This is a genomic window from Streptomyces sp. NPDC042371, assembly GCF_056437465.1.
Genome location: NZ_JBWKAP010000001.1, coordinates 56,585 through 114,255, shown reverse-complemented (window position 1 = coordinate 114,255; position 57,671 = coordinate 56,585). Strand labels below are relative to the sequence as shown.

Genomic DNA, 57,671 nt, shown 5'->3' with positions numbered 1-57,671 from the left:
CACCTACGGCGGCGGGCTCGGCGGGACGTACCAGGACACCCCGCCCGGCGGCGTCTGGGTGCCCCAGCAGCGCACCACCGACGAGCCGTACAGCGCCGAACTCCCGCCGGAGCAGCCCTACCCCTACCAGGGCGGCCACGCGGGGGACTACGACGGCTCGGGCTACAACGAGCAGCAGTACCGCTACTGAGCCCCCGCGCCGCCCCGCGGGGCGGTCACCGGGAGCCGCGGAACTCCGGGCCCTCGACGATCAGCCCCGCGACCAGCGTGCCCGACATGCCCGCGTGGGGCAGGCCGCCGCCGGGGTGGGCCCAGCCGCCGACCGCGAACAGCCCCGGCAGCCGGGTGCTGTTGGACGGTTGCAGGAGCTTCCCGTCGGCCGCGGCGAGCGCAGGGGCGGGGACGGCGCCCCCGTCGGCTCCGGTGGCCTCCGCGACGTCGGCCGGGGTGCGGACCTCGTGCCACAGCAGACGGCTCCGCAGCTGAGGGATCACGGCCTCGGCGCGGGCGATCACCCGCTCCACGTCCTCCGCCGTGACCTCCAGGTGCGCGGGCACCGTCGCCGTGAGCGTCACCGCCTCGTGCGCGGCGTCCGGCGTCAGCTCCGGGTCGTCGGGGCGGAGCACCGCGAGCGTGGGGGAGAGGGGCAGCCCGGGCCGCTCGCCGAAGAGGCGGTCGAGCTCGTCCTGGCGGTCGGCGGAGTGCAGCACCGTGCGCAGGGGGGCGCCCTCGGGGCGCGCGCCGGACAGGGCCAGGAGGACCGTCAGGCGGCTGGGCAGGCCGGAACGCGCCGGGACGTCACCCTCCGTCCGTATGTCCACACCGGGCAGCATGGAGTCCAGGACCGTGGGCGCGACTCCCGCGACCACGAAGTCCGCCTCCGCGGTGGTGCCGTCCGCGAGCTCCACGCCCGCCGCCCGGCCGTCCTTCTCGACGATCCGCGTCACCGCGGCGCCGAACACGAATTCGACCCGCCGGGCCACGCATCGCTCGTGCACCGCGCGGGCCAGGGCGTGCATGCCGCCCCGCGCCGACCAGGTGCCGAACGTCTGCTCCAGATAGGGCAGGACCGCGGCGCTCGCCGGGGCCGTGCGGGGATCCAGGCCGTGTGCGAGCGCGAACTGCTCCAGGAGCGCGACCAGGCGCGCGTCACCGCCCAGCTCCAGCTCGCCGACCTCGCTGAGCGTGGCCGCGCGGCGCTCGCGGCGCAGCAGGCGCTTGAGCGGCACCGAGGGATAGGGCTCGCGGTCGGCGAGCACCTCCCAGTTCGGCCAGAGGGGCTCTTCCAGGAGGGGGCGGCGGGTGCGGTCCCAGGCCTCCCTCGCACGGTTCATGAACGCCGACCAGCGGTCGCCCGCGCCCGCGCCGAGGGCCGTGTCCAGGGCCTCGCCCACGCCCGCGCGCGAGGCGTTCGGCAGGTCCGCCGTGGTGCCGTCCGAGAAGACGTGGCGCACGGCGGGCTCCACCTGGGACAGCTCGACGCACTTCTCCAGGGGCTCCTTGCCCGTCTTGACGAACAAGTCGCGGTAGACCGCGGGGAGGAGGAGCAGCCCTGGTCCGGTGTCGAAGGCGAAGCCGTCCCGCTCGACGCGGCCTACCGCGCCGCCGAACGTCTCCCCGCGCTCGTACACCACCACCCGATGCCCCGCGACGGCCAGCCGGGCAGCCGCCGACATCGCGCCGAGACCTGCGCCGATCACCACAATCCGTGCCATGCCAGGGACTTTATCGGCAGCCACTGACAGTCACGCCGCGACCCCGGTCCGGGCGGGGCACGCTCAGGGCGGCGGCGCCCCCGTGCGGCCCGCGAGCTGCTTCTCCTCGCGCCGCTGGGCCCTGCGCCGCAGGAACCTGCGGATCCGCGAGACGAGGAAGAACATCAGGAACAGGCCGATCACCAGCAGCACGGCCGCGATCACCGCCGCGGCCTCCGGATAGAACATCGCGAAGCTGATGAGGCCACCGACCCCGAGGTCCTCGGCCGTGCTCATCACGAAGTTGCTGAACGGCTCGGGCGAGGTGTTGATCGCCATTCGCGTGCCGGACTTCACCGCATGGCTGGCCAGCGCGGTCGACCCGCCCACCGCGCCCGCCGCCAGGTCGGAGAGGGACCCGCTCTGACCCGCGAGGAGCGCGCCCACCACGGCGCCGGACACCGGCCGGATCACGGTGTGCACCGTGTCCCAGACCGAGTCGACGTACGGGATCTTGTCGGCGACGGCCTCGCAGAGGAAGAGCACCCCGGCCGCGATCAGGACATCGGGCCGCTGGAGCGCCTCGGGGACCTCGTCGCTGACACCGGTCGCTCCGAAGATGCCGAGCAGCAGGACAACGGCGTACGCGTTGATCCCGCTCGCCCAGCCGCTGGTGAACACCAGGGGGAGTACGGACACGGACGTGATCGTAACCAGTTGTGAACGGATCGGCCTGGGGATGAGCACGGACGTCTGAGTATCCGTACCTAGTGAGTGAGATGAGTACCCGCGCGGATGGGCCCCACCTGCGAAGACGGAAGAGTGTGGGTCACGGAGAAGGGCGCAGCGCCGGTACCGCCGACACGGGGCGGCGGAACGGCGCCGCGCCCTTGGCCGCTCGCCCCCGCCACACGGCGGGAGCGAGGTGCGGGGGTGACTCGGGGGGACGACCACACGGGGGTCGCACGGGGGTTACGGGGGGACGAAGAAAGCGCCGGTGCGGTGCCGCCTGGAAACGGGGGGCACCGCACCGGCGCCTTCGCCGTCCTGAAGGAACCGAAAAGGCAGGGCTACGCGCGCGTGCCGCTGACCCGGCCCTGCAGCAGCCGCGACAGCGCCGCATGTACGTCGTCGAGCGAGCGCTCCGGCTGGAAGGCCTGCCAGTCGAGGGCGGCGACCAGCACCATGCCGACGAGTGCGGCGGCCGTCAGCGGGATGTCGATCTCCTCGCTGAGCTCGCCGCTCTCCACCCCCGCCCGCAGCACGTCCTCGACCACCGCGACGGCCTGCTGCCTGACCACCAGCAGGGTGGACTGCCAGGCCCGGTTGGTCCGCCACAGCTCGGCGACGTAGAGCTGGGTGAAGGCCGGGTAGCGGTTGATGAAGACCAGGCCCGCCCGGATCATCGCGTCGAGGGCGTCGACCTTGCGGCCGCCGCTCCTGGCCGCCTCCTCGGAGGCCTCCTTCAGGGAGGCGGTGAGCAGGCCGACGCCGTGCCGCAGCAGCTCTTCGAAGAGGACCGATTTGCTCGCGAAGTTGTAGTAGACGGTGCCCTTCGCGACTCCGGCCCGCTCGGCGATCTCGTCGACCGTCGTGGCCGAGAAGCCCTGTTCCGCGATGAGGGTGACGGCGGCTTCGTAGAGCTTCTGCCGGGTCGCCTCGCGGCGGGTGCTGCCTGCACTGCTGTCCATGGGCCTGATTCTCACAGGTTCCGCAGGCCGTCCCCGCTCCGCCGTGCTCACAGGCTCAGCTCCGGATGCAGCCGGTCGAGGGTCCACACCTGCTTGCGGTGCGCGGAGAGCGCGGTGAGCGCGAGGGCGCCCACGGTGAACGCCGTAAGGACCGCGCAGCCCTGCCAGACGGGACCGAGGCCGCCGCCCGTGATCAGTCTCCGGAGAGCCTCGACGACGTAACTCATCGGCAGGAAGGGGTGGATCGCACTGAAGAAGCCGGGGCTGGTCTGAACGGGGTAGGTGCCGCCCGCCGACGTCAGCTGCAGCATCAGCACGGCGAGGACGAGGATCCGTCCGGCCGCCCCGAAGCGGGCGTTGAGCCACTGCACGATCGCCGCGAAGCACGCCGTCACCAGGCAGAGGAAGCCCACCGTCCCCGCCGCCCGCGCCATCTGCAGGCCGAGGCCCCAGTGCAGGACGGAGAGCAGGGCCGCGGTCTGGAGCACACCGAGGGCGGCCACCGGGAGCCAGCCCGCCACGGCGATGCGCCATGCGGAGGCGCCCGCGGCGAGCGCACGCCGGTTGAGCGGCTGGATCAGCATGTACGCCACCATCGCGCCGACCCACAGGGACAGCGGGATGAAGTACGGGGCGAATCCCGTGCCGTAGTTGGGCGCCTTGTGCATCGACTGGGAGGCGAGCTGCACGGGGTCGGCCATGACGCCGGTGCGCTCGTCGCGGTCCTTCTTGTCGTAGTCCGGGATCTTCTTGACGCCGTCGTGCAGCCCGCCGGACAGCTTCCCTGAGCCGTCGGCCAGCTTGAACATGCCGCCCTTGAGGTCGTTCGCGCCCGTCTCCAGCTTGCCGATGCCCTCGTCGAGGTCCCCGGCACCGGTCTTGGCGGTGCCGAGGCCCGTGTGGATCTTCGTGGCGCCCTTGGCGACCTTGCCCGCGCCCTTGTTGAGGTCGTTGATCTGCGTGACGGCGCTGTTCAGGTCCTCGTCGAGGTGCGGGGCGCGGTCGGCGAGCGCCTGCGACTTCTTCTCCAGCGTGGCCAGGTGCTTGTCGAGCTGCTTGACGTCGCTGTTCTGGTCCTTGATCACGGTGTTCATGTCGTCCGCGATGGTCGACACGTTCTCCGCGGACTCCTTGGCGTCCTTGAACTTCGCGCAGTGCGGGTCCGGGATCGGGGCCTTCTCGCACTGCTGGGTGTAGAACTCGCCGATGATCCGGGAGGCGTCCTTGGCGCCCTCGGCCGCCCCGGGAGCCAGCTTCACCCAGGTGGACAGGTGGTGGCGCATCGCCTTGGAGGAGTCGGCGACGAGCTGGGCCGTGTCCCCGATCGTCTTGCCGTTGTCCTTCAGGAAGGGCCGCACCTGGTCCGCCGTGCCGTTGACCTTGTCGGCCAGCTGCTGCGTACCGCCCGCGACCTTCTTCGAGCCGGCCTCCAGGTCGCCCGCGCCCTTGTGGAGCTTCTTGATGCCCCCGGCCAGGTCGCCGCTGCCGTCCTTGGCGTCCCCCAGGCCGTTCGCGAGGTCCTTGGAGCCCTTCTCGGCCTTGCCGATGCCGCTGTCCAGCCGGTCGGCGCCGTCGGCGGCCTTCTTCGTCGCCCCGTGGATGTCGGAGAACGAGATGAAGATCTTGTCGAGGAAGGAGCGCGAGGCCTTCGTGGACGCGGCGGAGCGCACCTCGGAGAAGACCGTCCGCGAGATCTGCCCGACGATGTAGTTGTTGGCGTCGTTCGTGCGGACCTTCAGGGCACCCGTCTCCGGAGAGTCCCCCGAACTCGACGCGATGCGCTTGCTGAAGTCCGTGGGCATCGTCAGGGACAGGTAGTACGTGCCGTCCTCGACGCCCTTGCGCGCCTCGGCGTCACTCACCTCGTGCCACTCGAAGGTGTTGCTGTCGCGCAGCCCTTCGACGATGTTGTCGCCCGCCGCGAGCTTCTTGCCCTGCGCGGAGGCGCCCTTGTCGTCGTTGACGAGCGCCACGGGGATGCGGTCGAGGCGGCCGTAGGGGTCCCAGAAGGACCACAGGTACAGGGCGCCGTACAGCAGGGGCAGCAGCAGGAGCGCGACGAGCGCGGCACGCGGCAGCTTCCCCCTGCCGAAGCGCCTGAGCTCAAGCGCGGCGAGCTTCGGCGAGCGCATCCGCCGTCTCCTTGTCGTCGTCGGTGCGTTCGTCGTCATCGTTGAGGCGTGTTTCGGGGCGGGGGCCGGTGCGGACCACGACCGCGCCCTCTGGCGCCTCGCTGCACACCGCCACGACGGTCGTCCCGCCGTCCGTGAGGGACTTCAACATGCCCCAGGCCTCGGCCCGTTCGGCGTCGGAGAGCTTCAGGTCGGTGTCGTCGACGCCGAGCACGCGCGGCCGTCCGACCAGGGCCAGTGCCACGGAGAGCCGCAGCGCTTCGAGCCTCTCCAGGTCGCGCACGGAGGTCCGCCGCCCCTTGGGCAGCGTCTCCACGTCGAGCCCGGCGGCGGCCAGCGCGGTGTCGATGCGCAGCCGCGTCTCGTTCACCCGCTCGCTGCGGGGCCGCAGGAGTCCGCGCAGCGAACCGCCGAACCGCCGCTCCAGGAGCGCCCGTTCATGCAGGTGCTCGGCGACGGTCAGGGCCGGGTCGAGGTCGGTGACGCCGGGCACCGGCCCGAGTCCGCTGATCCTGCGCACCGCGGCCAGCTGCTTGGGCAGGCGGAAGCGGCCCACGGACGCGTGGCCCTCGGTGGCGCGCATGCGTCCCGTGAGCGCGAGCAGCAGACAGGTCCTGCCCGATCCCGAAGGGCCCTCCAGCGCGATCAGCGCCCCGGGCTCCGCCTTGATCCTGATGCCGCGGAACGCCCAGCCCCGCGGCCCCTTGAGCCCGAAGTCCTCGGCGGTGACGGCGGCTCCGCGCGCGCCGTCGGTCGGACCGTCCACAGTCCCCCCTGCCCCTTCTTTTGAACTGACTGGTCAGTTCAAAAGTAAGCCCGAACCCTCGATCGAGGCAAAGCCCCAGGTCAGGGCCGATTGTCAGTGGCGTACTCCACGATGAGCACATACGGCCACTGCGCCGTCACACGACGACAGGAGGTTCGTCATGGCCAGCACTTCCGCAGCAGCCGCCCACCGGCACCGCGCCGTCGGCCCTGCTCCCTCACTGACCGGCCCGGCGAGCGATGTCCACCCCGTCCTGCGCCGCGCGACCGCCCCGCCCGCCGCTCTCGAACTGCTCGCCCAGGCCCGCGCCGGAATCGACGAGGCCGCGCATCTGGAAGCACCGCACGAGCGCTATGCCACCGCCCACCTCGCCGCCCTGCGTACCGCGGCCGCTGTGCTTGCCGCGCGCGGCCGCCCGGAGACGACCCCGCGCCGCAGGCAGCGCATCCGCAGCGCCTGGGAAGTCCTCCCTGAGATAGCCCCCGAACTGACCGAGTGGAGCGCCCTGTTCGCCTCCGGCGCCGCCCGCAGGGCCCGCGCCGAGGCGGGCATAGCGGCGGCCGCCACCGCCCGCGACGCCGACGACCTCCTCCGCGACGTGGCGATGTTCCTGCGCATCGTCGAGCGGATGCTCGTGCTCCAGCCCGTGCTGCCCCAGCCCCGGCAGGAGTCGCAGGACGCGGGAAGGGAGCCGCCGGACGCGGGCTGACCGGCGCGTCCGCACGGTGGGACACGTGGCCTTGGCACCACGGCGCAGGCAATAGGGTGGAGGTATCCGCACCCCCGCGCCGAGGAGTCAACTGCCGTGTCGGACCCGATGCGCCCCCGCGCTTCTCTTCGTACCGCCGTGGTCTGGGACGTCCTGAAAGACGCCCTCGACCGCCGGGTCAAGGTCACCGGCCGGGAGTCGCGCACCGAACTGGACGTGCTCGACACCGGCGGCGGCAGCGGCAACTTCGCGGTGCCGGTCGCCCGGCTCGGCCACCGCGTCACGGTCGTCGACCCGAGTCCGAACGCGCTGTTCGCGCTGGAGCGCCGGGCCGCCGAGGCAGGCGTCGCCGACCGGGTGCGCGGCGTCCAGGGCGACGTGCTCGGGCTCTTCGACGTCGTCGAGCGAGGCGGCTTCGACGCGGTCCTGTGCCACGGCGTCCTGGAGTACGTGGACGACCCGGCCGAGGGCGTGCGCCTGGCCGTCGACGCGCTGCGTCCCGCCGGTGTCCTCAGCCTGCTCGGGGCGGGTCTCGGCGGCGCCGTGCTCGCCCGGGCCCTCGCCGGGCACTTCAAGGAGGCGCAGACCGCTCTCACTGACCCGGCGGGCCGCTGGGGCACGGGCGACCCCGTGCCGCGGCGCTTCACCGCCGAGCAGCTCACCGGGCTGGTCGAGGCCGCGGGCGTGCGCGTCGACGCGGTGCACGGCGTCCGGGTCTTCGCCGACCTGGTCCCCGGCGTCCTCGTGGACACCGAGCCGGGCGCCCTGGAGGCCCTTCTCCAGCTGGAGGCCGCGGCCGCGGAGCTGCCCGCTTTCCATGCCGTGGCCACGCAGCTGCACGTGCTCGGTGAGGCGCGAGAGGCGTCCGAGGCCTGAGGCGCCTCCTGCGGTTCACCGGCTGATCAGGGACGCAGCCGCACATGGAGTACGCCACAGGCCCCCCGAACGGGCTACGGGCGCCGTATGATCGAGGGACACCGTTCTGCATGACGGTTCGGCCGCTGGGGAATGCACGCTTCAGCGAGCCGGAGCGGAGTGCAGGTCCGGTTTGGCGAAGTTGGCGCAGAGGGGCGGGTTTCACGGGGGCGATTCCCTGCCTATCCTGAAGGGGACCCCCGGTCGCCCCGGCGACTGCACGATGAGGAGGACTCCGTGCCGCTCTCGGAGCACGAGCAGCGCATGCTCGAGCAAATGGAGCGAGCGCTGTACGCCGAAGATCCCAAGTTCGCGACAGCGCTTGAGGGAAGCGGGCTGCGCACGTACACCCGGAAGCGGGTCTACCAAGCGGTCGTGGGCTTCCTTGTGGGCATCGCCCTTCTCATGGCCGGAATGGTCGCCCAGCAGATCTGGATCAGCGTGGTGGGGTTCCTCGTCATGCTGGGCTGCGCGGTGCTCGCCGTCACCGGTTGGCGCAAGGCGCCGAAGCCGGGCGAACAGCCTTCGGGCGCGGCCGCCGCACCAGGCGGACAGGCGTCCCCACGGCAGGCGAGGCAGCGCCGCTCCGTCATGAACCGCATCGAGCAGCGGTGGCAGCGTCGCCGCGACGAACAACAGGGCGGCCAGTGAGCCAAGCGGCTTACTACTGACCCGAACAGACGTATGCATGTGTGAGGGGTGGCCGCCCGATGGGGCGGTCACCCCTCACAGCTGTCTGCGAAGGTCGCACCTGCACAGCTGTCTGTGCAGGTCACAGCCGTATGCGCGGGCCGCGGGCCCGAGCCCGCGGCCTCCTCAGCTCTCCTGACCGGCCCGCCGCGGCAGCTTCCGTGCGAGCACCGACCACCGCTTCGCGGCCCGCTCGCGCCAGCGCGCCCCGAACGCCGCCCACCGGTCCGAGACCGCCCACACCACCCGCGCGGCCGAACGCGGCGCGAGCATCACCCGCAGTCGTGTCACCCGGCCCACCGGGGCGTTCAGCCCGTCCTGCACACGCCGGACGTCCTCGGCCAGCCCCGCCGTGGGCTGCGGGTGCGGCGCGTACAGCACCTGCTCCACCGCGGCCGCCACCCGGTGGACGGCCTCCGCGGGACCGCTGGTCAGCTGTCCCACGCGGACGATCCGGGCGGCGGCCTTCCGCGGGGTCTGTGACTCGTCCGGCGCAATGCCGTGGTCCCAGGCCGTGTCGGTCACTTCCAGCCAGGCGGCCAGCGTCCGCGCCGCCGCGTCCGCCGGGTCCCGGCCGCCGGAGGCCAGGCGCGCGGCCCGTACCCGGGTCCGCCACAGGAAGGGCAGCAACGGCACGGCGAGGACGAGCAGCGCCGCCAGAGCGATGCCCACGATCATCCCGATGGGCGGCCCGTCGCCGCCCGAACCCGCCGCCACCGCAGGTGCGGCGCTCGCGCAGCCGCCCTGCTTCTTGATGTCGGGCGGGCAGGTGTCCGAGGCAGAGGGCGCCGTGGAGGGCTCGGAGGAGGCGGAGGGCTCCGGCGCGTCCGGGTCGTCCGTGTTCCCGGACGGGACGTCCGAGCGGGTGTAGTCCGGCACCGTGCCACGGCTCGGCGTCGGCTCGAAACGGGTCCAGCCCACGCCCTCGAAGTACAGCTCGGGCCAGGCGTGCGCGTCCCGCAGCCCGACCGACATCGAACCGTCCCCCTGAACGGTGCCCGGCGTGAAGCCCACGGCGACCCGGGCCGGGATCCCCAGCGTCCGCGCCATGGAGGCCATGGCGAAGGAGAAGTGGACGCAGAACCCTTCCTTCTGCTTCAGGAACCGCTCGATCGCGGAAGGACCACTGCCCGCCCGCACCTGGGTGTTGTACGTGAACCCGCCGTCCGACGCGAAGTAGTCCTGGAGCTTGACCGCCTGCTCGTACGGGTTCGCGGCGCCCCTGGTGACCTGGCGGGCCCGGTCCGCGACCATCCCGGGCAACGAGTCCGGCACCTTGGTGAATTCGCGCCGCAGATCGTCGGGCGGCGCCGGCGCGGCCGCGAGCTGCTCGGCCGTGGGCTCCACGACCAGGCTCTTGACCTGGTACTGCGAGCCCCGCGTGGTCTGGCCCCGGTCGCCGACGAGGGCGCGGCCCACCGGCTCGTACCGCCAGCGGCCGTCGATCTTCACCTGGCTGGCGGGAAACGGCATCGGCAGCCAGTTCTGCGCATAGCTGTCGGCGGCCGCGAGGTTCGTCTGGATCTCGGTCCTGCGGACGTCGGGGCGCAGGCCCTGCGGGGTCGGCAGCGGTGACGGCACGTCCTGGATGCGCCGGACCGTGGTCTTCCACGTGGTGCCGTCGAACTGGTCGAGCGAGACGATCCGCAGATACAGCTCGTCGGTCGCCTCGGCGTTCGTGCGGTACGAGAGGACCTCGCGGTCCTCCGGCTGGTTCAGGCTGTCCTGGAGCGCCACCAGCGGATTCACGGCCGAGATCGTCCCGCCGCCGCCCGAGCCGTCACCGCCTGCACCGCCGGAGCCGTCCAGCAGACCGCCGTCCAGGGCGGGCAGCGCGAGCGGCACCACCAGGGCGATGCCCAGGGCGACGGCCCCGATGCGGCGTCCGGTGCGGACCGGGGCGAGCGCCCCGCTGTCGCTCTCCAGACCGCCGGTGACCCGGCCCGGCGCGCGCGCCGCGCCACCGAAGACCCGGCCCCACTGCGAGAGCCGGTCCCGGCCCTCGGCCAGGAGCAGCAGCAGATATCCGGCGGCGGCCAGCAGGAACCACAGCCATCCGGCGCCGCCGTCGGAGAGCCCCGCCGCGACCGAGTACAGGGCGAGCAGCGGAAGCCCCGCGGGGGCCGCCGTGCGGAAGGTGACCGCCAGCGCGTCCACCGCCAGGCCGATCACCAGGACGCCGCCGACCAGCATCAGCCTGATGCCGTCGCTGAGCGGCGCCGGGATCATGTACTGACTGACGTCGTTGCCGCCCGCTTCCAGGAGCACGCCGAACCGGTGGAACACATCGGGACCCGGCACGATCCCCGCGAGGGCCTGTTCGCGGGCGAACACCAGCGTCAGCAGGAACAGCGAAACCAGCGCCTGCACCGCCACTGTGAGCGGCCTGGCCAGCGGCACCCGCCGGGCCAGCGCACCCACTCCGCTCTGCAGCACGAGCAGGACGATCGCCTGCAGGAACCACGTCGCCGGATCGACGAGCGGCAGCAGCGAGCCCGACGCCATCAGTGTGGCCGTCGTGGCGCACACCGCGAGCCGCGCGCGTCCGCTCATGAATGTCCCCCCACGTTCGTACGGCCCCGGCCGTTCATGCCCATCCCCCGGTCGTCGTGCCCGCCACGGGCGCCGGGCCCGCGCTCGTACGGGCGTGGTCCGCCTGCCGCCACAGGTCCGCGAAGCCCGCCCCCGGAGGCACCGCCAGAGCCGTCCAGCCCGCCTCGCGGAGCATCTGCACGCGCGCGTCACCCGCTCCGGACGGGAGAGCGCCCTGGCCCTGCGCCCAGGCCGTGCTGTCCAGCACGAAGGCGACGGCGGCGCCGCTGCGCCGACGCATCTTGGCGACCACCGCGGCCTGATCCCCCGCAAGGTCGCCCAGGAAGGCGATGAGCAGGCCCTCGTTCCCGCCGCGCAGCACGTCGTACGCCCGGGAGAGCCCGGCTCCGTCCGAGTGGTCGACCACCGCGAGCGTGTCCATCATCAGTCCGGCCGCGTCCGCCGACTCCTGGCTTGCACCCGCGAAGCCGTCCGAGCCCTCGCCCGGCACCGAGGCGCCCGTGTCGGTCAGAAGACGCACCGAGAAGCCCCGTTCGAGCATGTGGACCAGCGTGGACGCCGTGCCCGACACCGCCCACTCGAAGGCCGAGTCCGGGCCCGCGCCCCGGAAGCCCGCGCTCCGGGTGTCCAGGAGCACCGTGCAGCGGGCGCGCTGCGGCTGTTCCTCACGGCGCACCATCAGCTCGCCGTAGCGCGCGGTGGAGCGCCAGTGCACCCGGCGCAGGTCGTCGCCGTGGCGGTACCCGCGCGGGATGACGTCGTCCTCACCGGCCAGGGCCAGCGAGCGGTTCCGCCCGTCGCCGTACCCCTTCGCCTCGCCGGTCAGCCGCACCGCGGGCAGCGCCTCCACGCGCGGGATCACCGTCAGGGTGTCGTACGTCGAGAAGGAGCGCGTCAGCTCGCACATCCCGAACGGGTCGGTCAGACGCAGCTGCAGCGGTCCCAGCGGATAGCGGCCGCGCAGGTCGGAGCGGACGCGGTAGGACACCTCGCGCCGCCCGCCCGCCTCCACGCGGTCCAGCACGAACCGGGGGCGCGGGCCGAGCACGTACGGCACCCGGTCCTGGAGCATCAGCAGCCCGGTGGGCAGCCGCGAGACGTTGTCCATCCGCAGGTGGACGCGGGCCTCCGAACCGGCGGGCACGCGCCCGGGGGAGAGCCTGCGGCTGCCCGCGACGCGGTACCGGGTGCGGAACAGGACGGTGGCGCACACCAGGGGCAGCACGGCGAGCAGCAGCCCGACGCGCAGCAGGTCGCTCTGGCCCAGGACGTAGGCGCAGATGGCGGCGGCGATACCGGCCGCGAGGAAGGAACGTCCGCGGGTGGTCAGGCCCGCGAGGGCCGTGCGCACCCCGCCCTTCTCGGTTTCGGCGGGGTCCGCCGGCCTTCCCCCGGCCGTCATCAAAGCCTCCGGGCGCCGGGCGGCTGCTGGTTGAAGTAGGCGCCGGAGCCCGGCTGCACGGCGGCGGGCACCGGGGTGTGCTGCAGGATCTCCAGGACGACGGATTCGGCCGTGCGCCGGTTCAACTGGGCCTGTGCCGTGGGCAGCAGCCGGTGCGCCAGGACCGCGACGGCCAGGGCCTGCACGTCGTCCGGCAGGGCGAACTCACGGCCGCTGAGCGCGGCGGAGGCCTTGGCGGCGCGCAGCAGGTGCAGCGTCGCGCGCGGGGAGGCCCCGAGTCTGAGGTCCGGGTGGTTGCGGGTCGCGGCGACCAGGTCCACCGCGTACCTCCGCACGGGCTCGGCCACGTGGACCGTGCGCACGGCGTCGATGAGCTTCACGATCTCGTGCGCGTGGGCCACCGGCTGGAGGTCGTCAAGGGGCGAGGCGCCGCCGTGGATGTCGAGCATCTGCAGCTCGGCCTCCGGCCCCGGATAGCCGATCGAGACGCGCGCCATGAAACGGTCGCGCTGCGCCTCGGGCAGGGGATAGGTCCCCTCCATCTCGACGGGGTTCTGCGTGGCCACCACCATGAAGGGACTCGGCAGTTCGTACGTCTGTCCGTCGATGGTGACCTGGCGCTCCTCCATCGACTCGAGCAGCGCGGACTGTGTCTTCGGAGACGCACGGTTGATCTCGTCGCCGATCACGATCTGCGCGAAGATCGCGCCCGGCTTGAACTCGAAGTCCCTGCGCTGCTGATCGAAGATGGACACCCCGGTGATGTCCGACGGCAGCAGATCCGGTGTGAACTGGATCCGCCGCACGGAGCAGTCGATGGACCGCGCAAGTGCCTTGGCGAGCATGGTCTTGCCCACGCCCGGCACATCCTCGATGAGCAGGTGCCCCTCAGCCAGGAGCACAGTCAGCGAAAGCCGTACGACCTCTGGCTTGCCCTCGATCACACCCTCCACCGACCTGCGGACACGCTCCGCGGTCGTGGTCAGATCTGTGAGGCTCGCTCGATCGTCATAGGTCGTCACCCGGCCCTCCTCGGCCCTTCCCCAACGCTCGCGAGGAGCAGGGGATACCCCATTTCCGGGCCGACGCTCACGCGCAGACCCGGTCCACCCAGAATTCACCGGCGCCACGCATGAATGGTTCTGCGTGATGCCACCCCCGCATTGTTGTTGGGCATACCGGGTCGTGTCACTCGCCTGTGGATAACTGGCGGCGATTTGTGGCTTCTTGCGATCCTTTGTCGGTCACGCAGGGTCGATCTCCCGCAGCAGACCGGTCTTCACGTCGAACACGAATCCGCGGACGTCATCGGTGTGCAGCAGGAACGGCGAGGTCCGCACGCGCTCCATCGACTGCCGTACGTCCTGGTCGACGTCGCGGAAGGCCTCCACCGCCCACGAGGGACGCTGGCCGACCTCCATCTCCAGGTCGTGCCGGAATTCCTCGGTGAGGGACTCCAGGCCGCAGGTGGTGTGGTGGATCAGCACGACGCTGCGGGTGCCGAGCGCGCGCTGGCTGATGGTCAGGGAGCGGATGACGTCGTCGGTGACCACACCGCCCGCGTTGCGGATGGTGTGGCAGTCGCCCAGCTCGAGGCCGAGCGCGCCGTGCAGGTCGAGGCGGGCGTCCATGCACGCGACGACGGCGACCTGGAGGACGGGACGGGCGTCCATCCCGGGGTCGGTGAAGCGGGAGGCGTACTTCCCGTTGGCTTCGAGGAGGCGTTCGGTGACCGTTCCGACGGATATGGCACCGGTCGTCTCGGGGGTGCGGTCCGAGGAGGCTGCGGAAGTCGACATGGCTATGACGTTAGTGCGCGCTGATCGTCCGAGCCCGCTGTGAGGAGGGACAAAGAACGTCAAAGACTCTTGTTGTGAGCTAACCCACAAGGGGCGCCGCGGATGCCGCCGAACGGGTGACGGGGCCGGTTGCGCACCCCCGTCCGGGACCCTTCCGCGACGCGCAGGCCGGTTGATTGACCGGGAGACACGGTGGACTAAAGTGACGCGAAGCGGGAGACGCGACCTGCTCCCTGCTGGACCGCACATCCCGGGGATTCCCTGAATCCCCCCACGTGCGCGGCGCGTACGTACGGCTCGGCCTCCTCCCGCTCCCGGTCGGCTGACGCCACTTCCCCGGCGCCAGCAGTCCATTCCCCTTCACGGAGCGGGTGGGGACCCGGCGGTGCGTACGCACGCCGCGCCGGACCTGAGAGGGACCCTTGAGCGACAACAGCCGACACGTCCCGGTGATGCTCCAGCGGTGCCTGGACATGTTGGCCCCCGCGCTCGCCGAGCCGGGCGCCGTCGTCGTCGACTGCACCCTGGGCCTCGGCGGCCACAGCGAGGCACTCCTCGCCACCTTCCCCGCGGCCCGCCTCGTCGCCCTGGACCGCGACAAGGAAGCGCTGCGCCTGTCCGGCGAGCGGCTCGCCCCCTACGGCGACCGGGCCACCCTGGTGCACGCGGTCTACGACGAGCTCCCCGACGTACTCGACCGCCTCGGCATCGCGCGCGTCCAAGGCGTCCTCTTCGACCTCGGCGTCTCCTCCATGCAGCTCGACGAGGCGGACCGCGGCTTCGCGTACGCCCAGGACGCGCCCCTCGACATGCGCATGGACCAGACGACCGGCGTCAGCGCGGCCGAGGTCCTCAACACCTACGCCCCGGGCGAACTGGTGCGGATCCTGCGGGCGTACGGCGAGGAGAAGCAGGCCAAGCGCATCGTCAGCGCCGTCGTGCGCGAGCGCGAGAAGGAGCCGTTCAGCAACAGCGCCCGGCTCGTCGAGCTCATCCGCGACTCCCTGCCGCAGGCCGCCAAGCGCACCGGCGGCAACCCCGCCAAGCGCACCTTCCAGGCGCTGCGCATCGAGGTCAACGGCGAACTGAGCGTCCTGGAGAGGGCCGTTCCGGCGGCCGTGAAGGCGCTCGCCGTCGGAGGCAGGATCGCCGTCCTCTCCTACCAGTCGCTGGAGGACCGCCTCGTCAAGCAGGTGCTCGCGGCCGGTGCCACCACGACCGCGCCGCCCGGCCTGCCCGTCGTCCCCGAGCGCTACCAGCCGCGGCTCAAGCTTCTGACCCGAGGTGCCGAACTCCCCACCGAGGAAGAGGTCGCCGAGAACCGCAGGGCGGCACCTGCCCGGCTGCGGGGTGCGCAGCGCATCCGCGAGGACGTCGGATAGCCGCTGCCCCGCGCAGAACCCCTGATCAGAGGCCGCGAGGAGGCTCCATGAGCAAGAAGCCCGAGCTGCGGGGGAGGGCCGCCCGCCTCGCGCGGCTGCTGCCACAGGGCCCCAGCCAGGCCGCGCGCACCCCCTTCGTGCTCCTCGTCGTCCTGCTCCTCGGCGGCGGCCTGATCACGCTGCTCATCCTGAACTCCTCCCTCAACGAGGGCTCCTTCCAGCTGAGCGAGCTGAAGAAGCAGACCAAGGACCTCACCGAGGAGGAGCAGGAGCTCCAGCGCGAGGTCGACGGCTTCGCCGCCCCCGACGCCCTGCAGCGCCGCGCCCGGGAGCTCGGCATGGTCCCCGGCGGCGACCCGGCCTTCCTCGACCCCGACGGGAGCGTGCACGGCGTGCCCGGCACCGCGGCCCGCCCCTCGTCGCTGTCCTACCCCGCGCCCCGCCCGCAGGAGGTGGCGTCCCCGGCCGCCACCGTCTCGGTCCCGGCCACGCCCGTGGCCCCCGACCCGGCCCCCACGCCAGCCGCCACGCCCCCGCCCGCGCAGCCCGCCGGGACCCCCGCTGCCCCGGCCCCCACGACTCCCCGGCCCACGACGACCTCCGGCAGGTGACGCAAGTGTCCGACAGGGAACCCCCGCGGCGCCGGGTGCCAGGACCCGCGAGGCCCGTCCGCCCCGCACGGCCCGGCGCACCCCGCCGCCCGGCCCCGGGCGGCCGCCCCGCGGGCCGCCGCCCCGCGGCCAAGGGCAAGAGCAGGGCCCGCACCATCCGCCTGGGCAGCCCGCGGCCGCGCCTGCGCATGGTCAGCCTCGGCCTCACGCTGGTGATGCTCGCCTTCGTCGTACGGCTGCTGCAGGTGCAGGCCGTCGACGCGAGCGCGTACGCAGCCAAGGCGGAGAAGAACCGCTACTTCACGCACACCCTGGCCGCCGAGCGCGGGCGCATCACCGACCGCGGCGGCGTCGAGATGGCCGCCAGCGTGGACGCGTACGACATCACGGCGGACCCCACGCTGTTCACGCCGAAGGAGATGAAGACCAAGGACGGGCCCGAGCAGGCGGCCGCGCTCCTGGCCCCGATCCTCGGCAAGGACACCGCCGAGATCACCAAGAAGCTCAAGACCCCGGACACGCGGTACGTCCTGCTCGCCCGCAGGCAGACCCCCCAGGTGTGGAAGCAGATCAAGGACCTGCGCGGCGCGCTCGCCGAGCGGGCGGGCACGGACCCGGCCGCCCCGAACGTGCTGGCCGGTGTGCTGGCCGACCCGAGCAGCAAGCGGATCTACCCGAACGACGGCCTCGGCGCCGGGATACTGGGCTGGGTCAACTCCGACGGCAAGGGTGCGGGCGGCCTGGAGGCGCAGCTCGACAAGCAGCTGGCGGGCGAGGACGGCAAGATCCGCTACGCCCAGTCCGGCGGCCGCCAGGTGCCGACGGCGGGCTCTACGGAGACGCCCGCCGTGCCCGGCTCCGACGTCGAGCTCACCATCGACCGCGACATCCAGTGGGCCGCGCAGAACGCCATCAGCGAGCAGGTCAAGAAGTCCAAGGCGGACCGCGGCTACGTGATAGTGCAGGACACCCAGACCGGCGAGGTCCTGGCCATGGCCAATGCCCCCGGCTTCGATCCGAACGACCTCTCGCAGGCCAACGGCGCGGCCCTCGGCAACGCCTCGCTCCAGGACGCCTTCGAGCCGGGCTCCACCGCCAAGGTCATGTCGATGGCCGCCGTCCTCGAGGAGAAGGCCGCCACGCCCGGCACGCGCGTGACGGTGCCCAACCGGCTGCACCGCGGCGACCGCCTCTTCCAGGACGACATCGACCACCCCACCTGGCACCTCACGCTCAACGGCGTCCTCGCCAAGTCCTCCAACATCGGCACGATCCTCGCCACCGGCGAACTGGGCAAGACGCAGAAGGAGGCCAACAAGGTCCTCTACTCGTACCTGCGCAAGTTCGGCCTCGGCAAGGAGACCGGGCTGGACTTCCCCGGCGAGACGTCCGGCATCCTGGCGCGCCCGGACAAGTGGTCCACCTCGCAGCAGTTCACGATCCCCTTCGGCCAGGGCGTCTCCATCAACGCCATGCAGGCCGCATCGGTCTACTCGACCATCGCCAACGGGGGCGTACGCATCGAACCCACCCTGGTGCGCGGCACGAAGGGCCCGGACGGCCGCTTCACGCCCGCGGCCAAGCCGAAGAAGAGCCGGGTCGTGAGCGACGGGACCGCGAAGACCGTGGCGAAGATGCTGGAGTCCGTCGTCGACGACGAAGAGGGCACCGGCACCAAGGCCCGCATCCCCGGCTACCGCGTCGCGGGCAAGACGGGTACGGCCAACCGGGTCGATCCGGAGACCGGCCGCTACAAGGGCTACACCTCGTCGTTCGCCGGGTTCGCGCCCGCGGACAAGCCGCGCGTCACGGTCTACTGCGCGATCCAGAACGCCACCAAGGGCAGCTACTTCGGCGGCCAGATCTGCGGCCCCATCTACAAGGAAGTCATGGAGTTCGCCCTCAAGACGCTCCAAGTCCCGCCCACCGGAAGCGGCCCGGCCCGCCTGCCGGTGTCCTTCAAGCCCTGAGACCGACCAGGAACGACCCGTGACAACGATCACCCCCGACCCGGGGAACCGCCGCCCGGCACGCCCCTCACTTCGCTCCGAGAGGGGTACGCCCGGTACGCTCACCGCCGTGCCACACGCTGATCAGTCCCAAACCACCCAGAAGGGCGTTCCCGTGACATATCCGGGGCCGCCGCGGCCGGACCGGGTCTCCACGACCTCGTTGACCGAGCTCGCAGGCCAGCTGGGCGTCGCCGCCCCGGGCAGTGCGCAGATCACGGGCATCACGCACGACTCGCGCGCCGTGCGCCCGGGCGACATCTACGCCGCGTTGCCCGGCGCCCGCATGCACGGCGCCGATTTCGTCGCGCAGGCCGCCGACCTCGGCGCCGCCGCGGTGCTCACCGACCCGACGGGCGCCGAGCGCGCCGCCGCCACCGGTCTGCCGGTGCTGGTCGTCGACGACCCGCGCGGCGGCATGGGCGAGCTGGCGGCGACGGTCTACGGCCACCCCGGCCGCGACCTCCTGCAGATCGGCATCACCGGCACGTCCGGGAAGACCACGACCGCGTACCTGATCGAGGGCGGCCTCAAGGGCGTGCGCTCGACCGGGCTCATCGGCACGGTCGAGATGCGCATCGGCGACGAGCGCATCAAGTCGGAGCGGACGACCCCCGAAGCCACCGATCTCCAGGCGCTGTTCGCGGTGATGCGCGAGCGCGGCGTCGAGGCGGTCGCCATGGAGGTCTCCAGCCACGCGCTGGTGCTCGGGCGGGTGGACGGCTGCGTCTTCGACGTCGCCGTCTTCAACAACCTCAGCCCGGAGCACATGGAGTTCCACTCCGGCATGGAGGACTACTTCCAGGCCAAGGCACAGCTGTTCACCAAGCACCGCTCGCGTCTCGGCGTGGTCAATTTCGACGACGAGTACGGGCGTCGGCTCATCACCGAGTCTGAGGTGCCCGTCACCACCTTCTCCGCCGAGGGCCACCCCGACGCCGACTGGCGCGCCGAGGACGTCGAGGTCGGCCCGCTCGACTCGACGTTCGTCGCGGTCGGCCCCAAGGGTGAGCGGATCACCGCCAAGTCGCCGCTCGCGGGCCCGTTCAACGTCGCCAACACGCTCGCCGCGATCGTCTCGCTGGCCGTCGCGGGCATCGACCCGCAGCAGGCCGCCGACGGCGTCGGCGCGGTGCCCGGCGTGCCGGGCCGCCTGGAGCGCATCGACGCGGGCCAGCCCTACCTGGCCGTCGTCGACTACGCCCACAAGACGGACGCCGTCGAATCGGTCCTGCGCGCCCTGCGCAAGGTCACCGAGGGCAAGCTGCACATCGTGCTCGGCTGCGGCGGCGACCGGGACAAGACCAAGCGGATGCCGATGGGCGCGGCCGCGGCCCGCCTCGCCGACACCGCCGTACTGACTTCCGACAACCCCCGTGGCGAGGACCCCCTCGCGATCCTCGCCACGATGCTCGCCGGCGCCGCCGACGTGCCGGCCCACGAGCGCGGCGACGTCGCCGTCTTCGAGGACCGGGCCGCCGCCATCCGCGCCGCCGTCGTCCGCGCCCGGCCGGGCGACACCGTCCTGGTCGCGGGCAAGGGCCACGAGCAGGGACAGGACATCGCCGGGGTGGTGCGTCCCTTCGACGACCGCCAGGTGCTTCGCGAAGCTATCCAGCAAACCCAGGGATGAAGTTGTGATCGCCCTCTCCCTCGCCGAGATCGCCACCGTCGTCGGCGGGCAGACGTACGACATACCGGATCCGGCCGTACCGGTCACCGGATCCGTCGTCCGGGACTCCCGTGAGGTGGAGCCCGGCAGCCTCTTCGTCGCCTTCGTCGGCGAGCGCGTCGACGGCCACGACTACGCGGCCGACGTGGTCGCGGCGGGCGCGGTCGCCGTGCTCGCGTCGCGGCCCGTCGGCGTGCCCGCCATCGTCGTCGACGATGTGCAGGCCGCGCTCGGAGCCCTCGCACGCCACGTCGTGGAGCGGCTCGGCGCGACCCTGGTCGCGCTGACCGGATCGGTCGGCAAGACCAGCTCCAAGGACCTCCTCGCGCAGGTGCTGCAGCGCAAGGCGCCGACGGTCTTCACGCCGGGATCGCTCAACAACGAGATCGGCCTGCCGCTGACCGCCCTGAGCGCCACCGACGAGACGCGCTTCCTCGTCCTGGAGATGGGGGCGCGCGGAATCGGCCATATCAAGTACCTCACCGGACTCACCCCGCCGAAGATCGGCCTCGTCCTGAACGTCGGCACCGCCCACATCGGCGAGTTCGGCGGGCGCGAGCAGATCGCGGTCGCGAAGGGTGAGCTGGTGGAGTCGCTGCCCGCGGACGGGGCCGCGATCCTCAACGCCGACGACCCCCTCGTCCGCGCCATGGCTTCCCGCACGAAGGCGCGCGTCCTCCTCTTCGGAGAGTCCGACGACGCCGACGTCCGCGCGGAAAATGTCCGGCTCACAGAGAACGGACAGCCCGCTTTTACGCTGCACACACCCTCCGGGTGCAGCGACGTGACCTTGCGGCTGTACGGTGAGCACCACGTGTCGAACGCGCTTGCCGCGGCCGCCGTCGCCCATGAGCTGGGCATGTCCGTGGACGAGATCGCCCTCGCGCTCTCCGAGGCGGGCACGCTGTCCCGCTGGCGGATGGAGGTCACCGAGCGCCCGGACGGCGTGACCATCGTCAACGACGCCTACAACGCGAACCCCGAGTCCATGCGAGCCGCCCTGCGCGCGCTCGTGGCCATGGGCAAGGGGCGCCGTACGTGGGCGGTGCTCGGCCACATGGCCGAGCTCGGGGACGAGGGCCTCGCCGAGCACGACGCGGTCGGACGCCTGGTCGTCCGGCTCAACGTGAGCAAGCTCGTGGCAGTCGGGGGCAGGGAAGCGTCCTGGCTCCAACTGGGCGCATACAACGAGGGTTCGTGGGGTGAGGAGTCGGTGCACGTGTCCGACGCACAGGCGGCGATCGACCTGTTGCGCAGCGAGCTGCGCGCAGGAGACGTCGTACTGGTGAAGGCGTCCAGATCGGTCGGTCTCGAGAAGGTCGCCACGGCGCTTCTCGACGACGCCGCGGTGTCTTCTGAGGGGCAGGTCTCCGGCCGATGAGGCAGATCCTCTTCGCGGGTGTGATCGGGCTCTTCCTGACCCTGGTCGGTACCCCGCTGCTGATCAAGCTCCTGGCCCGCAAGGGCTACGGCCAGTTCATCCGGGACGACGGCCCGCGCGAGCACCACAGCAAGCGCGGTACGCCGACCATGGGTGGCATCGCCTTCATCCTGGCCACGCTCATCGCGTACTTCCTCACGAAGGTCATCACCGGCACGGAGACGACGCTCTCCGGCCTGCTGGTGCTCTTCCTGATGGCGGGCATGGGCCTCGTCGGATTCCTCGACGACTACATCAAGATCGTCAAGCAGCGCTCGCTCGGTCTGCGCGCCAAGGCGAAGATGGCCGGTCAGCTGATCGTCGGCATCGGCTTCGCCGTGCTCGCGCTCAACTGGCCGGACAACCGCAACCAGACCCCGGCCTCCACCAAGCTGTCGTTCGTCACGGACTTCGGCTGGTCGATCGGCCCGGTCCTGTTCGTGGTCTGGGCGCTGTTCATGATCCTCGCGATGTCGAACGGCGTGAACCTCACCGACGGCCTCGACGGCCTCGCCACCGGCGCCTCCGTGATGGTCTTCGGCGCCTACACCTTCATCGGTGTCTGGCAGTACCAGGAGTCCTGCGCCAACGCGGTCACGCTGACCAACCCCCAGGCGTGCTTCGAGGTGAGAGACCCGCTCGACCTCGCGGTGGTCGCCTCCGCACTCATGGGCGCCTGCTTCGGCTTCCTGTGGTGGAACACCTCGCCCGCCAAGATCTTCATGGGTGACACCGGCTCGCTCGCCCTCGGCGGCGCGCTCGCAGGCCTCGCGATCTGCTCCCGCACGGAGCTGCTCCTCGCGCTCCTCGGCGGCCTCTTCGTGATGATCACCATGTCGGTCGTCATCCAGGTCGGCTCGTTCAAGCTGACCGGCAAGCGCGTCTTCCGGATGGCACCACTGCAGCACCACTTCGAACTCAAGGGGTGGTCCGAAGTCCTTGTGGTGGTCCGCTTCTGGATCATCCAGGGCATGTGCGTGATCGTCGGTCTCGGTCTCTTCTACGCGGGATGGGCAGCCGAAAAGTGACCACTGGGTCCGAGTGGCAGGGCAAGAGCATCACCGTCGCCGGTCTCGGCGTGAGCGGCATCAGCGCCGCCCGCGCCCTGGCCGGCCTCGGCGCGACGGTGACCGTCGTGGACGGCGGCTCGTCACAGGCGCACCAGGAGCGTGCCGCCTCTCTTGAGGGCGAGGGCATCTCCGTACGGCTGGGGGACGCGGAGACGCTTCCCGGGGGCACCGACCTGGTGGTCACCTCGCCCGGCTGGAAGCCCTCCTCGCCGCTCTTCGCGGCGGCCGCGGCAGCGGGCGTGGACGTCGTCGGCGACGTCGAGATCGCCTGGCGCCTGCGCGGCCCCGACGCGGCACCCTGGCTCGCCATCACGGGCACCAACGGCAAGACCACGACCACCCAGATGCTCGCCTCGATCCTGACGGCGGGCGGTCTGCGCACGGCGGCCGTCGGCAACATCGGCACGCCGATCGTGGACGTGATCCTGGCGGGTGACGACGCGTACGACGTGCTCGCCGTCGAGCTCTCCTCGTACCAGCTGCACTGGGCGCCCTCGCTGCGCGCCCACTCCGCGGCCGTTCTGAACCTCGCGCCCGACCACCTCGACTGGCACGGCTCCATGGAGGCGTACGCCGCCGACAAGGGCCGCATCTACGAGGGCAACCAGGTCGCCTGCGTCTACAACGTCTCCGACGCGGCGACCGAGGACCTGGTCCGCGAGGCCGACGTCGAAGAGGGCTGCCGCGCCATCGGTTTCACGCTGAATGCGCCCGCGCCCTCGCAACTGGGCGTCGTGGACGGCATTCTGGTCGACCGTGCCTTCGTGCCGGACCGCCAGAAGCAGGCCCAGGAGCTCGCCGAGGTCTCCGACGTCCAGCCGCCCGCGCCGCACAACATCGCCAACGCGCTGGCCGCGGCGGCCCTCGCCCGCGCCTTCGGCGTACAGGCGACGGCCGTCCGCGACGGCCTGCGGGCCTTCCGCCCGGACGCCCACCGCATCGAGCACGTCGCCGACGTCGAGGGCGTCGCGTACGTCGACGACTCCAAGGCCACCAACACCCACGCCGCCGAGGCGTCGTTGGCCGCCTATGAGTCGATCGTCTGGATCGCGGGCGGGCTCGCCAAGGGCGCCACCTTCGACGGGCTCGTCGGGAACGCGGCGAAGCGGCTGCGCGGCGCCGTCCTGATCGGCGCCGACCGTGAACTGATCCGCGAAGCCCTTGCGCGACACGCGCCCGAGGTCCCGGTCGTCGACCTCGACCGGACCGACACTGGGGCGATGTCCGAGGCCGTACGCCGGGCGGCGGAGCTGGCTCAGCCGGGGGACACCGTGCTGATGGCTCCCGCCTGTGCGTCGATGGACATGTTCACCAACTACAACAAGCGTGGTGAAGCGTTCGCGGACGCCGTCCGCGAGCTCGGCTCCACGAGCGCCTGACCGGGCTTTCCGCCCGGCGGGGCGCCGGGCACACCCTTGGGAGGGGAACGTGGCCAGGTCTTCCGTGCGGGTCGCCAAACGACCGGCTCCGGTACGCGCCAGAGGTGCCTCCCACCCTCCGGGCGAGAGCGGGCCCAGGCGGCTCTACAACAGGGCACGCAAGGCCTGGGACAGGCCGCTCACGGCGTATTACCTCATCTTCGGCAGCAGCCTGCTGATCACCGTGCTCGGCCTCGTGATGGTCTACTCGGCCTCGATGATCCAGGCGCTGCAGCTGAACCTGCCCGCCTCGTACTTCTTCCGCAAGCAGTTCGTGGCGGCCGTGCTCGGCACGATCCTGCTCCTGGTCGCCATGCGGATGCCGATCAAACTGCACCGGGCGCTCGCCTACCCGATCCTCGCGGTGACCGTCTTCCTGATGGCCCTCGTACAGATCCCGGGGATAGGGCGCAGCGTCAACGGCAACCAGAACTGGATCTACCTGGGCGGCCCGTTCCAGCTCCAGCCCAGTGAGTTCGGCAAGCTCGCCCTGGTCCTGTGGGGCGCCGACCTGCTCGCGCGCAAGCACGACAAGCGGCTCCTGGCCCAGTGGAAACACATGCTGGTGCCGCTCGTCCCCGTCGCCTTCATGCTGCTCGGACTCATCATGCTCGGCGGCGACATGGGCACGGCGATCATCCTCACCGCGATCCTCTTCGGACTGCTCTGGCTGGCCGGAGCGCCCACCCGGCTCTTCGCGGGGGTGCTCAGCATTGCGGCGCTCCTCGGTGTGATTCTCATCAAGACCAGCCCCAACCGCATGGCAAGGCTCGGCTGCATCGGCGCCACGGATCCGGGCCCCGGCGACCAGTGCTGGCAGGCCGTGCACGGGATCTACGCCCTGGCCTCCGGCGGGTTCTTCGGTTCTGGACTCGGCGCCAGTGTGGAAAAATGGGGTCAACTGCCTGAACCGCACACCGACTTCATCTTCGCCATCACCGGGGAGGAACTCGGCCTGGCAGGGACACTGTCGGTGCTCGCTCTGTTCGCGGCTCTAGGCTATGCGGGTATCCGCGTGGCCGGACGCACGGAGGACCCCTTCGTGAGGTATGCCGCGGGAGGCGTGACCACCTGGATCACGGCGCAGGCCGTGGTCAATGTCGGTGCGGTGCTCGGTCTGCTGCCGATCGCCGGTGTCCCGCTCCCGCTGTTCTCCTACGGGGGTTCGGCCCTGCTGCCGACCATGTTCGCCATCGGACTCCTCATCGCCTTCGCGCGATCGGACCCGGCGGCGAAGGCGGCCCTGGCCATGCGGCAACCTCGGGTGAGATGGAACACGATGCGACGGCGCGTCAAGGCGCGTTCGTCCGGAGAGCGGTGAATTTCGGTGCATGTCGTACTCGCCGGTGGGGGGACCGCCGGCCACATCGAGCCCGCGCTCGCCCTCGCGGACGCCCTGCGGAGGCAGGACCCGACCGTGGGCATCACGGCCCTGGGCACGGAGCGTGGACTCGAGACCCGGCTCGTACCCGAGCGGGGCTACGAACTCGCGCTGATCCCGGCCGTCCCGCTGCCGCGCAAGCCCACCCCTGAACTGATCACCGTCCCAGGAAGGCTGCGCGGCACCATCAAGGCGGCCGAGCAGATCCTGGAGCGCACCAAGGCGGACTGCGTCGTCGGCTTCGGCGGCTACGTGGCCCTGCCGGGCTATCTGGCGGCCAAGCGGACCGGGACGCCGATCGTCGTGCACGAGGCCAACGCGCGCCCCGGCCTCGCCAACAAGATCGGTTCGCGGTACGCCTCCGGGGTGGCCGTCGCCACCCCCGACAGCAAGCTGCGCAACTCCCGCTACATCGGCATCCCGTTGCGGCACACGATCGCCACGCTGGACCGGGCCCGGGTCCGTCCGGAGGCGCGTGCCGCCTTCGGCCTCGACCCCAACCTGCCGACGCTGCTGGTGTCCGGCGGTTCCCAGGGCGCACGGCGGCTCAACGAGGTCGTCCAGCAGGCCGCCCCCGTGCTGCAGCGCGCGGGCATCCAGATCCTGCACGCGGTCGGCCCGAAGAACGAATTGCCGCATGTACAGCAGATGCCGGGGATGCCCCCGTACATCCCGGTACCGTACGTGGACCGGATGGACCTCGCGTACGCCGCTGCGGACATGATGCTCTGCCGCGCGGGCGCGATGACCGTGGCCGAACTCTCCGCCGTCGGGCTCCCCGCCGCCTACGTCCCGCTGCCGATCGGCAACGGCGAACAGCGGCTCAACGCCCAGCCGGTGGTCAAGGCCGGCGGCGGACTGCTGGTCGACGACGCGGAACTGACGCCCGAGTGGGTCCAGGGCAACGTCCTGCCCGTGCTCGCCGACCCGCACCGGCTGTACGAGATGTCCCGCGCGGCCTCGGAGTTCGGCCGCAGGGACGCCGACGAGCTGCTCGTCGGCATGGTGTACGAGGCGATTGCGTCACGCCGCAACGCGTGAGAAGGCAGGGGACCGTGGCCGGACCGACCACCGCCGAACGGCAGCAGAAGAAGTCCGGCCCGCCCCGCCCGCAGCGCATGCGCCGCCCCGGGCTGCCGCGTTCACGCACTCTGATCATCGTCCTGGTGCTCGTCGTACTGCTCGGCGCCGGGGCGGTCTGGTTGCTCTACGGATCGCAGTGGCTGCGTTTGGAGCGCGTGAAGACGTCGGGAACCCGCGTCCTGACGCCCGAAGAAGTCCGCGAGGCGGCCGACGCACCCGTCGGGGCACCACTGATTTCGGTCGATACGGATGCGCTCGAAGAGCGGCTGCGCTCGAAATTGCCCCGAATTGACTCGGTTGATGTCGTCCGCTCGTGGCCGCACACAATCGGACTCAAAGTGACGGAACGCAAGCCGGTTCTGCTCATCGAGAAGGGCGGAAAGTTCGTCGAAGTGGACGCCAAGGGAGTGCGATTCGCCACGGTCGGACGCGCGCCCGGCGGAGTCCCGAAGCTCGAATTGCGGGTGGACCGGGAGAGCGCACCGGCAAGTCTGCGCCGTTTCGGCACCGATCGCCTGCTGCGCGAGGCGGTCCGGGTCGCCGGTGACCTGCCCGAAGCGGTCGCCCGCGATACCCGGAACGTCAAGGTCCGTTCGTACGACTCCATCTCGCTGGAGTTGCGCGGCGGGCGCACCGTCGACTGGGGCAGTGGCGAGAAGGGGCGTGCCAAGGCCACTACCCTCACCGCGCTCATGAAAGCGGTACCCAAGGCACGGCACTTCGACGTGAGCGTCCCCACCGCCCCCGCATCAACGGGGAGTTGACGCATATCGTCGCAGGCCAGCACCCTGGTTCGGCAGCGCTATGGCTGATCACATAGGGTGAAAAGAAAAACGGGAGGTTCGGCGTGTTCGTTGAACGTGCGCCACTTGTCGACTTAGTGTCCTGTTCGGAAGAGTCCAAGGAACAGACACACTGGTAACCCTAAACTTCAGCGTTAGGGTTCGGGTCGGCGTTCGGACCGTCCCATTCGGCATCAGTCGTCGCATCGCGTCAGAGCGAAACGGCGACACGTAACTCGAGGCGAGAGGCCTTCGACGTGGCAGCACCGCAGAACTACCTCGCAGTCATCAAAGTCATCGGTGTCGGCGGCGGTGGTGTCAATGCCATCAACCGGATGATCGAGGTCGGTCTCAAGGGCGTCGAGTTCATCGCCATCAACACCGACGCGCAAGCCCTGTTGATGAGCGACGCCGACGTCAAGCTCGACGTCGGCCGTGAACTCACCCGCGGACTCGGCGCCGGCGCCAACCCGGCCGTCGGCCGCAAGGCCGCAGAGGACCACCGCGAGGAGATCGAGGAGGTCCTCAAGGGGGCCGACATGGTCTTCGTCACCGCCGGCGAAGGCGGCGGCACCGGCACCGGCGGCGCACCCGTCGTCGCCAACATCGCGCGCTCGCTCGGCGCCCTCACCATCGGCGTGGTCACCCGGCCCTTCACCTTCGAAGGCCGCCGCCGTGCCAACCAGGCCGAGGACGGCATCGCGGAGCTGCGCGAAGAGGTCGACACCCTCATCGTCATCCCCAACGACCGGCTCCTGTCCATCTCGGACCGTCAGGTCTCCGTCCTCGACGCCTTCAAGTCGGCGGACCAGGTCCTGCTCTCCGGTGTCCAGGGCATCACCGACCTCATCACCACGCCCGGCCTGATCAACCTCGACTTCGCCGACGTCAAGTCGGTCATGTCCGAGGCCGGTTCGGCGCTCATGGGCATCGGCTCGGCCCGCGGCGACGACCGCGCGGTGGCCGCCGCCGAGATGGCGATCTCCTCGCCGCTCCTTGAGGCGTCCATCGACGGCGCCCGCGGTGTGCTGCTCTCCATCTCCGGCGGCTCGGACCTGGGCCTCTTCGAGATCAACGAAGCGGCCCAACTGGTCAGCGAGGCGGCACACCCCGAGGCGAACATCATCTTCGGTGCGGTCATCGACGACGCACTCGGCGACGAGGTCAGGGTCACCGTCATCGCGGCGGGCTTCGACGGCGGACAGCCGCCGTCCAAGCGGGACAACGTCCTCGGCTCGGCATCGTCCGGCTCGGCCAAGCGCGAGGAGCCCGCGACGCCCGCCAGGCCCGCGGAATCGTCCCGCCCGGCCTTCGGTGGCCTCGGCTCCGTCACCCCGCGCGACGAGCCCGCCACCCCGGAGCCCGCGGAGGCGGCTCCGGCGAGCGAGGCACCGTCCGCGCCCTCGGCCCCGCCGCAGGTTCCGCCGGCCCGTCCCTACCAGGACAGCCAGGCAGAAGAGCTGGACGTGCCGGACTTCTTGAAGTGATAAGCAAGCACAGCACCGTGAGCGGCGCGCACTTCGCCTTCACCGACAGGTGGGGCGGGGTGAGCGCCGTTCCGTACGAAGAGCTCAACCTCGGCGGCGCGGTCGGTGACGACCCGGAGGCCGTGCGCACCAACCGCACGCTGGCCGCCAAGTCCCTGGACATCGACCCGGTCCGGGTCGTCTGGATGAACCAGGTGCACGGCCGCGATGTCGCGGTGGTCGAAGGTCCCTGGGACCAGGACACCGGGATCCCGTCCGTCGACGCGGTGGTGACGGCCCGCAGGGGCCTCGCCCTCGCGGTCCTCACCGCCGACTGCACCCCCGTCCTGCTCGCCGACCCGGTGGCGGGAGTAGCCGCCGCGGCCCACGCGGGCCGCCCCGGCATGGTGGCGGGCGTCGTGCCCGCCGCCGTCGAGGCCATGGTGCGGCTCGGCGCGGAGCCCGGCCGCATCGTCGCCCGCACCGGTCCCGCGGTCTGCGGGCGTTGTTACGAAGTGCCGGAAGCGATGCGCGCCGATGTCGCCGCCGTCGAGCCCGCGGCGTACGCCGAAACGAGCTGGGGTACGCCGGCGGTCGACGTGACCGCCGGAGTGCACGCCCAGCTGGAGCGGCTCGGGGTGTGCGACCGGGAGCAGTCGCCGGTGTGCACCCTGGAGTCCGGTGACCATTTCTCGTACCGCAGGGACCGGTCCACCGGTCGCCTGGCGGGCTATGTCTGGCTGGACTGATAGGGCATGACGGAGCGAAAGTCTCAACTCGCCGCAAACCTCGCGAAGGTCGAGGAGCGCATCGCCGCGGCCTGCGCCGCGGCCGGGCGCAAGCGGGAAGAAGTGACCCTGATCGTGGTCACGAAGACCTATCCCGCGAGCGATGTGCGGATCCTGTCCGAACTCGGTGTGCGGCACGTCGCGGAGAACCGCGACCAGGACGCGGCCCCGAAGGCGGCCGACTGCGTGGATCTCCCGCTCAGCTGGCACTTCGTGGGCCAGCTGCAGACCAACAAGGTCCGTTCCGTGGTCGGTTATGCCGACGTGGTGCAGTCCGTGGACCGTCCCAAGCTCGTCACGGCTCTCTCGACGGCCGCGGTGCGCGAGGAGCGCGAGCTCGGCTGCCTGATCCAGGTCGCGCTCGACGCCGAGGAGAACGGCCGGGGCGAGCGCGGGGGCGTGGGCCCGGGCGGAATCGAAGAGTTGGCCGGTCTCGTGGCCGGGGCACCGGGACTGCGGCTCGATGGTCTGATGACCGTCGCGCCGCTCACCGGTCCGTACGCGGGTCGGCAACAGGCGGCGTTCGAGCGGTTGATGGAATTCTCAACCCTCATGCGCGCGGCTCATCCTGCTGCGAACATGGTCTCGGCAGGGATGAGTGCGGACCTCGAACAGGCTGTTGCGGCCGGGGCGACACATGTGCGCGTCGGAACGGCGGTACTCGGAGTCCGACCCGGGCTCGGGTAACGTCGCCAAGAAGTCGGACCACAGCAGAAAATATGGTCATTCTCGCTGTTGGGCGGGGATACCTCGTGGATCGCGAGCAGTTGGTGACGACAGCCGATCCACCACAGAGCGGAGGACTCAGAGCATGGCCGGCGCGATGCGCAAGATGGCGGTCTACCTCGGCCTCGTGGAGGACGATGGGTACGACGGTCCGGGGTTCGACCCCGATGACGAGTTCGAACCCGAGCCGGAGCCCGAGCGTGACCGCAGGAGGCACGAACCCTCGCATCAGTCGCACCAGTCCCACCAGTCACAAAGGGACGAATCGGTGCGAGTGGTGCAGCCGCCCGCCCCGCGTGAACCGGCGTCCCATTCCGCTTCGCTAGCCGCGGAATCGGGACGTCCGGCACGAATCGCCCCCGTGGCATCCATCACACCTGAACGCCAGAGCCTGGAGAAGAACGCACCGGTGATCATGCCCAAGGTCGTGTCCGAGCGGGAGCCCTACCGCATCACCACATTGCACCCCCGGACCTACAACGAGGCCCGTACCATCGGGGAACACTTCCGTGAAGGCACTCCGGTGATCATGAATCTGACGGAGATGGACGACACGGATGCGAAGCGACTTGTCGACTTTGCCGCCGGTCTGGTCTTCGGCCTGCATGGCAGCATTGAGCGAGTGACGCAGAAGGTGTTCCTGTTGTCGCCTGCTAACGTCGATGTAACGGCGGAGGACAAGGCTCGCATCGCAGAGGGCGGGTTCTTCAACCAGAGCTGAGACGCAGTGATGTAGCAGTTGCCGTAGACGCAGTACCGGAACAACGAGCACGAAGTAACAGGGGAGAGGGAACCGCGAACATGGGCGTGGTCACGCAAGTGCTTTACATCGCGCTGATGTGCTTCCTCATCGTGCTGATCTTCCGGCTGGTCATGGACTACGTCTTCCAGTTCGCCCGCTCATGGCAACCCGGCAAGCCGATGGTGGTCGTTCTGGAGGCCACCTACACTGTCACTGATCCACCGCTCAAGCTTCTGCGGCGGTTCATTCCGCCGCTGCGTCTCGGGGGCGTGGCGCTCGACCTGTCCTTCTTCGTACTGATGATCATCGTCTACATCCTGATCACCGTCGTGAGCCAGGTGTGAGCGAGATGTCTAATACGGTCTTGCCGAATGCCGACGACTACGTTGAGGTGAAGAGATGCCGTTGACCCCCGAGGACGTGCGGAACAAGCAGTTCACGACCGTCCGCCTCCGAGAAGGCTATGACGAGGACGAGGTCGATGCCTTCCTCGATGAGGTCGAAGCCGAACTGACGCGACTCCTCCGTGAGAACGAGGACCTGCGCGCCAAGCTTGCCGCGGCCACCCGTGCCGCCGCACAGAACCAGCAGCAGGGCGGCATGCGCAAGGGCCCCGACGGGCCCGGCCCCCAGGACCAGCGAGGTCCTGGTGCCCCCGTGCCTGCCGCAATATCGGGTCCGCAGCCGGTCCCGCCGCAGCAGCAACAGCAGATGGGCGGCCCCATGGGTGGCCCGCCGCAGTTGCCCGGTGGCGCTCCGCAGCTGCCCGCAGGCCCCAGCGGACACGGTCCGCAGGGCGGCCCGCAGGGTCCCGGCCCCATGGGTCAGGGTCCGATGGGTGGCCCCATGGGCGGTCCGATGGGCGGCCCCATGGGCGGCCCGCCGCAGATGTCGCAGCCCGGTCAGGGCCCCGGCGGCGACAGCGCCGCCCGGGTGCTCTCCCTTGCGCAGCAGACCGCCGACCAGGCGATCGCGGAGGCCCGTTCCGAGGCCAACAAGATCGTCGGCGAGGCCCGTTCGCGCGCCGAGGGTCTCGAGCGCGACGCCCGTGCCAAGGCCGACGCCCTGGAGCGGGACGCGCAGGAGAAGCACCGCGTCGCGATGGGCTCCCTGGAGTCCGCTCGCGCCACGCTGGAGCGCAAGGTCGAGGACCTGCGCGGCTTCGAGCGCGAGTACCGCACGCGTCTGAAGTCGTACCTGGAGTCGCAGCTGCGCCAGCTGGAGACCCAGGCCGACGACTCGCTGGCTCCGCCGCGCACTCCGGCCACCGCCTCGCTGCCGCCGTCCCCGGCGCCGTCGATGGCTCCGGCCGGTGCGAGTGCCCCGTCCTACGGCGGCAACCAGTCGATGGGCGGCAACAACCAGCCCGCCGGCGGCCCGTCCTACGGCGGCCAGCAGCAGATGTCTCCCGCCATGACGCAGCCGATGGCGCCGGTGCGGCCGCAGGGTCCCGCCCCGATGCAGCAGGCTCCGTCGCCGATGCGCGGCTTCCTCATCGACGAGGACGACAACTGACGGGCATGACCACGCCGTAGGCGTCGGCAGCATTCAGGGCCGGGCCCCCAGAGTTTCTGGGGGCCCGGCCCTTTTGCCGTCTTGTGCCGCCTTCTGCCGTCGCCGCTGTGCAGAAACGTTCATCTGTACGTGGGTACGCAACGCCGAAGGCCCGGCCCCGCCAAGATCTTTGGCGGGGCCAGGCCTTCGGTCCGTTCGGAGGTGTTACGCCTTGCGGAGGCGGAACGTCAGCTTCAGGGCGTCGTCGGTGAACGGCTGACCGAATGTGTCGTCCGCCTCACCCGGGGCGCCGTCCTCGTTCAGGAACGTCGTGGCGAGGACCTCGTCCGCGATGAGCTCGGAGTGCTCGGACAGGGCCGTGCCGACCGCCGGGTCCGTGGAGGTCCAGCGCAGGGCGATCCGGTCCGCGACGTCCAGGCCGCTGTTCTTGCGGGCCTCCTGGATCAGGCGGATCGCGTCCCGGGCCAGGCCCGCACGGCGCAGCTCCTCGGTGATCTCCAGGTCAAGGGCGACCGTGGCGCCGGACTCGGACGCCACCGACCAGCCCTCGCGCGGGGTCTCCGTGATGATGACCTCGTCCGGGGCCAGCGTCACCGTCTCGCCGTCGACCTCGACCGAGGCCGTGCCCTCGCGCAGGGCGAGGGACAGCGCGGCCGCGTCCGCCTCGGCGACGGCCTTGGCGACCGCCTGGACGCCCTTGCCGAACCGCTTGCCGAGGGCACGGAAGTTGGCCTTGGCCGTGGTGTCGACCAGCGAGCCGCCGACGTCGGAGAGCGAAGCCAGCGAGGAGACGTTGAGCTCCTCGGTGATCTGGGCGTGCAGCTCCGGGTTGAGCGACTCGAAGCCCGTCGCCGCGATCAGCGCGCGGGACAGCGGCTGGCGGGTCTTGACGCCCGACTCCGCGCGCGTGGCGCGGCCGAGCTCGACGAGGCGGCGGACGAGAACCATCTGCTGGGACAGCTCGGGGTCGATGGCGGAGAGGTCCGCCTCCGGCCAGGAGGAGAGGTGCACCGACTCCGGGGCGTCGGGCGTGACCGGCACGATCAGGTCCTGCCAGACGCGCTCCGTGATGAACGGCGTCAGCGGGGCCATCAGGCGCGTGACCGTCTCGACGACCTCGTGCAGGGTGCGCAGGGCCGCCTTGTCGCCCTGCCAGAAGCGGCGGCGGGAGCGGCGGACGTACCAGTTCGAGAGGTTGTCGACGAAGACGGACAGGAGCTTGCCCGCGCGCTGGGTGTCGTAGCTCTCCAGGGCCTGGGTGACCTGGTCGGTCAGCGCGTGCAGCTCGCTGAGCAGCCAGCGGTCCAGGAGCGGGCGGTCGGCGGGCGCCGGGTCGGCGTCGCTGGGGGCCCACTTCGACGTACGGGCGTAGAGCGCCTGGAAGGCGACCGTGTTCCAGTACGTGAGGAGCGTCTTGCGGACGACCTCCTGGATGGTGCCGTGGCCCACGCGGCGGGCCGCCCACGGGGAGCCGCCGGCCGCCATGAACCAGCGGACCGCGTCGGCGCCGTGCTGGTCCATGAGCGGGACGGGGTCCAGGGTGTTGCCCAGGTGCTTGGACATCTTGCGGCCGTCCTCGGCGAGGATGTGGCCGAGGCAGACCACGTTCTCGTAGGACGACTTGTCGAAGACCAGGGTGCCGACGGCCATCAGCGTGTAGAACCAGCCGCGGGTCTGGTCGATGGCCTCCGAGATGAACTGCGCGGGGTAGCGGCTCTCGAAGAGCTCCTTGTTCTTGTGGGGGTATCCCCACTGCGCGAACGGCATGGAGCCCGAGTCGTACCAGGCGTCGATGACCTCCGGCACACGCGTGGCCGTGGATCCGCAGCCCTCCTGCGGGCAGGTGAAGGTGATCGCGTCGATGAACGGGCGGTGCGGGTCGAGCTCGGACTGGTCGGTGCCCGTCAGGTCGGAGAGCTCGGCGCGCGAACCGACACAGGTGAGGTGGTTCTCCTCACAGCGCCAGATGGGCAGCGGGGTGCCCCAGTAGCGGTTGCGGGACAGTGCCCAGTCGACGTTGTTGGTCAGCCAGTCGCCGAAGCGGCCGTGCTTGACCGAGTCGGGGAACCAGTTGGTCTTCTCGTTCTCCTGGAGGAGGCGGTCCTTGATGGCCGTGGTGCGGATGTACCAGGACGGCTGCGCGTAGTAGAGCAGTGCCGTGTGGCAGCGCCAGCAGTGCGGGTAGCTGTGCTCGTAGGCGATGTGCCGGAAGAGCAGGCCGCGGTCGTCGAGGTCCTTGGTGAGGGTTTCGTCCGCCTTCTTGAAGAAGACACCGCCTACCAGCTGTACGTCCTCTTCGAAGGTGCCGTCCGGGCGGACCGGGTTCACGACGGGCAGGCCGTACGCACGGCAGACCTTGAGGTCGTCCTCACCGAAGGCGGGGGACTGGTGGACCAGACCGGTGCCGTCCTCGGTCGTGACGTAGTCGGCGTTCACGACGTAATGCGCCGGAGCCGGGAACTCTACGAGCTCGAAGGGACGTTGGTAGTTCCAGCGCTCCATCTCGGCGCCGGTGAAGGTCTCGCCGGTCGTCTCCCACTCCTCGCCGAGTGCCTTCTCGACGAGCGGCTGGGCGACGACCAGCTTCTCCTCGCCGTTCGTCGCGACGACGTAGGTGACGTCCGGGTGCGCGGCGACAGCGGTGTTGGAGACCAGGGTCCAGGGGGTCGTCGTCCAGACCAGGAGGGCGGCCTCGCCCGCGAGAGGTCCGGAGGTGAGCGGGAAACGGACATAGACCGAGGGGTCGACGACCGTCTCGTAGCCCTGCGCCAGCTCGTGGTCGGACAGGCCCGTGCCGCAGCGCGGGCACCAGGGGGCGACGCGGTGGTCCTGGACGAGGAGGTCCTTGTCGAAGATCTCCTTCAGCGACCACCAGACCGACTCGATGTACTCGGGGTTCATCGTGCGGTAGGCGCCGTCGAGGTCCGTCCAGTACCCCATGCGGGTCGTGAGCTCGGCGAAGGCGTCGGTGTGCCGGGTCACGGACTCACGGCACTTGGCGTTGAACTCGGCGATGCCGTACGCCTCGATGTCCTTCTTGCCGTTGAACCCGAGCTCCTTCTCGACCGCGAGCTCCACGGGCAGGCCGTGGCAGTCCCAGCCCGCCTTGCGGGCCACGTGGTAGCCCCGCATGGTGCGGAAGCGCGGGAAGACGTCCTTGAAGACGCGGGCCTCGATGTGGTGGGCACCCGGCATGCCGTTGGCGGTCGGCGGGCCTTCGTAGAACACCCACTCGGGGCGGCCCTCGGACTGCTCGAGGCTCCTGGCGAAGATCTTCTGCTCGCTCCAGAAGTCGAGCACGGCGTGCTCGAGGGCAGGCAGGTCGACCTGGGCGGGCACCTGACGGTACTGCGGCGGCGTATTCAACGAGTCCTCCGGCGGATGTGCTGCCTTCCGTCGGAGGGACGAGAGCCGTGTGCGCCTGGTGCGGCGCGCTCCCGCGGTACCACCCTCCTTGGCTCTCCGGAACGGGGTCCGCGCCGGTGAGCCCCCTCATTGGGGTCGCGATACCGGGTCTACTTGCCTCGGCTGGGACGCTTCGGCGTTCTTCCGGCGGCTCCGGGGTGATCTTCGCGTCGTGCCGGCCCCCGGGCTCGCACCGTCCCCGGGTCGCTCATGGCTGCGTGCGCCGCTACTCGTCCCCATCCACGCTTCTCGCTGCCGTCAAGTGTACGGCGCGCGGGAAGGGGGCGCCGACCGGTTTTCCGGGAGTCCTGTGGCGGGTGGGGGAGGAGGTGGCGACTGACCCGAATGGCGACATGCGGGACGGGCGGTTCCTGGCGCGCTCCGGACGGCGGATTACCCGGCAGGGAGTTGGGCACAACGCATGCAGACTCGCCTCGCGGCACCCGTGGGGCGGGGGAATCGGGCGGCGTGCCCCGTTGCCGCGGGCCTGGAGTCGATTTATCGTCCCAGCACGATTCGCGAGCAAGATCACAATATGTGAAGGGGCCGCGGCCATGGTGGCGAAGAAGACCGCCGTACAGCAGTCGGCGTCCGGCAGATCCACAGGCGCGGCCGCAGCGACGGCCAAGGATGTGAGCGGCAAGAAGAGCACGCACGGGGCCAAGGAGACGGCTGCCAAGAAGGCCACGACGGCCAAGGCAGCCAAGGCAGCCAACGCCACGACGAGCAAGGCCACGGCCAAGAAGGCCGTCGCGAAGAAGACCGCCACCAAGAAGACGGCGGCCAAGAAGACCGCCGCCAAGGCGGTCGACCAGGAGGTGGCCGCTCAGGACACAGGCGCCGACGAGGCCCCTGAGAGCGCTGCCAAGGCCGTCCCCGCTAAGAACGCGAAGAAGACGGCCGCCAAGAAGAGCACCGCGCACAAGAGCACGGCCAAGAAGAGCACGGCCAAGAAGACGGCCGCGTCCGCGGCCGATGATGCGGCTGAGGCCGCGGAGACGACGGGAGCCACGACGGTGGTTGCGAAGAAGACTCCGGGCACGGCGACAGCAGCGAAGCAGCCGACGGCGGTGCCCAAGGCGCGCGCTGCGGCGGTGGAGCCCGGCGAGCTCGCGGTCCGGCCCGGGGAGGACCCCTGGACGCCGGAAGAGGCCGCGGAGGCCCGCGCGGAGCTCCAGAGCGAGGCGCTGAGGCTGGGCAGCGAGATCAACTCCTCCGAGGAGTCCCTGGCGGGCCTGATGCGGGACTCCGGGGACGGGGCGGGCGACGACGACGCGGACACCGGCACGAAGAACATCACGCGGGAGCACGAAATGGCGCTCGCCGCCAACGCGCGCGAGATGCTCGTGCAGACCGAGCGCGCCCTGGAGCGCCTCGACGCGGGGACGTACGGCCTCTGCGAGAACTGCGGCAATCCGATCGGCAAGGCACGGATGCAGGCCTTCCCGCGCGCGACGCTGTGCGTGGAGTGCAAGCAGAAGCAGGAGCGCCGCTACTGAGCCCGGCCTGGGCGCCGGGGACCGTACGTGTGTGCCGTACTCTCGTCCCCAGTCAGGTACCTAGGTTGAGGGACTCACGTGGCAGAGGCGGAGCGCATCATCGGTACGCCGGACATCCCTGAGACGGCCGGGGACGAGCCGGAGCAGTCCGGTCCGGACTCCGAGAAGACGGCGGCGGCCGAACAGGACGGGCAGCAGGCCGAGGCCGGGGCCGAAGGCGCGACTGCGGCCGAAGGTGCGACCGCGGCAGCGGACAAGGGCAAGCGCAAGATCGCCGTGCTCTTCGCGGTGGCCGTCGTCGCGTACGCCTTCGACCTGATCAGCAAGATGATCGTGGTGGCCAGGCTGGAGCACCACGAGCCGATCGAGCTGGTCGGCGACTGGCTGCGCCTCTCCGCGATCCGGAACGCGGGCGCGGCCTTCGGCTTCGGCGAGGCCTTCACCATCATCTTCACCTGCATCGCCGCGGCTGTCATCGTGGTGATCGCGAGGCTCGCCCGCAAGCTGTACAGCCTGCCGTGGGCGATCGCGCTCGGCCTGCTGCTCGGCGGCGCGCTGGGCAACCTCACCGACCGCCTGTTCCGCGCGCCCGGCGTCTTCGAGGGCGCGGTCGTCGACTTCATCGCCCCGAAGGGCTTCGCGGTCTTCAACCTCGCGGACTCGGCGATCGTCTGCGGCGGCATCCTGATCGTGCTGCTCTCCTTCCGCGGCCTGGACCCGGACGGCACGGTCCACAAGGACTGAGGCCGGGGGCGGCAGCGGGCCTGTGGTGCGGGAGTGTCGGTGCGCTCCTGCATACTCAATGGGTGAGCACGATTCCCGAGATCCGTACCCTGCCCGTGCCGGACGGCCTGGAGGGCGAGCGCGTCGACGCCGCCATCTCGCGCATGTTCGGGTTCTCCCGTACGAAGGCCGCCGAGCTTGCCGCGGCGGGGAAGGTCTCGGTCGACGGCTCGGTGGTCGGCAAGTCCGAGCGGGTGCACGGCGGCGCCTGGCTGGAAGTGGAGATGCCGCAGACGGCCGCTCCGGTGCAGATCGTCGCCGAGCCCGTCGAGGGCATGGAGATCGTCCATGACGACGACCACATCGTCGTGATCGTCAAGCCGGTCGGCGTGGCCGCGCACCCGAGCCCGGGCTGGACCGGGACGACCGTGATCGGCGGCCTCGCCGCCGCGGGGTACCGGATCTCCACCTCCGGCGCGGCCGAGCGCCAGGGCATCGTGCACCGCCTCGACGTCGGCACGTCCGGCCTGATGGTCGTCGCCAAGTCGGAGCGTGCGTACACCTCCCTGAAGCGCCAGTTCAAGGAGCGCACGGTCGACAAGCGCTACAACGCGCTGGTCCAGGGCCACCCCGACCCGATGAGCGGCACCATCGACGCCCCCATCGGCCGCCACCCGAACCACGACTACAAGTGGGCGGTCACGGCCGAGGGCAAGCCCTCCGTGACGCACTACGACCTCATCGAGGCCTTCCGCGCCGCCTCCCTGCTCGACATCAAGCTGGAGACGGGGCGCACGCACCAGATCCGCGTCCACATGTCGGCCCACCGGCACCCGTGCGTGGGCGACCTGACGTACGGCGCGGACCCCACGATCGCCAAGCGCCTCGGCCTCACCCGCCAGTGGCTGCACGCCGTCCGGCTCGGCTTCGAGCACCCGGGCGACGGCCAGTGGGTGGAGTACGAGAGCGGCTATCCCGAGGACCTCCAGAAGGCCCTCGACCGGGTCCGCGCGGAGAGCTCGTGACCGGTGTGACGGTCCGGACCGCCGAGGGCACGGACGACCTGGAGGCCTGCTTCGCCGTCCGCAAGGACGTCTTCGTGGTCGAGCAGCAGGTTCCGGAAGAGCTTGAGTACGACGAGCACGACGCCAGGGCGGTGCACGTCCTGGCCGTCCGCGAGGACGGCGTCCCGCTGGGCACGGGCCGACTCCTGACCGGCGCCGCGGCGGCCGCCAAGAACGGCGGCGACACCGGAGTGGGCGCGCTCGGACGGCTCGCGGTGACGCGGGCCGCGCGCGGCCTCGGCGTGGGCGCCGCCCTGGTGCGGGCCATCGAGGACGTGGCACGCGCGCGTGGCCTCACCGCGGTGGACCTGCACGCGCAGACCCACGCCCTGGGTTTCTACGAGCGCCTCGGATACGAGGTGTACGGCCCGGAGTTCCCCGACGCCGGAATCCCGCACCGCGCGATGCGCAAGCCGCTGAACCAGCAGCAGAACCCGTAGAACCACGGAGCGGGCCGGGCAGGTTCGTAGAACGTGTCGCTCCGGTTGGCGGGGAATGCGTGGCAGGGTTGAGGCCTTGATCGTCCAAGTCTCGACTGCCGGAGTGCACACGTGGATCAACTGGCGCTGGTGCTCATCTTGCTGCTCGGTGCCGTGGTCACCGTGCCCCTGGGGGACCGCCTCGGGCTGCCCGCGCCGGTCCTGATGACGCTGGTGGGGATCGGCATGGCCCTCCTGCCGTTCGTGCCCAATGTGGAGATCCCGCCGGACTACATCCTTCCGTTGGTGCTCCCGCCACTGCTCTACGCCACCGTGCAACGCACCTCCTGGCGGCAGTTCACGGCCAACATCCGCCCCATCCTGCTGCTCGCCGTCGCGCTGGTGTTCGTGACCACGGCGGCGGTCGCCGCGGTCGCCAACTCCGTCGTCCCCGGGCTGCCGATCGCGGCCGCCGTGGCGCTCGGGGCGCTCGTCGCGCCGCCCGACCCCGTGGCCGCGACCGCGGTCGCCGGATCGCTGGGGCTGCCGCGCAGGCTCGTGTCGATCCTGGAGGGCGAGGGGCTCTTCAACGACGTCACGGCGATCGTGCTCTACCACGTGGCGATCGCGGCGGCGATGAGCGGCACCTTCTCCTGGCCCTCCGCCGTGGGGCTCCTGGTGCTGTCGGCCGTGGTCGCCGTCATCGTCGGCCTCGTGCTCGGCTGGCTCACCAACAAGCTCATGGGTCTGCTGGGCGACGCCACCCTGCAGACCGGCCTGACGCTCCTGGTGCCGTTCGTCAGCTATGTGCTGGCCGAAGAGCTGCTCGGCTCCGGCGTGCTCGCCGTCCTCACCACCGCGCTCTACCTCGCGGAGAACGCCGTCGACGCCGACGACGTGCTCGGACGGATCACCGGACAGACCTTCTGGCAGATCGTCGACACCCTCGTGACCGGCATCGCGTTCGGGCTCATCGGCCTGGAGCTGCACAACGTCTTCGGCATCGCGAGCGGCCGCCCGTGGGAGATGTTCGGCTGGGGCGCGGCGATCGTCGCCGTCGTCGTCGGCGTACGACTGCTCTGGCTGCTGCCCGCGACCTGGCTGGCCAAGCGGCTCCACAAGCGCCGGGACGTGGACGAGGAGATCCCCACGACCTGGCGCGAGACCGTCGTCATGTGGTGGTCGGGGATGCGGGGCGTGGCCTCGGTGGCGCTGGCCCTCGCCATCCCGCTCAAGACGGACGACGGAGCTCCGTTCCCGGCCCGCGACGAGATCATCTTCATCGCGTTCTGCGTCATCATGGCGACCCTCGTCGCCCAGGGACTCACCCTGCCCTGGCTGGTGCGCAAGCTCGGCGTGCGCGCCGACGCCGACACGGAGCGCGAACTCGAGCGCATACTCGCCCTCCGTGCGGCCAAGGCCGCCAAGCGCCGCCTCAAGGAGATCGAGGAGGTCGAGGAGCTCCCCGACGACCTCTCCGAGCGGCTGCAGCGCGGCGCGTTCGACATCGGCGCCAGGATCAGCCCCGACCTGCTCGACGACGAGCGCCGCGAGCGGTACGCCAAGCGCGTCGACCGGCTGAAGGCGGTCCAGCGCATCCAGCGCGAGATGATGTCCGCCGCCCGCCACGAGGTGCTCGCCGCGCGCAGCGAGCCCGGCGCCGACCCGGAGGTCGTCGACCGGGTCCTGCACCACCTCGACGTACGCAGCCTGAGGTGACCGCCGGGCGGCCCGCGCTCAGCCGCGGCCCGTCCGGGGGACGTCCGGCGAGAACTGCTCCAGGCGCGGGCGGTGGCCGTTCGGCACCGGCTCGGCCGTGGCGGTGGTGACCCGCGGCAGCGCGTAGGCGTGGTGCTCGGCGAGCCACCGGATCATCTGCTCGCGCACCGTGACCCGCACCGTCCATATGTCGTCCGCGTCCTTCGCGGTGACCAGGGCGCGGACCTGGATGGTGGTCGGTGTGGTGTCCGTCACCGCGAGGCCCCAGTCCCTGCCGTCCCACGCGGCGCAGTCGCGCAGGATGTCGTGGAGCCGCTCGCGCATCCGCACGACGGGCGCGGAGTGGTCCAGCTGGAAGAAGACCGTGCCGGTCATCTCGGCGCTGCCCCGCGACCAGTTCTCGAAGGGCTTAGAGGTGAAGTACGACACCGGCATGGTGATCCGGCGCTCGTCCCAGGTGCGGACGGTCAGGAAGGTCAGGGTGATCTCGTCGATCGTGCCCCACTCGCCGTCCACCACCACCGTGTCCCCGAGCCGCACCATGTCGCCGAAGGCGATCTGCAGCCCGGCGAAGAGGTTGCCGAGGGTGGACTGGGCGGCGACACCGGCGACGATGCCGAGGACGCCCGCAGAGGCGAGCAGCGAGGCGCCCGCGGCCTGCATCGCGGGGAACGTCAGGAGCATCGCGGCGACGGCCACGACACCGACGATCGCGGTGACCACCCGCTGGATGAGGGTCACCTGCGTACGCACCCGGCGGACGCGGGCCGGGTCGCGGTGCATGGTGGCGTAGCGCGCGTACGACGATTCGACGACGGCCACCGCGATCCGCACGACGAGCCAGGCGGTGGAGCCGATGAGGATGAGCGTGAGGGTGCGGCCGATGCCCGCCGAGTGGTCATCGGCGATCTTGGTCTGCTGGTACGAGCCTCTCAGGATGGCGGTGCACAGGACGACTTGCAGGGGTACGCGGCAGCGGCGCAGCAGCCCCCACAGCGGGGTCTCGTGGTGCCGCTCGTCGGCCCGGCGCAGCAGGACGTCGACCAGCCAGCCGACGACCACCGTGAGCACGACCGAGCCGCCGACCACGATCAACGGACGCAGTACGTTCTCCATGCCTCCGAGGGTAGGGGTAGGGCACGGATGGCACGATGGCCCCATGAACATCGTGCTTTTCCATTCGACGTACGGTCTGCGGCCCGCAGTGCACGCGGCGGCGGACCGACTGCGTGCCGCCGGGCACGAGGTGTGGACCCCCGACCTCTTCGAGGGCCGCGTCTTCGACAGCGTCGAGGAAGGCAGGACGTTCCAGAACGAGCTCGGCAAGGACGAGATCCTGAAGCGCGCGATCCTCGCCGCCGCGCCCTACTCGGAGCGGGGTCTCGTCTACGCGGGCTTCTCGCTCGGCGCCGCGACCGCGCAGACCCTCGCCCTCGGCGACGAGAAGGCGCGCGGCCTGCTGCTCCTGCACGGCACCTCCGACCTCGCGGAGAACGTGTCCGTGGACGAGCTGCCCGTGCAGCTGCACGTCGCCGAGCCCGACCCGTTCGAGTCCGACGACTGGCTGAGCGCCTGGTACCTGCAAATGGGCCGGGCCGGGGCCGACGTGGAGATCTACCGCTACGCGGGCGCGGGCCACCTCTACACCGACCCGGACCTCGACGACTACGACGCCGAGGCCACGGAGGCGACGTGGCGCACGGCGCTCGGCTTCCTGGAGACGCTCTAAGGCCCCGGCCCAGGCTCCGGCCCCGGGTGGTCAGCGGACCGGTGCGTGCACCCGCTCGACCTGCTGCGTGCCGGTGAGCGTGCGGTACGAACGGGCCCAGGACGAGGTCGCCTCGGGGTCGGTCCGGTCCGAGACGACGTAGTAGTCCATCTGCGAGCGCTCGGCGGTGACGTCGAGCACGCCGTAGCCGTGCGAGTCCATGTCCAGCCACTTCACGTGCCGGTTGGCCGCCTTGATGGCGCCCGCCGCCACGAGGGAGACCGTGTGCGGGGCGACGTGGAGCATGTCGTCGATGTTGTCGGAGCTCACCGAGGTGACGACGAACTCCGTCGCGGCCGAGGCCGACAGGGGGTACGTGGCCGCCTTGGCCGGTACGTCGTTCGCCCAGGCCATGTGGATGTCACCGGTCAGGAAGACGGTGTTGCGGATCTTGTTGTCGCGCAGGTGGGCGATGAGTTCCTTGCGGTCGTCCGTGTAGCCGTCCCACTGGTCGGTGTTGATGGCGAGGCCCTCACCGGGCAGGCCGAGCAACTCCGCGAGGGGCTTGAGGAGATGGGCGGGCAGGGAGCCGAAGGCGACCGGCGTGATCATCACCGAGGTGCCGACCAGCTTCCAGGCCGCGTCCGATGCGGCCAGGCCCGACTTCAGCCAGTCGAGCTGCGCGCGGCCGGTGATCGTGCGGTCCGGGTCGTCGACCTCGCCGCTGCCGAACCCCGCCTGCTCGGAGCGGAAGGACCGCAGGTCGAGCAGGTGCAGATCGGCGAGCTTGCCGTAGCGGACGCGGCGGTAGACGGTGCCCTCGGTCGAGGGGCGTACGGGCATCCACTCGAAGTACGCCTGCTTGGCCGCCGCCATGCGGCCCGCCCAGTCGCCCTCGGTCTCCGGCGAGTGGTTCACGGCCCCGCCCGACCAGGCGTTGTCGGCGAACTCGTGGTCGTCCCAGATCGCGATGACGGGATGCGTGGCGTGCATCGCCTGCGCGTCGGGGTCGGTCTTGTGGACGCCGTGCCGGGTGCGGTAATCGGCGAGCGTGGTGATCTCGTGCTTCGGCTCGTGCTGACGTACGACGTACTCGGCGGACGGGTACTCGCCGGTCCGGTACTCGTAGATGTAGTCGCCGAGGTGGAGGACCGCGTCGAGCTCGGTGCGGGCCGCGAGGTGGCGGTAGGGCGAGAAGTGGCCGGCCTCCCAGTTGGCGCAGGACACCACACCGAAGCGGACGCCGTGCGCGGACGCGTCGTGGGCGGGGGTGGTGCGGGTGCGGCCCACGGGGGAGCGCACGTCCCCCACGGAGAAGCGGAAGTAATACGTGGTCGCCTGGCGCAAGCCCCTTACGTCGGCCTTGACCGTGTGGTCCGATCCGGCCCGTGCGGTGGTGCTGCCGCGGCCGACGACCCGGGTGAACCCCTTGTCCTCGGCCACCTCCCAACTCACCTCGGTGTCGGGACCCTTGCCGGAGCCGGGCACGGCATCGGGGGTGGGCGTCACGCGGGTCCACAGCAGGACGCCGTCGGGCAGCGGGTCGCCCGATGCGACTCCGTGGTGGAAGGCGGGTCCCTCGGCGGCGTACGCGGGTATGGCTGCGGCGAGCGGGGCGCCGAGCGCGGCGGTGGCGGCGGCGGCCTTGACGACCGTGCGGCGGCTTGGCGCACGGGTGTTGAGCGGCGGCTGAGCATCGTTTCGACTGGTCACGGGCGATCACCTTACTCAGTGGTAATCGCAAAGAGCGGGCGAACCCGAGGAGTTCGCCCGCTCTTTTCCCACGCGCCCTGTCAAAGGGCGCTGTTCAGCCCTTGAGGGCCTTGTCGATCGCGGTCTTGTAGTCCTCGACCGTGCTGGGCGCGTTCTTCGAACCGGGGCCCGTCAGCTGCTTGCCGTCCATGACGAAGGAGGGCGTGCCCTCGACGCCGTCCTTGTTGTCGTCGAACTTCTTCGACATCTCCAGGGCCCACCGGTCGTAGGTCCCGGCCTTGACGGCCTTCTTGAAGGCGGCGTTCTTCTTGAGGTCCGGCACCTGGTCGGCGGCCTTGAGGAGGTACGAGTCGTCCTTGAACTTGTCGTCCTGCTCCGAGGGGTGGATCTTCGCCGAGAAGAGCACCTTCTTGTACTCGAGGAACGCCTCGTCGCTGACGTTCAGGGCCGCACCGAGCGCGCTCATGGCGTTCCTGGAGCCCTCGCCCGGGATGTTCCGGTCGAGGAAGGTGGCGCCGATGAACTCGATCTTGTACTTGCCGTCCTTCATGTCCTTCTCGACGGTCGGGCCGGCCGTCTGCTCGAAGGCGGCGCACACGGGGCAGCGCGGGTCCTCGTAGACCTTCAGGGTCTTCTTCGCGGACTCCTTGCCGAGGACGACGGTCGTGCCGTTCGTGCCCGAGGTGTTGGCCGGCTTGACGAGCTTGGCGTCCTTGGCCTCTTCCCAGTAGCCGGGCTTGTTGGACTGCATGACGGCATAGCCGACACCACCGGCTATGGCGAGCACGCCGACGATCGAGACGCCGACGATGATGCCCCGCTTCCGCTTCTCGCGCTTGCGCTCGGCCTCCTGCTGGGCGCGGATGCGCTCGCGTGCTGCGGACTTGGCGGCCTGACTGTTGCGCTTGCTCATGATCTTTTTCTCCGTGTGGGTGACTGCGTGGGGTGCTGTGCTCAGGCGAAGACGGCCGAGCACGGCGGTCCACGCCGCCCCACGAAGTGCACGAGGAGGCGCGTGCGCGCCGCCCGCACCCGGCGCGCGGGGCGCGGGGCGCGGCGTACGGGCATGCGGGAGGTGGTGACCGCGGCGACCGCGATCAGCAGGGGCCGGAACGTCGCGGCGGTGACCGCGCCCAGGAGCTGGGCCAGCGCCCGCTCGCCGCGCCGCAGCCAGGCCGCCGCGAGGAGACCCACCCCGACGTGCGCCCCGAGCAGCAGCCAGGCGGCCGTCGGGTCCACGTCGGCGAGCAGCGCGGCCGCGCCGTGCCCCTCCGCGGTCATCCGGGCCAGCGGCGTCCCCACGGGCGCCCCGCCGCACAGCACGTCGAAGCCGACGGCGCGCAGCGGGCCCGCGACGGGGCCGCCCGCCTCGCCGTAACAGACGTGCTGCCCCGCGGTGAAGACCGTGTCGGCGGCCAGCTCCAGGGGGATCAGCAGGGTCGCGATCCGTCCGTACCCGCGCTCGCGCCCCGCCAGCGCGTACGCGATGAGGAAGACGGCGGCGGCGATCGCCGCGACGGTGGTCAGCGGCAGGGGAACGCGGGACAGCAGCACGTGCGACGCGGCGGACAGCGTCACGACGAGTGCCGTGAAGAGCGCCGCGCGCACCACTCTGAGCTGATTCCCGGATATGTCCATCGCGGAGGAGTGTGTCATGCGTTCCTGTGGGTGACCTCTACAGCCCCGGGATCCGGCCGTTGCGGAACAGGTCGACGAAGATCTGGTGGTCGGCGCGTGCGCGTGCCCCGTACGAGTGCGCGAAGTCCACGAGCAGGTCCGCGAAGCCGCCCTCGTCGGCGGCGATCGCGGCGTCGATGGCGCGCTCCGTGGAGAACGGCACCAGGTCCGAGTGGCCGCTCTCGTCGTCCGCCGCGGCGTGCATCGTGGCGGTGGCGCGGCCCAGGTCGGCGACGACCGAGGCGATCTCGTCCAGGTCGTCGATGTCCGACCAGTCCAGGTCCACGGCGTACGGCGACACCTCGGCGACCAGCTGGCCCGCGCCGTCCAGCTCGGTCCAGCCCAGCCACGGGTCGGCGTGCGCCTGGAGGGCGCGCTGCGAGATGACCGTGCGGTGGCCCTCGTGCTGGAAGTACCCACGGACCGCCGGGTCCGTGATGTGCCGCGAGACCGCGGGGGTCTGCGCCTGCTTGAGGTAGATCACGACGTCGTTCTCCAGGGCGTCGCTGTTGCCTTCCAGGAGGATGTTGTACGAGGGCAGGCCCGCGGAGCCGATGCCGATGCCGCGACGGCCGACGACGTCCTTCACGCGATACGAGTCGGGGCGGGTGAGCGAGGACTCCGGCAGCGTCTCCAGATAGCCGTCGAACGCGGCGAGGACCTTGTACCGCGTGGCGGCGTCGAGCTCGATGGAGCCGCCGCCCGACGCGAAGCGGCGCTCGAAGTCGCGGATCTCGGTCATCGAGTCGAGCAGCCCGAAGCGGGTCAGGGAGCGGGCGTCGCGCAGCGCGTCCAGGAGGGGGCCCTGGGCGGTGTCCAGCGTGAAGGGCGGCACCTCGTCGCTCTTGGCGCCCGTCGACAGGTCGTGGATCCGCTCGCGGTACGCCGCTGCGTAGGTCCGCACCAGGTCGGTGATCTGGTCGTCGCCGAGCGCCTTCGTGTAACCGATCAGGGCCACGGAGGCGGCGAAGCGCTTCAGGTCCCAGGTGAAGGGGCCTACGTACGCCTCGTCGAAGTCGTTCACGTTGAAGATCAGGCGGCCCTGCGCGTCCATGTACGTGCCGAAGTTCTCGGCGTGCAGGTCGCCGTGGATCCACACCCGGCCCGTGCGGTCGTCCAGGTAGGGCCCGCCGTGCTGCTCGCGCTCCAGGTCGCCGTAGAACAGGCAGGCCGTGCCGCGGTAGAACGCGAAGGCGGAGGAGGCCATCTTCCGGAACTTCACCCGGAACGCGGCGGGGTCCGCGGCGAGCAGCTCGCCGAAGGCGGTGTCGAAGACGGCGAGGATCTCCTCGCCGCGCTGCTCAGCCGTGGGCTGCGGGACCGACATCGCTGGGTGCCTCCTGGTACAGGGGTGGTGCGTGACATGGGGCGGGTGCTCCGCCCCCTGGGACAGAGGGCCGCTCCGCCCCTCGGGACAGATGTTCCGTCCCTTCCAACGCTCGACCGTACCCCCGAGTGCCCGCCGGTTGTCAGCGCCCCGGATTAGACTTCCACGCTGTCCCCCCAGACTGCCCGCAGCCTGTCACCCCTCGTTCGCCGGAGGCCTTCCACCGTGACCAAGCCGCCCTTCACGCACCTGCACGTGCACACCCAGTACTCGCTGCTTGACGGTGCCGCGCGGCTCAAGGACATGTTCGACGCCGCCAATGAGATGGGCATGACGCATATCGCCATGTCCGACCACGGCAACCTGCACGGTGCGTACGACTTCTTCCACTCGGCGCAGAAGGCGGGCGTGACGCCGATCATCGGCATCGAGGCGTATGTGGCGCCGGAGTCGCGGCGGAACAAGCGCAAGATCAAGTGGGGACAGCCGCACCAGAAGCGCGACGACGTGTCCGGTTCGGGTGGTTACACCCACAAGACGATCTGGGCGGCGAACGAGAAGGGCCTGCACAACCTCTTCAAGCTCTCCTCGGACGCCTATGCCGAGGGCTGGCTGCAGAAGTGGCCCCGCATGGACAAGGAGACCATCTCGCAGTGGTCGGAGGGGCTGATCGCCTCCACCGGCTGCCCCTCGGGCGAGCTGCAGACGCGGCTGCGGCTCGGGCAGTTCGACGAGGCGGTCCAGGCGGCCTCGGACTACCAGGACATCTTCGGCAAGGACCGGTATTTCCTGGAGCTGATGGACCACGGCATCGACATCGAGCGCCGGGTCCGTGACGACCTGCTCCGGGTCGGCAAGAAGCTCGGCATCCCGCCCCTGGTGACGAACGACTCGCACTACACGTACGCGCACGAGTCCGTCGCGCACGACGCGCTGCTCTGCATCCAGACCGGCAAGAACCTCTCGGACCCGGACCGCTTCCGCTTCGACGGCACGGGCTACTACCTGAAGTCCACGGACGAGATGTACGCCATCGACTCCTCGGACGCGTGGCAGGAGGGCTGCCGCAACACGCTCCTGGTGGCCGAGCAGATCGATACCACGGGCATGTTCGAGAAGCGCGACCTGATGCCGAAGTTCGACATCCCGGAAGGCTTCACCGAGGTCACCTGGTTCCAGGAGGAGGTCCGGGTCGGCATGGAGCGCCGCTACCCGGCCGGTGTCCCCGACGACCGGCAGAAGCAGGCCGAGTACGAGATGGACATCATCATCCAGATGGGCTTCCCGGGGTACTTCCTCGTGGTCGCCGACTTCATCATGTGGGCCAAGAACAACGGCATCGCGGTCGGCCCTGGCCGAGGCTCCGCGGCAGGCTCGATCGTCGCGTACGCCATGGGCATCACCGACCTCGACCCGATCACGCACGGCCTGATCTTCGAGCGGTTCCTCAACCCCGAGCGCGTCTCCATGCCCGATGTCGACATCGACTTCGACGAGCGCAGGCGCGTCGAAGTGATTAGGTACGTGACCGAGAAGTACGGCGCCGACAAGGTCGCCATGATCGGTACGTACGGAAAGATCAAGGCGAAGAACGCGATCAAGGACTCCGCGCGCGTGCTCGGATATCCGTACGCGATGGGCGACCGCCTCACCAAGGCCATGCCCGCCGACGTCCTCGGCAAGGGCATCGACCTCTCCGGCATCACCGACCCCAAGCACCCGCGCTACAGCGAAGCGGGCGAGATCCGGGGGATGTACGAGAACGAGCCGGACGTGAAGAAGGTCATCGACACCGCCAAGGGCGTCGAGGGCCTGGTCCGGCAGATGGGTGTGCACGCGGCCGGCGTGATCATGTCCAGCGAGCCCATCGTCGATCACGCCCCGCTCTGGACGCGGCACACCGATGGCGTGACCATCACGCAGTGGGACTACCCCCAGTGCGAGTCGCTCGGCCTGCTCAAGATGGACTTCCTGGGCCTGCGCAACCTCACCATCATGGACGACGCCGTCAAGATGGTGCGGAACAACAAGGGCATCGACCTGGAGATGCTCTCCCTCGAACTGGACGACCCCAAGACCTTCGAACTGCTCTGCCGCGGTGACACGCTCGGCGTCTTCCAGTTCGACGGCGGCCCGATGCGCTCGCTGCTGCGCCAGATGCAGCCCGACAACTTCGAGGACATTTCCGCCGTCTCGGCCCTGTACCGGCCGGGCCCGATGGGCATGAACTCGCACACGAACTACGCCGAGCGCAAGAACGGCCGCCAGGAGATCACGCCGATCCACCCGGAGCTCGAAGAGCCCCTGAAGGAGACGCTCGGCCTCACCTACGGCCTCATCGTGTACCAGGAGCAGGTGCAGAAGGCCGCGCAGATCATCGCGGGGTACTCGCTCGGCGAGGCCGACATCCTGCGCCGCGTGATGGGCAAGAAGAAGCCCGAGGAGCTGGCGAAGAACTTCGTCCTCTTCCAGGAGGGCGCGAAGAAGAACGGGTACTCGGACGCGGCGATCCAGGCCCTGTGGGACGTCCTGGTCCCCTTCGCCGGATACGCGTTCAACAAGGCGCACTCCTCCGCGTACGGCCTGGTCACCTACTGGACCGCGTACCTGAAGGCGAACTACCCCGCCGAGTACATGGCCGCGCTGCTCACCTCGGTGAAGGACGACAAGGACAAGTCGGCCGTCTACCTCAACGAGTGCCGCCGCATGGGCATCAAGGTGCTCCCGCCGAACGTGAACGAGTCGGTGCACAACTTCGCCGCCCAGGGCGACGACGAGATCCTCTTCGGCCTGGAGGCCGTCCGCAACGTCGGCACGAACGTGGTCGAGTCGATCATCCGGTCGCGCAAGGCGAAGGGGAAGTTCACCTCCTTCCCCGACTACCTGGACAAGGTCGAGGCCGCCGCCTGCAACAAGCGCACCACGGAGTCCCTGATCAAGGCGGGCGCCTTCGACACCATGGGGCACACCCGCAAGGGCCTGACCGCGCAGTACGAGCCGATGATCGACAACGTGGTCGCGGTCAAGCGCAAGGAGGCCGAGGGCCAGTTCGACCTCTTCGGAGGGATGGGGGACGAATCCGGCGGCGACGAGCCGGGCTTCGGGCTCGACGTGGAGTTCTCCGAGGACGAGTGGGAGAAGACCTACCTGCTCGCCCAGGAGCGGGAGATGCTCGGTCTCTACGTCTCCGACCACCCGCTCTTCGGCCTGGAGCACGTGCTGTCCGACAAGGCGGACGCGGGCATCGGGCAGCTGACCGGCGGCGACTTCTCCGACGGCTCCGTGGTCACCATCGGCGGCATCATCTCGGGCCTGCAGCGGAAGATGACCAAGCAGGGCAACGCCTGGGCCATCGCCACCGTCGAGGACCTCGCGGGCTCCATCGAGTGCATGTTCTTCCCGGCCACCTACCAGCTGGTGTCGACCCAACTCGTCGAGGACGCCGTGGTCTTCGTCAAGGGACGCCTCGACAAGCGCGAGGACGTGCCCCGGCTCGTCGCCATGGAGATGCAGGTCCCCGACCTGTCGAACGCGGGCACCAACGCACCCGTGGTGATCACCATCCCGACGGTCAAGGTGAGCCCGCCGATGATCACCCGCCTCGGCGAGGTCCTCAGCCACCACCGCGGCAACAGCGAGGTGCGGATCAAGCTCCAGGGGGCGCAGAAGACCACCGTGCTGCGGCTCGACCGGCACCGGGTGAAGCCGGACCCGGCGCTCTTCGGTGACCTGAAGGTGCTGCTCGGCCCGTCCTGCCTGGCGGGCTGACCCGCCCCTTACTTATCCAAACCGGACATGTCGGAGAGTAAGATGCAGAGTGCATCTAATTCTTCTCGTGTGTGAGGGTGGAGTGCCGTGAACGGTGCCGCTGTCGACAAGGCCGTATTCCTGATGCGTGAGACGCACCAGTCCCCGGAGGCGACCCGCCGGGCGCTGCACGACTACTTCCCGCGGATGGAGTTCACCGACCGCGTGCGGCACGTGCGCGCCGCGTACGCCGTCATCCAGGGCGGCCGCAAGGTCGTGCGGCCGAGGCCCTCCGAGCTGGAGAAGCCGAGCTCGTTCATGGTCGCGCACGAGCGGCACGGCTTCACGGACTGAGCGGACTGAAGAGACCGGCCTCCGTCCTGCGCGGACCGGTCCATGCCATGAGGGGCGCACCCGAGCCGGGTGCGCCCCTCATGTGTGCCATATGCGCCTGGATGTGCGTCAGTTGTGACCGAAGCGGCGCTGGTGCTTACGAGCAACATCGGCAGGGCTGCCCTGGGCCTGCGTCTGCATCGGCGACTGTGCGTCCACAGCGGTCGACTTGGCCTGCTCCTGTGCCTGCTCGGCCTGTGAGGAGCGGTTCTGCTGGCCGCCCTGCTTGCGGTTCTTGTTCTTGGCCATGGTGATCTTCCTCCTGAGGGGGATCTGGGGGCCAGGATGCGACCAGATTCACATATGGCTGCAAAGTGTGCATTTCGGAGAATTACCGTGCGTAATAAGGCCGGTCGGGGAACGATCCGCAGATGCGCCACGCCGAAGATCGAGTTCCGGCCGTTAACCTCCGCCGGGTCGGGCAGACTCGAAGGGAACCCGACGCGGACCCGCACCCCTATTCGTTGTCCAGACAGGGTGTCTTCGTGGGCCTTCGAGGGAACGTCCAGAGACCTCCAGGCACGTCGCACTGTTCTGGAACCTCCAGGCACGTCAGGGAACCTCCAGGGAAAGAGGGTGGACCGCGTGGATCGCTGCATCGTCCTGGTGGACGCCGGGTATCTGCTGGGTGCCGCCGCGAGTCTCCTCGCAGGCGAACCGTCCAGGTCCCGGATCACCGTCGATCACTCCGCTCTGATCCAGGGCCTTCGCGAGCGCGCGGAATCCGACACCGAGCGCCCCCTGCTGCGCATCTACTGGTTCGACGGGGCCCCCGACCGCGTCCCCCAGCCCGAGCACCGGCGGCTGCGCGTCATGCCGCGCGTGACCGTCCGCCTGGGCGCCCTGACCCGCAGCGACGGACGGTGGGCGCAGAAGGGCGTCGACGCCGCGATGCACGCCGAGCTGACCGAGCTGGCCCGCAACCGCGCCTGTTCCGACGTCGTGCTCGTCACCGGCGACGGCGATCTGCTGCCCGGGATGATGGCCGCCAAGGAGCACGGCGTCGCCGTCCACCTGTGGGCCGTGCAGGCCGCCGACGGGGACTACAACCAGTCCGAGGACCTCGTCGCGGAGGCCGACGAGCGGCGCGTGCTCGACCGGGCCTGGATCACCAAGGCCGTGCGCCCCAAGGAGCTCTCCGGCATCTGCGCGCCCCCGCCCGTGCCACGCCCCGAGATCGCCGCGATCCTCTCCGCCCCGCTGCCGGAGTCCGCCCTCGCCGCCGCCGCGCAGCACACCGAGGAAGAGGCCCCCGCCCGGCACCCCGAGCCCGCCGCCAACGGCAGTCGGCCCGACGAGCACCGCATGCCGCCCGGCAAGGGCGTGCCCACCCCCAAGGACCTCGCCGCCCTGCGCGGCCCCGGCACCCAGCCACCGCAGCACCCCACGAACGCGACACTGCGCTGGTCCTCCGACAAGGGCTGGGTCGAGCGCCCCGGCGGCGCGCCCGAGGGCGCCGAGGCCGCCGCGCTGCCCACCCTCGCCCAGCTGACGACCGCCGAGCAGCGCTGGGCCGACCGCGAGGAGGACATCACCACCGTCGGCGGCGACCCCTTCGAGGTAGGACAGGTGTTCGCGCGGCGCTGGATGGCGCGCCTCCCGGAACAGCACAACCTGCACAAGCTGTCGACGATGTACCCCCGCATCCCGCACCGCGTCGACGGGGAGCTGCTCCGCTACGCCGCACGGTTCGGCCTGCTCGCCCACAAGGACGACCAGATCGACGAGCACGACCGGTACGCGATCAGGGCGGGTTTCTGGCGGGAGGTCGACTCGCGGACGGCCGCCGAGCACGCGCCCGCGGGGGACCGCGCAGGTGACTGACACGGGGCGTACGGGGCGCCCCGGGCGCAGTCCGTGCCCGCGGACCCCGTAGGCTCGTCCTTCGTGAGTACGCGTCCGACACCGGCAGTCCGACAGGGACTCCGTCAGGAAAACGGCAACGACGCCGTCTGCGCGGTGCGCGACCTGGTCAAGACCTATCCCGCCGCCCGCGCCCGGCGCGGCAGGCCCGCGACCCCCGAGGTCCGCGCCACCGACGGGATCCGTCTGACGGTCGGACGCGGCGAGATCTTCGGTCTGCTCGGCCCCAACGGCGCCGGCAAATCCACCCTCGTACGCCAGCTGACCGGGCTGATGCGCCCCGACAGCGGCAGCGTCGAGATCCTCGGCCACGACATCGTGCGCCACCCCGAGCGGGCCGCGCGGATCCTCGCGTACCTGGGGCAGGAGTCCACCGCCCTCGACGAGCTGACCGTGTCGCTCGCCGTCGAAACGACCGGACGGCTGCGCGGCCTGGAGGTGGCGCGGGCGCGGGCCGAGCGGGACGCGGTCCTCGAGGAGCTGGGGCTCACGCCGCTGGCCTCGCGGCCGCTGAAGAAGCTTTCCGGCGGGCAGCGGCGGCTCGCCTGCTTCGCCACCGCGCTGGTGGCGGAGCGGCAGCTGCTCGTCCTTGACGAGCCCACCACCGGCATGGACCCGGTCGCGCGGCGCGCCGTCTGGGCGGCGATCGACCGGCGCAGGGCCGAGCGCGGCACGACGGTGGTGCTTGTGACCCACAACGTCATCGAGGCCGAGACCGTCCTCGACCGTGTCGCCGTGCTCGACCAGGGCAAGGTCATCGCCTGCGACACCCCGGCCGGGCTCAAGGAGCAGGTCGCGGACGAGGTCAGGGTGGAGCTGGTGTGGCGGGAGCGGGCGCCGCTCGACGTGCCCGAGGTGGCCGCGCTGCGGTCCTCCGCGGTCGAGTCGGGACGGCGGTGGTCCCTGCGGCTCGCCCCGGACGAGGCGCGGGCCGCCGTCGCGGCGGTCACCGGCGGGGCGGCGTTCGCCGCGCTGGACGACTTCACGCTGGCCACGCCCAGCCTGGAGGATGTCTATCTCGCACTGGGCGGGAGCGGGCGGGGGCTGGTGAAGGCGTGACACCGAGCAGAGTGCGTAGGAACAGCGACAGAAGGGTTGCCCGGTGAGTGCCGTTCCCCTCGAAGCCGTGGTGCGGGCCGACGGGCGTGCCGAGGCGGCCGACATCGGCCCCGCGCCGCTCGGGCCGCCGGCCCGGCTGCTGCCGGCGCTCTCGGCCGTCTACCGCGCGCAGCTGTCACGGGCCCGGGTCGCCCGGATACCGCTGCTCTTCGTGGCGACCTTCCAGTCCGTCGGCATCATGATCCTGATGCGCGGTGTCGTCGACGGGGGCGGTGAGGCGCGGGCCGTCGTCGCCGGGTCCTCCGTGCTCGTCGTCGCGTTCGTCGCCCTCAACCTGCTCGCCCAGTACTTCGGACAGCTCCGCTCCGACGGCGGCCTCGACCACTACGCCACGCTCCCCGTGCCGCCCGCCGCCGTGGTCCTGGGCGCCGCGGCCGCGTACGCCTCCTTCACGGTGCCGGGGACGTTCGTGACGGCGATCGTCGGATGCGGGCTCTTCGGGCTGCCCTTCACGCACCTGTGGGTGCTCCTGGCGGTGATCCCGCTCGCCGGTGCCGCCCTGGCCGGGCTCGGCGCGGCCCTCGGGCTGCTCGCGCCACGGCCCGAACTGGCCACGCTCCTCGGTCAGATGGGCATGTCGGCGGCGCTGCTGCTCGGGGTGCTCCCGGCCGACCGCATGCCGATGCCGCTGCAGTACGCGCGCGACCTGCTGCCCTCGACGTACGGCGTGGAGGCCTTCGCCCGTACGTTCGGGCCGGATCCGGACTGGGCCGTGGTCGCCCTCGACCTCGCGGTCTGCGCGGGCGTCGGCGTGGTCTCGCTGGCCGTCGCCACCTGGGCGTTCCGCCGGGCGGCCGTGCGGTGACGCGCCGCACAGGGAGTGCTGGCACGATGTGGGGGTGACCGCACCGTTGACACCCTCCCAACCGCCGCACGAACAACCCCCGCACGACCCCTGGCAGGCGCCCGCGCAGCCGTCGGGAGCGACGTCTCCTCACGGATACGAGGAGGACGGTCCCGGCATGAAGACCGAAGTGCGGCAGGCTGCAGTGATCATGGTCGCGGTGGCCGTCGGCGGCGTTCTGCTCGGACTGCTGTGGATGTGGCTGTCACCGCGGGTGCCGCTCATCTCGGACGGCAAGCTGGTGTACCTCAAGGACACCGAAGGCGAGCAGGCCATAGGCGTGGACGGAACGTTTACGCTCCTGTCGCTCGGCTTCGGTCTCGTCAGTGGCGTCGTCGTCTTCCTGCTCCGCAAGCGCGGCGGCATTCCGCTGGTCGCGGGGCTCGGGCTCGGCAGCCTGCTCGGCGCGCTGCTCGCGTGGCGGGTCGGCATCTGGCTCGGACCCGAGACGGACGTCGCGGCGCACGCCAGGGCCGTCGGCAAGGGTGTCGTCTTCGACGCGCCGCTGGAACTCAAGGCCATGGGCACGGTCCTCGCCTGGCCGGTGGCCGCGCTTGCCGTGCACCTCGGCCTCACCGGTCTGTTCGGCCCGCGGGACCCGGAGCCGTATCCGGCGCCCTGAGTCCCGCTGCCGCGTCCCCGGCTCTAGGCGGGGCGTTTGCCGTGGTTGGCCTTGCGCTTCTTCGCCCGCCACTTCCGCATGCGCGTCTTTTTCGACATGCCCTCGGTACTAGTCCCGTGCGGGACGGGTGTCGAGGGCGCTTTCACGTCGTCCGCGGCAGCGGGGACGAGGGGGCTCAGCTCCGGCCGATGGGCGCGAGCACCGCGTCCGTGAGGGACGCCAGGTCGCCCGGCGCCAGTTCGACCTCCAGGCCGCGGCGGCCCGCCGAGACGCAGACCGTGGGGTGCGCCGACGCCGAGTCGTCCAGGACCGTGCGCAGCTTCTTGCGCTGGCCGAGCGGGGAGATACCGCCCCGTACGTAACCCGTGGTGCGCTCGGCGGCCGCCGGGTCGGCCAGCACGGCCCGCTTGCCCGCGACCGCGGCGGCCAGGGCCTTCAGGTCCAGGGAGCCCGCCACGGGGACGATCGCCACGGTGAGTGCGCCGTCGACCTCGGCCACCAGCGTCTTGAAGACCCGGTCGGGCGAGACGCCCATGGCCTCGGCGGCCTCCTCGCCGTACGAGGGGTGGGACGGGTCGTGCTCGTAGGAGTGGACCGTGAAGGGCGTACCGGCCGCGGTGAGCGCGACCGTCGCGGGCGTCCCCCCGGCCTGGGCCGTCTGCTTCTTCTGCTTCTTCGCCATGGTGCTCGCGCCTTAGGTGAGTGGAGACCCGTCGTCAGTTGAGGCTCGTCGTCCCGCGCGTCAGGTCCGTCGCGGGCAGCGAGGGCAGATTGCGGATGATCGCGGTCTCGGAGCGCAGCAACGTCAGCTCGTCCCGCAGCCGCGACACCGTGTCCGGCGCCTCGAGGAGCCGCTGCTTGGTGCCGGTGTCGAGGACGGCCGCCGCGGCGACCAGGTACGACACGACGGACGGGTCGTCGGGCAGCTCGGCGCCCGTCGACAGCGAGCGCTCCCGCGCCCCGGCCAGCCGCTTCTGGTAGGAGCGGAAGGCGCGCAGGACGCCTTCGCCCAGCGTGCCCGCGCCCTCGCCCAGCTCTTCCGGCACCTCCTCGACCTCGGCCGTGAGGAAGGCCCCCGAGGCGTCGACCGAGTGGATCCGCACCCGCGTCGTGCCCGTCGCGAGCACCTCGAAGCCACCGTCGTCGCGCTCCCTGATCGTCGCGGCGTCCGCCACGCAGCCCACGGTGTGGAAGGCCTTGAGCGGATCGTCGCCGAACCCCGCGGCGGGGCCGTGCTCGGGCAGCGCCGTCGGGTCGGGGAGCCCTGGCGCGCTCGGCGCCACCTCCTGGCCGTCGCGGATCGCGACGACGGCGAACTGGCGCTGCTCCTCCTCGGGAGTCTTGAGCAGCTCGCGCATCATGGCGCGATATCGCTCCTCGAAGACGTTCAGCGGCAGTACGAGGCCGGGGAAC

Annotated in this window: 50 protein-coding genes (2 of these 50 running past the window's edge); 32 read left to right on the top strand and 18 right to left on the bottom strand. The window is 70.8% G+C overall.

All coding sequences use genetic code 11. From position 1 onward, the window contains the following. Positions 1-190 carry the 3' end of a hypothetical protein gene (locus tag AC068B_RS00510; protein WP_478668039.1) on the top strand. The gene continues 692 nt to the left of window position 1, outside the view, so only the last 190 of its 882 coding nucleotides appear in the window; its start codon lies off the left edge, out of view; its stop codon occupies positions 188-190. Between the two features lie 25 nt (positions 191-215). Here AC068B_RS00510 and AC068B_RS00505 read toward each other — a convergent pair whose 3' ends face one another. The 5 genes from AC068B_RS00505 to AC068B_RS00485 all read right to left on the bottom strand — a co-directional run bounded on the left by AC068B_RS00505 (position 216) and on the right by AC068B_RS00485 (position 6,283). Next, positions 216-1,715: a phytoene desaturase family protein gene (locus AC068B_RS00505; protein ID WP_478668038.1), complete on the bottom strand. Its 1,500-nt coding sequence runs from the start codon at positions 1,713-1,715 to the stop codon at positions 216-218. Between the two features lie 63 nt (positions 1,716-1,778). Further along, entirely contained in the window at positions 1,779-2,393 is a 615-nt protein-coding gene (locus tag AC068B_RS00500; protein ID WP_356267958.1) for a DUF4126 domain-containing protein, read from the bottom strand. Between the two features lie 371 nt (positions 2,394-2,764). After that, entirely contained in the window at positions 2,765-3,385 is a 621-nt protein-coding gene (locus AC068B_RS00495; protein ID WP_356267960.1) for a TetR/AcrR family transcriptional regulator, read from the bottom strand. A 47-nt stretch (positions 3,386-3,432) separates the two neighbouring features. Then, positions 3,433-5,517 (bottom strand): YhgE/Pip family protein, encoded by a 2,085-nt coding sequence (locus AC068B_RS00490; RefSeq protein WP_478668036.1) that lies wholly within the window; start codon positions 5,515-5,517, stop codon positions 3,433-3,435. Then, a complete protein-coding gene (locus AC068B_RS00485; RefSeq protein ID WP_478668034.1) occupies positions 5,489-6,283 on the bottom strand; it encodes an ATP-binding cassette domain-containing protein in 795 nt (264 codons plus the stop codon). The genes AC068B_RS00490 and AC068B_RS00485 overlap by 29 nt, the downstream gene beginning before the upstream one ends. 160 nt (positions 6,284-6,443) lie before the next feature. Here AC068B_RS00485 and AC068B_RS00480 point away from each other — a divergent pair, with 160 nt between their 5' ends. The 3 genes from AC068B_RS00480 (at position 6,444) to AC068B_RS00470 (ending at position 8,558) form a co-directional block, all read left to right on the top strand. Next, the gene (locus AC068B_RS00480) at positions 6,444-6,992 is read left to right on the top strand and encodes an SAV_6107 family HEPN domain-containing protein (RefSeq protein WP_478668033.1); all 549 of its coding nucleotides are present in this window, start codon (positions 6,444-6,446) and stop codon (positions 6,990-6,992) included. 96 nt (positions 6,993-7,088) lie between these two features. After that, positions 7,089-7,868 carry a methyltransferase gene (locus AC068B_RS00475; protein WP_478668031.1) on the top strand — a complete coding sequence of 260 codons (780 nt, stop codon included), beginning with the start codon at positions 7,089-7,091 and terminating at the stop codon, positions 7,866-7,868. 276 nt (positions 7,869-8,144) lie between these two features. Then, positions 8,145-8,558, top strand: a complete 414-nt coding sequence (locus tag AC068B_RS00470; RefSeq protein ID WP_356267970.1) for a DUF3040 domain-containing protein — start codon at positions 8,145-8,147, stop codon at positions 8,556-8,558. 165 nt (positions 8,559-8,723) lie between these two features. On the opposite strand, the gene AC068B_RS00465 is transcribed toward AC068B_RS00470, so the two are convergent. The 4 genes from AC068B_RS00465 to AC068B_RS00450 all read right to left on the bottom strand — a co-directional run bounded on the left by AC068B_RS00465 (position 8,724) and on the right by AC068B_RS00450 (position 14,351). Then, positions 8,724-11,150: a transglutaminase TgpA family protein gene (locus AC068B_RS00465; protein ID WP_478668029.1), complete on the bottom strand. Its 2,427-nt coding sequence runs from the start codon at positions 11,148-11,150 to the stop codon at positions 8,724-8,726. A 34-nt stretch (positions 11,151-11,184) separates the two neighbouring features. Further along, a complete protein-coding gene (locus AC068B_RS00460) occupies positions 11,185-12,552 on the bottom strand; it encodes a DUF58 domain-containing protein (protein ID WP_478668028.1) in 1,368 nt (455 codons plus the stop codon). Then, positions 12,552-13,574 carry an AAA family ATPase gene (locus AC068B_RS00455; RefSeq protein WP_478668027.1) on the bottom strand — a complete coding sequence of 341 codons (1,023 nt, stop codon included), beginning with the start codon at positions 13,572-13,574 and terminating at the stop codon, positions 12,552-12,554. The genes AC068B_RS00460 and AC068B_RS00455 overlap by 1 nt, the downstream gene beginning before the upstream one ends. Before the next feature lie 222 nt (positions 13,575-13,796). Continuing rightward, positions 13,797-14,351 carry a beta-class carbonic anhydrase gene (locus AC068B_RS00450; protein WP_478668025.1) on the bottom strand — a complete coding sequence of 185 codons (555 nt, stop codon included), beginning with the start codon at positions 14,349-14,351 and terminating at the stop codon, positions 13,797-13,799. A 422-nt stretch (positions 14,352-14,773) separates the two neighbouring features. Here AC068B_RS00450 and rsmH point away from each other — a divergent pair, with 422 nt between their 5' ends. The 16 genes from rsmH to AC068B_RS00370 all read left to right on the top strand — a co-directional run bounded on the left by rsmH (position 14,774) and on the right by AC068B_RS00370 (position 32,416). Next, positions 14,774-15,733 (top strand): 16S rRNA (cytosine(1402)-N(4))-methyltransferase RsmH, encoded by a 960-nt coding sequence (gene rsmH / locus AC068B_RS00445; protein ID WP_478668024.1) that lies wholly within the window; start codon positions 14,774-14,776, stop codon positions 15,731-15,733. Between the two features lie 47 nt (positions 15,734-15,780). Further along, positions 15,781-16,344, top strand: a complete 564-nt coding sequence (gene ftsL, locus AC068B_RS00440; RefSeq protein WP_478668022.1) for a cell division protein FtsL — start codon at positions 15,781-15,783, stop codon at positions 16,342-16,344. 5 nt (positions 16,345-16,349) lie between these two features. Further along, the gene (locus AC068B_RS00435) at positions 16,350-18,314 is read left to right on the top strand and encodes a peptidoglycan D,D-transpeptidase FtsI family protein (RefSeq protein WP_478668021.1); all 1,965 of its coding nucleotides are present in this window, start codon (positions 16,350-16,352) and stop codon (positions 18,312-18,314) included. A 19-nt stretch (positions 18,315-18,333) separates the two neighbouring features. Continuing rightward, positions 18,334-19,986 (top strand): UDP-N-acetylmuramoyl-L-alanyl-D-glutamate--2,6-diaminopimelate ligase, encoded by a 1,653-nt coding sequence (locus tag AC068B_RS00430; protein WP_478668020.1) that lies wholly within the window; start codon positions 18,334-18,336, stop codon positions 19,984-19,986. 4 nt (positions 19,987-19,990) lie between these two features. Then, the gene (locus AC068B_RS00425) at positions 19,991-21,406 is read left to right on the top strand and encodes a UDP-N-acetylmuramoyl-tripeptide--D-alanyl-D-alanine ligase (RefSeq protein ID WP_478668018.1); all 1,416 of its coding nucleotides are present in this window, start codon (positions 19,991-19,993) and stop codon (positions 21,404-21,406) included. Next, on the top strand, positions 21,403-22,473 hold the full coding sequence (gene mraY / locus AC068B_RS00420; protein ID WP_055565239.1) for a phospho-N-acetylmuramoyl-pentapeptide-transferase: 1,071 nt from the start codon (positions 21,403-21,405) through the stop codon (positions 22,471-22,473). Before AC068B_RS00425 ends, mraY begins: the two co-directional genes overlap by 4 nt. Then, complete coding sequence (murD, locus tag AC068B_RS00415) at positions 22,470-23,894, top strand: UDP-N-acetylmuramoyl-L-alanine--D-glutamate ligase (RefSeq protein WP_478668017.1); 1,425 nt, start codon at positions 22,470-22,472, stop codon at positions 23,892-23,894. The genes mraY and murD overlap by 4 nt, the downstream gene beginning before the upstream one ends. 49 nt (positions 23,895-23,943) lie before the next feature. Next, a complete protein-coding gene (ftsW, locus tag AC068B_RS00410; RefSeq protein WP_478668015.1) occupies positions 23,944-25,254 on the top strand; it encodes a putative lipid II flippase FtsW in 1,311 nt (436 codons plus the stop codon). Between the two features lie 6 nt (positions 25,255-25,260). Continuing rightward, the gene (gene murG / locus AC068B_RS00405) at positions 25,261-26,355 is read left to right on the top strand and encodes an undecaprenyldiphospho-muramoylpentapeptide beta-N-acetylglucosaminyltransferase (protein ID WP_468560152.1); all 1,095 of its coding nucleotides are present in this window, start codon (positions 25,261-25,263) and stop codon (positions 26,353-26,355) included. Between the two features lie 14 nt (positions 26,356-26,369). Next, complete coding sequence (locus AC068B_RS00400; protein ID WP_478668014.1) at positions 26,370-27,161, top strand: cell division protein FtsQ/DivIB; 792 nt, start codon at positions 26,370-26,372, stop codon at positions 27,159-27,161. Between the two features lie 275 nt (positions 27,162-27,436). Continuing rightward, positions 27,437-28,666 carry a cell division protein FtsZ gene (ftsZ, locus tag AC068B_RS00395; protein ID WP_306333884.1) on the top strand — a complete coding sequence of 410 codons (1,230 nt, stop codon included), beginning with the start codon at positions 27,437-27,439 and terminating at the stop codon, positions 28,664-28,666. Between the two features lie 17 nt (positions 28,667-28,683). Then, entirely contained in the window at positions 28,684-29,394 is a 711-nt protein-coding gene (gene pgeF, locus AC068B_RS00390) for a peptidoglycan editing factor PgeF (protein WP_478668012.1), read from the top strand. 6 nt (positions 29,395-29,400) lie between these two features. Next, the gene (locus AC068B_RS00385) at positions 29,401-30,120 is read left to right on the top strand and encodes a YggS family pyridoxal phosphate-dependent enzyme (protein ID WP_478668011.1); all 720 of its coding nucleotides are present in this window, start codon (positions 29,401-29,403) and stop codon (positions 30,118-30,120) included. Positions 30,121-30,244: 124 nt separating this feature from the next. Further along, complete coding sequence (locus tag AC068B_RS00380; protein WP_356263698.1) at positions 30,245-30,880, top strand: cell division protein SepF; 636 nt, start codon at positions 30,245-30,247, stop codon at positions 30,878-30,880. Positions 30,881-30,960: 80 nt separating this feature from the next. Then, a complete protein-coding gene (locus tag AC068B_RS00375; protein WP_356263701.1) occupies positions 30,961-31,245 on the top strand; it encodes a YggT family protein in 285 nt (94 codons plus the stop codon). A gap of 55 nt (positions 31,246-31,300) precedes the next feature. Next, positions 31,301-32,416: a DivIVA domain-containing protein gene (locus tag AC068B_RS00370; RefSeq protein WP_478668009.1), complete on the top strand. Its 1,116-nt coding sequence runs from the start codon at positions 31,301-31,303 to the stop codon at positions 32,414-32,416. A 204-nt stretch (positions 32,417-32,620) separates the two neighbouring features. Here the strand turns inward: AC068B_RS00370 and ileS are convergent, their stop codons facing one another. Next, the gene (gene ileS, locus AC068B_RS00365; protein ID WP_478668008.1) at positions 32,621-35,782 is read right to left on the bottom strand and encodes an isoleucine--tRNA ligase; all 3,162 of its coding nucleotides are present in this window, start codon (positions 35,780-35,782) and stop codon (positions 32,621-32,623) included. 593 nt (positions 35,783-36,375) lie between these two features. Here ileS and AC068B_RS00360 point away from each other — a divergent pair. The 5 genes from AC068B_RS00360 to AC068B_RS00340 all read left to right on the top strand — a co-directional run bounded on the left by AC068B_RS00360 (position 36,376) and on the right by AC068B_RS00340 (position 41,245). Continuing rightward, positions 36,376-37,320, top strand: coding sequence for a TraR/DksA family transcriptional regulator (locus AC068B_RS00360; protein WP_478668006.1), 945 nt, complete (start codon positions 36,376-36,378; stop codon positions 37,318-37,320). A gap of 78 nt (positions 37,321-37,398) precedes the next feature. Beyond that, complete coding sequence (lspA, locus tag AC068B_RS00355) at positions 37,399-38,064, top strand: signal peptidase II (RefSeq protein ID WP_478668005.1); 666 nt, start codon at positions 37,399-37,401, stop codon at positions 38,062-38,064. Between the two features lie 62 nt (positions 38,065-38,126). Next, positions 38,127-39,068 carry an RluA family pseudouridine synthase gene (locus AC068B_RS00350; protein ID WP_478668004.1) on the top strand — a complete coding sequence of 314 codons (942 nt, stop codon included), beginning with the start codon at positions 38,127-38,129 and terminating at the stop codon, positions 39,066-39,068. Then, positions 39,065-39,547, top strand: a complete 483-nt coding sequence (locus AC068B_RS00345) for a GNAT family N-acetyltransferase (protein ID WP_478668002.1) — start codon at positions 39,065-39,067, stop codon at positions 39,545-39,547. The genes AC068B_RS00350 and AC068B_RS00345 overlap by 4 nt, the downstream gene beginning before the upstream one ends. 111 nt (positions 39,548-39,658) lie before the next feature. After that, entirely contained in the window at positions 39,659-41,245 is a 1,587-nt protein-coding gene (locus AC068B_RS00340) for a Na+/H+ antiporter (protein ID WP_478668001.1), read from the top strand. 18 nt (positions 41,246-41,263) lie between these two features. Here the strand turns inward: AC068B_RS00340 and AC068B_RS00335 are convergent, their stop codons facing one another. Next, positions 41,264-42,361, bottom strand: coding sequence for a mechanosensitive ion channel family protein (locus AC068B_RS00335; RefSeq protein ID WP_478667999.1), 1,098 nt, complete (start codon positions 42,359-42,361; stop codon positions 41,264-41,266). Positions 42,362-42,404: 43 nt separating this feature from the next. Between AC068B_RS00335 and AC068B_RS00330 the strand changes: the two genes are divergently transcribed. After that, on the top strand, positions 42,405-42,974 hold the full coding sequence (locus AC068B_RS00330; RefSeq protein WP_468560175.1) for a dienelactone hydrolase family protein: 570 nt from the start codon (positions 42,405-42,407) through the stop codon (positions 42,972-42,974). A gap of 30 nt (positions 42,975-43,004) precedes the next feature. Here the strand turns inward: AC068B_RS00330 and AC068B_RS00325 are convergent, their stop codons facing one another. The 4 genes from AC068B_RS00325 to AC068B_RS00310 form a co-directional block, all read right to left on the bottom strand. Next, a complete protein-coding gene (locus AC068B_RS00325) occupies positions 43,005-44,666 on the bottom strand; it encodes an alkaline phosphatase D family protein (protein ID WP_478667998.1) in 1,662 nt (553 codons plus the stop codon). 94 nt (positions 44,667-44,760) lie between these two features. Next, positions 44,761-45,579: a thioredoxin domain-containing protein gene (locus AC068B_RS00320; protein ID WP_478667996.1), complete on the bottom strand. Its 819-nt coding sequence runs from the start codon at positions 45,577-45,579 to the stop codon at positions 44,761-44,763. Positions 45,580-45,620: 41 nt separating this feature from the next. Beyond that, on the bottom strand, positions 45,621-46,304 hold the full coding sequence (locus AC068B_RS00315) for a hypothetical protein (protein WP_478669187.1): 684 nt from the start codon (positions 46,302-46,304) through the stop codon (positions 45,621-45,623). Between the two features lie 37 nt (positions 46,305-46,341). Beyond that, the gene (locus tag AC068B_RS00310; RefSeq protein ID WP_478667995.1) at positions 46,342-47,670 is read right to left on the bottom strand and encodes a DUF2252 domain-containing protein; all 1,329 of its coding nucleotides are present in this window, start codon (positions 47,668-47,670) and stop codon (positions 46,342-46,344) included. A gap of 225 nt (positions 47,671-47,895) precedes the next feature. On the opposite strand from AC068B_RS00310, the gene dnaE reads away from it, so the two are divergent. Together dnaE and AC068B_RS00300 are read left to right on the top strand one after the other, a co-directional pair. After that, complete coding sequence (gene dnaE / locus AC068B_RS00305; RefSeq protein WP_478667994.1) at positions 47,896-51,438, top strand: DNA polymerase III subunit alpha; 3,543 nt, start codon at positions 47,896-47,898, stop codon at positions 51,436-51,438. 87 nt (positions 51,439-51,525) lie between these two features. Then, positions 51,526-51,771 (top strand): hypothetical protein, encoded by a 246-nt coding sequence (locus AC068B_RS00300; RefSeq protein WP_478667992.1) that lies wholly within the window; start codon positions 51,526-51,528, stop codon positions 51,769-51,771. A gap of 108 nt (positions 51,772-51,879) precedes the next feature. On the opposite strand, the gene AC068B_RS00295 is transcribed toward AC068B_RS00300, so the two are convergent. Continuing rightward, entirely contained in the window at positions 51,880-52,059 is a 180-nt protein-coding gene (locus AC068B_RS00295; RefSeq protein WP_306333868.1) for a hypothetical protein, read from the bottom strand. Between the two features lie 336 nt (positions 52,060-52,395). Between AC068B_RS00295 and AC068B_RS00290 the strand changes: the two genes are divergently transcribed. The 4 genes from AC068B_RS00290 (at position 52,396) to AC068B_RS00275 (ending at position 56,258) form a co-directional block, all read left to right on the top strand. Then, positions 52,396-53,634: an NYN domain-containing protein gene (locus AC068B_RS00290; RefSeq protein WP_478667990.1), complete on the top strand. Its 1,239-nt coding sequence runs from the start codon at positions 52,396-52,398 to the stop codon at positions 53,632-53,634. A 63-nt stretch (positions 53,635-53,697) separates the two neighbouring features. Further along, complete coding sequence (locus AC068B_RS00285; protein ID WP_478667989.1) at positions 53,698-54,732, top strand: ABC transporter ATP-binding protein; 1,035 nt, start codon at positions 53,698-53,700, stop codon at positions 54,730-54,732. Positions 54,733-54,775: 43 nt separating this feature from the next. After that, on the top strand, positions 54,776-55,597 hold the full coding sequence (locus AC068B_RS00280; protein ID WP_478667987.1) for an ABC transporter permease: 822 nt from the start codon (positions 54,776-54,778) through the stop codon (positions 55,595-55,597). A gap of 34 nt (positions 55,598-55,631) precedes the next feature. Further along, positions 55,632-56,258 carry a DUF2567 domain-containing protein gene (locus AC068B_RS00275; RefSeq protein WP_478667986.1) on the top strand — a complete coding sequence of 209 codons (627 nt, stop codon included), beginning with the start codon at positions 55,632-55,634 and terminating at the stop codon, positions 56,256-56,258. Positions 56,259-56,433: 175 nt separating this feature from the next. Here the strand turns inward: AC068B_RS00275 and ybaK are convergent, their stop codons facing one another. Together ybaK and AC068B_RS00265 are read right to left on the bottom strand one after the other, a co-directional pair. Further along, a complete protein-coding gene (gene ybaK / locus AC068B_RS00270; protein WP_478667984.1) occupies positions 56,434-56,940 on the bottom strand; it encodes a Cys-tRNA(Pro) deacylase in 507 nt (168 codons plus the stop codon). Positions 56,941-56,974: 34 nt separating this feature from the next. After that, positions 56,975-57,671 carry the 3' portion of an LON peptidase substrate-binding domain-containing protein gene (locus AC068B_RS00265; RefSeq protein WP_478667983.1) on the bottom strand. 50 nt of this gene lie beyond the right edge of the window, so only the last 697 of its 747 coding nucleotides appear in the window; the start codon falls outside the window, past its right edge; it ends in the stop codon at positions 56,975-56,977.

Bases quoted from the DNA above. Each gene is read 5' to 3' on its own strand.
- ybaK (WP_478667984.1), bottom strand. From the start codon at position 56,940: ATGGCGAAGAAGCAGAAGAAGCAGACGGCCCAGGCCGGGGGGACGCCC.
- AC068B_RS00490 (WP_478668036.1), bottom strand. From the start codon at position 5,517: ATGCGCTCGCCGAAGCTCGCCGCGCTTGAGCTCAGGCGCTTCGGCAGG.
- AC068B_RS00375 (WP_356263701.1), top strand. From the start codon at position 30,961: ATGGGCGTGGTCACGCAAGTGCTTTACATCGCGCTGATGTGCTTCCTC.
- AC068B_RS00480 (WP_478668033.1), top strand. From the start codon at position 6,444: ATGGCCAGCACTTCCGCAGCAGCCGCCCACCGGCACCGCGCCGTCGGC.
- AC068B_RS00330 (WP_468560175.1), top strand. From the start codon at position 42,405: ATGAACATCGTGCTTTTCCATTCGACGTACGGTCTGCGGCCCGCAGTG.
- AC068B_RS00505 (WP_478668038.1), bottom strand. From the start codon at position 1,715: ATGGCACGGATTGTGGTGATCGGCGCAGGTCTCGGCGCGATGTCGGCG.
- AC068B_RS00335 (WP_478667999.1), bottom strand. From the start codon at position 42,361: ATGGAGAACGTACTGCGTCCGTTGATCGTGGTCGGCGGCTCGGTCGTG.
- AC068B_RS00380 (WP_356263698.1), top strand. From the start codon at position 30,245: ATGGCCGGCGCGATGCGCAAGATGGCGGTCTACCTCGGCCTCGTGGAG.
- AC068B_RS00460 (WP_478668028.1), bottom strand. From the start codon at position 12,552: ATGACGGCCGGGGGAAGGCCGGCGGACCCCGCCGAAACCGAGAAGGGC.
- mraY (WP_055565239.1), top strand. From the start codon at position 21,403: ATGAGGCAGATCCTCTTCGCGGGTGTGATCGGGCTCTTCCTGACCCTG.
- AC068B_RS00465 (WP_478668029.1), bottom strand. From the start codon at position 11,150: ATGAGCGGACGCGCGCGGCTCGCGGTGTGCGCCACGACGGCCACACTG.
- AC068B_RS00385 (WP_478668011.1), top strand. From the start codon at position 29,401: ATGACGGAGCGAAAGTCTCAACTCGCCGCAAACCTCGCGAAGGTCGAG.
- AC068B_RS00450 (WP_478668025.1), bottom strand. From the start codon at position 14,351: ATGTCGACTTCCGCAGCCTCCTCGGACCGCACCCCCGAGACGACCGGT.
- AC068B_RS00495 (WP_356267960.1), bottom strand. From the start codon at position 3,385: ATGGACAGCAGTGCAGGCAGCACCCGCCGCGAGGCGACCCGGCAGAAG.
- AC068B_RS00315 (WP_478669187.1), bottom strand. From the start codon at position 46,304: ATGGACATATCCGGGAATCAGCTCAGAGTGGTGCGCGCGGCGCTCTTC.
- AC068B_RS00360 (WP_478668006.1), top strand. From the start codon at position 36,376: ATGGTGGCGAAGAAGACCGCCGTACAGCAGTCGGCGTCCGGCAGATCC.
- AC068B_RS00320 (WP_478667996.1), bottom strand. From the start codon at position 45,579: ATGAGCAAGCGCAACAGTCAGGCCGCCAAGTCCGCAGCACGCGAGCGC.
- ftsL (WP_478668022.1), top strand. From the start codon at position 15,781: ATGAGCAAGAAGCCCGAGCTGCGGGGGAGGGCCGCCCGCCTCGCGCGG.
- AC068B_RS00370 (WP_478668009.1), top strand. From the start codon at position 31,301: ATGCCGTTGACCCCCGAGGACGTGCGGAACAAGCAGTTCACGACCGTC.
- AC068B_RS00310 (WP_478667995.1), bottom strand. From the start codon at position 47,670: ATGTCGGTCCCGCAGCCCACGGCTGAGCAGCGCGGCGAGGAGATCCTC.
- AC068B_RS00295 (WP_306333868.1), bottom strand. From the start codon at position 52,059: ATGGCCAAGAACAAGAACCGCAAGCAGGGCGGCCAGCAGAACCGCTCC.